Below are 55,690 nucleotides of genomic sequence, written 5' to 3'. Positions count from 1 at the left end.
AAGCCCGCCACCCCGCGCGACTGGCTCCTGGCGGGCGGCGACCCGCGGCGAGTAGCAACCCTGGCCTCCGCGCTCGGCACACCTGCCTGAGCGTTCCCGAACACCCGACAGGACCCGAATGTCACGGCTTCCGCAGCCGCCTGCCCCTGCCGTGCTCCAGGCGCACCTGCGCCGCACCGAAGACGTCGTAGCGGTGCACCGGGCCACCCGCCTGGTCCGCGTCTTCACGGCCAAGGGCTCCCACCCCCAGCGCTGGAACACGTTCCGCTACACGGGCCCGCTCCCCCACGCCCGCTTCGACGCCCAACAACCCGCCTTGGACGGCTCCCCTGTCCAGGACCACGAGAACGGCGTCCTGTACTTCGGCCTCTCGGTCCGCACGTCGATCGCCGAGGTCTTCCAGGCCACGTCGATCGTGGACCGCCGCACCCGCTCGCCGTTCCTCGTCGTGCTGCGACCCCGCCGCACGTTGCGGCTGCTGGACCTGGGCGGGCTGTGGCCGACGCGCGTGGGGGCGTCGCAGGAGATCTCGACCGGGCCGAAGCTGGTGACGCAGGCCTGGTCCCGGGCGATCCGGGCGGCCTATCCGGAGCTGGACGGGCTTTGGTACCGGTCGTCGATGGACTCCGGGGACCCCGCGATCTGTCTGTGGGATCCGCCCGGCGCTTCCGGGCTGCCCGCGGCTCCCGATGTGTTGCTGCCGTTGGACCACCCTGGGCTGGACCTGCCGTTGGCGCGGGTGTGCGAGGAGCTGAACTACACGCTCCTGGGCTGACCCGTTCGTCGGTCAGCCCAGGAGGATCAGCAGGTCAGGCCTTGAGGTGGCGGCCCCACCACTCCAGCACCGCGTCGAAGCGCTGCTTGCGGTGCCGGGGCTGCCCCGAGCGGGTCAGCTCGTGCCCCTCGCCCGGGAAGATCAGCATCTCCGTCTCGACGCCGCGCCGCTTCAGGGCCACGAACATCCGCTGCGCCTGCTCCAGCGGGCAGCGCCAGTCCTGCTCGGAGTGCACGACGGCGAACGGGAGGTTGATCTTCTCGGCGTAGGTGAGGGGCGACATCGCGCGCTGGGCCTCGGGGTCGGGGCCGCAGTAGGCGTCGGCGAAGAAGTAGCCGATGTCGGACGAGCCGCCGAACGAGTCCCAGGCGTTGACGGCGCGTTCGGACCAGGCCGCCTTGAAGCGCTCGCCGTGGTGGGCGGAGAGCCAGGAGGTCATGAAGCCGCCGTAGGAGCCGCCCATGATGCCCACGCGGTCGGCGTCCAGGTCGGGACGGGCCAGCGCGACGTCCAAGAGGGACAGGACGTCGTCCACGTCGACGGTGCCGAACTTGCCGACGACCGCCTGGCCGTGGGCCTGGCCGTAGCTCGCCGAGCCGCGCGGGTTCGGGAGGACGACGGCGTAGCCCGCGGTGGCGTAGACCTGGGCCTCGTCGAAGAAGCCCCAGCTGTGGTACATGAACGGGCCGCCGTGCACGGCCATCACGACCGGGTGCGGGCCCTCGCCCTCGGGCAGGACCAGCCAGCCGTGGACGGGGTAGCCGTCGGAGGCGGAGCCGGTGAGCTCCACGACCTCACGCGCGGCGACGGACGAGAACGCCGTGCGCACACCGGTTCCGACGAACTCGACCTGGCCGACGCTGTCCGGAGTGGACACGACGGCGACCACAGTGGACCCGTCGGTGGCGAACGAGCGGACCACCGCGTTCTCGCCGGCGAGCACCTCGCCGGAACCGCCGGAGAACGGGATCCGGCGCAGTTCGAGGGCGCCGCGGTTGCGCACGACCAGCAGGACGCCCTCGGCGTCGGCCACGGGCGGGCCGGAAAGGCGTTCCACGTCAACGGTTTCGCCGTCGGTCAGCCTTGAAGCACCAGAACCGTCCAGGCCGGACTTCCACAGGCCGAGGTTGCGGGCCACGGCGTCGATGCCGGTGAACTCGGTGCCCAGCCAGAACAACGAGCCGTCCGCGACGAACGGCATCGCGACCTCGCCGGCGCCGCCCACCAGCAGCGACGGCGCGCCGCCGGCAACGGCGACCGAGTACAGGTCGGAGTGCAGCGTCTCCACGACGCCGAGGTCGCGCGGCGCCACGAACACCAGCGTCGACGCGTCGAGCCACGCGGGGTCGCCGACGTCGTGGGTGCCGTCGGTGACGACGGAGACGTCGCCGTCCAGCGAGACCACGTGCAGGCGCGGGCGGCGGTCGCCCAGGAAGCCCACGTCGTCGACGCGGTAGTCGAGGCGCGTGATGCGGCGCGGCGCCTCGGCCTCGGGGCCGTCGTCGGTGGTGCCGTAGCGGCCTTCCTCCGGCACGCGCGCCACGAAGGCGAGGCGCGTCGAGTCCGGCGACCACACCGGGGCGCCGGCGCCGAGCGGCAGGTCGGTCAGCCTGCGCGGTTCGCCGCCGTCCACGGGGACGACGTAGAGCTGCGGCTTCGACTTTCCGCTCACGCGCAAGAACGCGACGAATCGGCCGTCGGGAGAAATGCGCTGTGCGTTGTCACGATCACCGTGCGTCCACGGTGTCGTCTTTCCGTCAGGGAACACCCGGTGCAGACCGCCCCGGTAAGTGTTCTTCTCGAGGTCGGGCGTGGTGATGCTGACCAGCACCAAGTCTCCGGACACGGCGACGGTGCCGGGCGTGGTGAGCAGCTGCAGGTCGTCAGGGCGCACGGCGTGGACGCTAACAGAACTTGTTAGCAAAGCTCAGAGTTGTTTGTTGACCGATCACAAAAATTGACTCGCCGCATAGATTCCCGCGTATGACGCGCATCGTGTTCTCTGGGGGCAGGGTCTTCACCGGCCGGGGGTTCGAGCCCGGCGACGTCGTCGTCGAGGGCGACCGCATCGTCGACGTCGGCGTGGGTCTCGACGGCGACACCAAGGTCGACGCGACCGGCCACTCGATCCTGCCGGGGCTGTTCGACTGCCACGTGCACTTCATGTTCAGCGGCGCCGATCTGGTGCGGTCGCTGAACACGCCGTTCTCGCTGCCGTTCTACGAGGCGATCGGCAACATGAAGGCGACGCTGCAGTGCGGCATCACGACCGTGCGCGACGCGCTCGGCGCCGACCTCGGTGTCGCCGAGGCGGTGCGGCGCGGGCTGATCCAGGGGCCGCGCATGCAGATCGCGGTCAACATGGTGTCGCAGACCGGCGGCCACAACGACGACTGGATGCAGTGCGGCGCCCACATCTCACCGCCGCTGCACCCCGGCCTGCCCAACTCCGTCGCGGACGGCCCGGAGGAGCTGCGCAAGGTCATCCGCACGCTGGTCCGGCACGGCGCGGACATCATCAAGATCGCGTCCAGCGGCGGCGTGATGTCCCCGCGCAGCAACCCGCGGCACGCGCACTTCCGCGACGAGGAGATCGCGATGATCGTGCAGGAGGCCAACGCCGCCGGCATCGCGGTCATGTCGCACGCCATGAGCGGCGACGGCATCCTCACGGCCGTGCGCAACGGCGTGCGGTCCATCGAGCACGGCGTCTTCCTCACCGACGAGGGCGTCGAGGAGATGATCAAGAACGGCACGTGGCTCGTGCCGACGCTGATGGCGCCGCGCATGGTGATCGACCAGGCCAACGCGGGAGTGGCGATCTCCGACGTCATCATGAACAAGGCGAAAGCCGTGGTGGCGCAACACTTCCAGGCGTTCCAGAAGGCGCACCAGGCCGGCGTGAAGATCGCGATGGGCACGGACTCCGGCGTCGGCCCGCACGGCGACAACCTGACCGAGCTCACGCTCATGGTCGAGTACGGCATGACCCCGGCGGAGGCGCTCTACGCGAGCACCCAGTCCGCCGCCGACCTGATGCGCCTCGGAAACGACCTCGGCGAGCTCGCCAGTGGCAAGCTCGCCGATCTCGTGCTCGTGGAGGGCGACGCCGAGCAGCACGTGAAGGCCGGAACGCTCAGGCAGGCCGTCCGCGCCGTCTACCAGAACGGCGTCGCGATCAGTTAGTGGTTGGCGTCCGCCCCGATGTGCTTCGCGGCCTCGGGGTGGCGCTTCACCTTCCACAGGCTGGCGATCGTCGTGATCGCCAGCACGCCGATGATCACCGACAGCGAGACCTCGATGCCGATGGTCGGCACGTGGAAGGGCTCGCCGCCGTTGAGGAACGACAGGCTGTTGGTGTGCAGGGCTTCCAGGATCAGCTTGACGCCGATGAAGCCGAGGATGACCGACAGGCCGATCGACAGGTAGACGAGCTTCGCGAGCAGGCCGCCGAGCAGGAAGTACAGCTGGCGCAGGCCCATCAGCGCGAACGCGTTGGCCGTGAACACCAGGAACGGCTCCTTGGTGAGGCCGAAGATCGCGGGGATCGAGTCGAGCGCGAAGAGCAGGTCGGTGGAGCCGATCGCGACCATCACGATGAACATCGGGGTCACGAAGCGCTTGCCGTCGATCTTGATGAACGACTTGGAGTCGTGGAAGTCGTCGGTCACCGGGAAGACCTTGCGCACCATGCGGAGCATCAGGTTCTCCTTGTACTCCTCTTCCTCGTCGTGGTTCTCCCGCGCCAGCTGCCAGCCGGTGTAGATGAGGAACGCGCCGAAGATGAAGAAGACCCAGCTGAACTGCGCGATGAGCGCCGCGCCGGCCGCGATGAAGATGCCGCGCATGATGAGCGCGAGCACGATGCCGACCAGCAGCACCTTGTGCTGGTGGATCGCGGGCACCTTGAACGTCGTCATGATGATCAAGAAGATGAACAGGTTGTCGACGCTCAGCGAGTACTCGGTGATGTACCCCGCGAAGAACTCCGTCGCGTACTGACCACCGGAGAAGTACCAGATGCCGAGACCGAAGAGGGCGGCCACCGCCACGTAGAAGACCACCCAGCGGGCGGCCTCGCCGATCGTCACCTCATGGGGCTTTCGATCAACGATCACGAGGTCGACAGCGAGAAGGACGAGCAGACCACCGATCGTCGCGAGCCACAACCATGCGGGGACGTTCACAACGCATACCTCCGGGATTCTCAGCGCACGCCAAATTCACCCGGAGGTCTCCTCCGCCGCCGAGATGATCTCTCGAACGACCGACGGCACCGGGACCTCGACGCTGAGATCCGTACTGACGACACCGCCGCTTAGGGAGTACTCCCCTCCATGCTGCGTCAACATGATGCTCCATGAACGGCGCTTAGCGCCACTCAGGGTGAGCAGACCCACGCAACCAGGCGCAACGGGAATAAGGGCTGCGACGTCCGTGCGCGTACCTGAAGCAGTGCTGAAGATCCACTCATCCTGAGAGCAGCACGCGATCCCGACAGGCGGTTCTCAGCAAAACTCGCATATCGTCATCGACGTGTCCCGCCTCTCCCGCCTTCGCGGCAGGTGGACGATCCCCGCATTGATCGTGGTACTCGCCGTCGTCGCAGGCGGCGTGTACTTCACTCGATCCGGAGACGACCCCGTAGCCGTTTCCTTCAAAGAAGCGAACATCGACGCACCTGAGAGCCCTGACAGCGCTCAGACGGTGACGATCGAGACACGCCTCTACCTCCCCCAGCAGACGCCCGCGCCCGCGATCATGCTCGCGCACGGCTTCGGCGGCAGTCTGCGCAGCGTGCACACGCAGGCCGAGGAGTTCGCCCGGCGCGGCTTCGTCGTGCTGACGTGGTCCGCGCGCGGTTTCGGCCGCAGCACGGGCCAGATCGCGCTGAACTCGATCGACCGCGAGGTCCGCGACGCGCAGAAGCTCCTCGACTTCCTCGGCACACGCGACGAGGTGCAGAAGGACAGCGGCGGTGACCCGCGCGTGGGTGTGACAGGCGCGTCGTACGGCGGTGCGTTGTCGCTGCTGCTCGCGGGTGTCGACAAGCGCGTCGACACGCTTGTGCCGGTCATCACCTACAACGACCTCGCGCAGTCGTTGCTGCCCAACTCCGCGCTCGCGACCCCGCGGGCGGACGCGACCCCGTCCGCCACGGCGTTCGGTGAGGACGGCGTCTTCAAGCGGTCGTGGGCGGGCATCTTCTTCTCGGCGGGCATGACGTCGATCGACCTGTCGTCGCCGACCGGTGAAGCGCCCGAGCAGGGCCAGCGGGAGTCGAACAACCAGCAGGCGACCGTCCCGCAGCAGCAGCCCGGTGGCAACTCGGGTGGCCAGGGTCAGCAGCCGCCGACGCCGTCGCTCGGCGCGTGCGGCCGCTTCACCCCCGAGGTGTGCACCGCGTACACCGAGGTCGCCACGACCGGCCGTGCGTCCCAGCAGACGCTCGACCTGCTGCGCAAGTCGTCGCCCGTCGCGGTGACGGACCAGATCAAGCAGCCGACGATGCTGGTGCAGGGCGAGCAGGACACCCTGTTCGGTCTCGACCAGTCCGACGCGACCGCGCGCCAGATCGCCGCGGCCGGCGGCCCGGTGAAGATGGTCTGGTACGCGGGCGGTCACGACGGCGGCAACCCCGGCACCGCGCTGCGCGGCCAGATCGCCGACTGGATGGACTTCCACCTGCGCGGCAAGGGGACCGACCCCGGCACGGGCTTCGAGTACACGGTGCAGGGCGCGTTCCGCTCGTCCGGCCAGCCGTCGCTGCGCACGGTCGTCGCGCCGGCGTACCCCGGTCTCGCCTCCGGTTCGCCGACCGAGCGCAAGACGCTGAAGCTGACCGGCCGCGAGCAGGTCGTGGTGAACCCGGCCGGCGGCAACCCGGCCTCGATCAGCAACCTGCCGGGCCTCGGTTCGGCGCTGTCGCGGTCGTCGGCGATCTCGTCGCGGCTGTCGCTCGACATGCCGGGCCAGGCCGCCGTGTTCAACTCCGAGGAACTGACCTCGCAGGTGCTGCTGACGGGGTCGTCGACGGTGCGGCTGAAGATCGCCCGCGGTGACCAGACCTCCGGCGAGGCGATCCTGTTCGCGAAGCTCTACGACGTCTCCGGGGACGGCACCCGCACGCTGCCGGGTTCGATCGTGGCGCCGTTCCGCGTGGCGCTGCCGCCGGACGGTTCGGCGGCCGAGGTGACCGTGACGCTGCCGGGCGCCGTGCGTCCGGTGGAGGCCGAGCACAAGCTGGCGCTGGTCGTCTCGACGACGGACCAGGCGTTCGCGAACGCCGAGCAGCCCGCCGCGTACCGCATCTCGCTGGCCTCCGACGAGATCTCGGTGCCGGTCGTGCCCGGCCGCAACGTGTCCGAGGGTTTCCCGATGGAAGCCCTGTGGGGCATCGTGGTCGCGCTCCTCGTGCTGATCGGCTCGGGCATCATCGCGATGTTCCGCCGCCGCATGGCGCAGGACTCGGACCCGGACCTCGCGGGCGTGCCGCTGGTCATCTCGAACCTCACGAAGGCCTACCCCGGCGGGGTGAAGGCCGTGACGGACCTGTCGTTCCGCGTCGAGCACGGCATGGTGCTCGGTCTGCTCGGCCCGAACGGCGCCGGCAAGACCACGACGCTGCGCATGGTGATGGGTCTGATCCACCCGTCCGAGGGCAGCATCCGGGTCTTCGGTCACAAGATCACGCCGGGTGCCCCGGTGCTGTCGCGCATCGGGTCGTTCGTCGAGGGTTCGGGCTTCCTGCCGCACCTCTCCGGTGCCGCGAACCTGCGCCTGTACTGGGCGGCGACGGGTCGTCCGGTGGAGGAGGCGCACTTCGACGAGGCGCTGGAGATCGCGGGCCTGGGCAAGGCGGTGCACCGCCGGGTACGCACGTACAGCCAGGGCATGCGGCAGCGGCTCGCGATCGCGCAGGCGATGCTGGGTCTGCCGGACCTGCTGATCCTGGACGAGCCGGCCAACGGTCTCGACCCGCCCCAGATCCACCAGATGCGCGAGGTGCTGCGCCGGTACGCCGCGGCGGGCCGCACGGTCGTCGTGTCGTCGCACCTGCTGGCCGAGGTGGAGCAGACCTGTTCGCACGTGGTCGTGATGCACAAGGGCCAGCTCGTCGCCGCGGGCGAGGTGTCCGACATCGCGGCGGGAGGCGGCGAGGCGACGTTCCGCGTCGACTCCCCTTCGAAGGCGGCCGATGTCCTGCGGGGCCTCGAAGGCGTGCACGACGTGCACGAGGACGAGGGTGCCGTGCACGCGTCGATGAACGGCGTCCCGCGCGCCGCCGCACTCACCGCCCTGGTGGCGGCGGGGATCGCGGTGGACCAGGCGGGCCCGCGACGCAGGCTGGAAGACGCGTTCTTGGAGCTGGTCGGTGAATGACTTCCTGATGGCGGCGGCCTCCGCCACCGCCGAGACCCACGCCGAGGCAGAGGTCCCCTCGTCGAGCGAGCGCACGTTGCTGGCCGGCGAAGGGGGACCCCTTGACTCAATTATCCCAGGCGACACCGACGATTTCGGGCCCGCCGAGGCCGCACCACTGGTGCGAACGGTCCTCACAGCCAACCCGAACCGCACGAAGGCTCCGGCCCAGAAGGAGGTGACGACGTGACCGAGAACGGCGTCCACACCGACCCAGGCGCGCTCACCGACCTCACCGACGCCGCCGCCAAGCAGCACACCGAGGTGGCCCCGGACGGCTCGTCCGCCGGCTACAAGGCGCGCCGCACGCTCCGCATCTACGTGGAGCTGCAACGCCAGATCCGCCGCCGCCGCACCCAGCTCGTGCTGGGCTTCCTGGTGCTGCTGCCGTTCATCCTCGTGGTGAGCTTCGAGATCGGGCAGTCCGACCCGAACCGCCGCTCCGGCGGCTTCGTGGACCTCGCGACCGCCAGCGGCATCAACTTCGTGGTGCTCACGCTGTTCGTGAGCAGCAGCTTCCTGCTGCCGATGATCGTGGCGCTGTTCTTCGGCGACACGATCGCGTCCGAAGCGTCGTGGTCGAGCCTCAAGTACCTGCTCGCCGCTCCGATCCCGAGGCACCGCCTGCTGCGCCAGAAGGCGATCAGCAGCGGCATCCTCAGCGTCTTCGCCCTCGCCCTGCTGCCCGCGGTCGCCCTGGCCGCCGGCGTGGCCTGGTACGGCACGGGCGAGGTGGTGAGCCCCACCGGCGAGGCCGCCCCGTTCGGCGACGGCGTGCTCGCCATGGCGTTCGCGGTCGTCTACATCTCGATCAACCTGTTCTGGGTGGCGGGCCTCGCGATGTTCCTGTCCGTGTCCACCGACGCACCGCTCGGCGCGGTCGGCGGCACGGTGCTCGTCTCGATCGTGTCGCAGATCCTCGACCAGATCGAGCCGCTCGGGGACCTGCGCAACTACCTGCCGACGCACTACGCGATGGCGTGGGCGGACCTGCTCTCGACCGACATCGACTGGTCGCAGATGGCCCGCGGCACGTTCTCCGCCCTCGCCTACGGCGGCATCTTCACGCTGCTCGCGGCACGGGTCTTCAAGACGAAGGACATCACCAGCTAGTCGTCACTGCACGCAGAACTCGTTGCCCTCGGGGTCGAGCATCACCACCCAATGTCCCTTGGCGTCGTTGAACTCCTGGACCTTGGTGGCCCCGAGGCCGACGAGCCGGTCAACCGCCTCCAGCCCGGCGTTCACGTCGAGGTGGAGGCGGTTTTTCGCTGTCTTGCCCTCCGGCACTCGCTGGAAGAAGAACCGCGGCCCGGCCCCCTCGGGATCGATGATCGCCGAGTAGTCGTTGACCGACTCGAACGGGATGTCGTTCTTGACGGCGAAGTCCTCCCACGAGTCGAACCCGGGAGGCGGTGGCTGCACCACGTAGCCGAGCGCCTCCGCCCAGAAAGCAGCGAGCTTCCCGGGGTCCGCCGCGTCCATCGTGACCTGGATTCCGATTGCCATGACAGCACGGTAAGACCGAATGCGGACAACCACTGTCCGGAGTAGCCTGCCGTCTCATGTCACGTCCAGTGCACTTCGAGATCCACGCCGCAGATCCCGAGCGGGCGCGGAACTTCTACACCTCGGTCTTCGGCTGGAAGATCGAACAGTGGGGCGACATCCCCTACTGGACCATCGTCACCGGCGACGAGGAACAGCCGGGCGTCAACGGCGGCCTGCTCCCCCGCCGCGGCCCGGACCCGGCGCCGGACGCACCCGTTCACGGCTACGTCATGACGATCAGCGTGGTCGACATCGACGCCACCATCGCCGCGATCGAGGTCAACGGCGGCACAGTGGCCCTGCCCAAGGACAAGATGCCGGGCGTGGGCGTGCTCGCGTACTACAAGGACACCGAGCAGAACATCTTCGGCATCCTCCAGCCAGAAGACAGCTAGGGCCGTTTGCTCTTGGGCAGCCGCGCGACGACGGCCTCGTAGGAACCGTCCACGAGCTCCAGCAGGTCGTCGTCGGGCACAGCCCCCTTGAGCGCCACGGTGTTCCACCCGTACCGCCCGACGTACCCGCTGATGGTCACGTCCCCGGGAAAGCGCTCGCGCCACACGGCAGCGGCCTCGGCGTCAACGCCGCACTTGAGCCCGACCGTGTGCACGTCGAGCCCGATGAAGGCGAACGCCTTCCCGCCGACCTTGCACACCAACTCGGCCTCACCCCACGGATACGTCTCCTCGGCGCCAGGCTTGGCCGCGCAGTAGACGATCAACTCATCCAGTGTCACAGCAACGATTATCGCCCACCGAACACGGCCACGAAGCGAGTGAACAACCGAGCGAACGCCACCCGCTCCTCCTCACTCCAGTCCGCCATCGCCACCGCACAAGCACTCTGCCGAGCCCGATGCAGCTCAGCGGACGTGGCACGCCCCCGCGCCGTCCGCACGAGCAACACCCGCCGCCCATCGGCCTTGTCCGCCACCCGCGACACCAACCCTGCCTCGACAGCACTGGTGACGAGCTTGCTGGCCCGAGGCTGATCGACGTGCAACGCCAGCGCCACACTGGAAACGGTGGCCTGAGCCCCGGCCCGCTCAGCGGCCTCGACAACATCAAGCACGTCGAACGCCGGAACAGCCAACTCCGCCAAGGCCCGACGAGACTGACTGCGCCGCACGGCGATCAACGCCTGCTCCACCGCAGCGAGGTGGGAATCCACATCCACCCCGAGATCATGGCCGCAATGAGCCCTGACGAAAGCAGTCCGCGCACATCTCACCCCAGAGGGCGATTTACGGCGGCGGCGCAAATCGTTATGAGGCGCCAAGATTACGCACCGCATCCACCGATCTAACCCACCGCACCCGAGCACCGCACCACCCGCTTCCCGGCGCGGGCCGGACGTTTCGAAACACCCGGGCCGGTTTCCTCCACAGTGGACGCACAAGATCACGTGGGGCGACGGCCCGGGCCAAAGCGCAAAGACGGAATCGACCGTGCGGCGATGGCCGAGGAGTGGTGGCCGAACGCGGGCGAGGATGGCGTGAGGGGTGGGGGCGACGGTGACTGGGGCGAGAGGGATGGAGAAGAGCGGTGGGAGGACGAGAGAGAAGGCACGACGGGGCGAGAGCGGGGACGGCGTGAGGGGCGGTGGCGTGACGGCAAAACGGGAGTGGTGCGCGAGCGAAGGCGGGGCGAGGCGTGGCAAAGAGCGGGGCGGGGCCCAGAGAGGGGGTGGTGTGGAGCGGGGGTGGGGCGAGGCGGGGCCGGGGGTGGAGCGGGGCGAGGGTGCGGGTGCGGGTGCGGGTGCGGGTGCGGGTGCGGCGAGGGTACGAGCGAGGGTGAAGCGAAGGCGGGGGCGAGGCGACGTAAGGCGGACTGGGGTTGTGGCCGGGATCGTGCCCAGGCCGCTGTGGGCAGGCAGCGGCCCGCCACAGGCAACACAGCAGAACCGCGAAGCCGAAGGCGAGCCCGAACCTCCCGCGCTCATCACGGCAACCGGTAATGACGTGACGTGCCCACCCAACGTGCCCACGCTGCAAAGAGATTGGGGCTTGACTTTGGGTGCGAGGTGCTAGCTTCGAGAGCTCGGCCGGGCGCTTTTCAGCCCGGCCTTTCCGGCCGACCAGCACCTCGCAAGGGCCCCGAAGTCAAGCCCCAATCTCTATCGTCGCGCAGCGGCGATGACTGGACCACGCTCGTCAAAGTCTTTGCACCCCAACGCAACCGTCACTTGACGCCGGCCGCGTCCATCCCTCGCAACTCCTTCTTCAGATCCTGGATCTCATCCCTCAACCGAGCGGCGAGCTCGAACTGAAGGTCCCGCGCGGCGTTCATCATCTGATCGGTCAACGACTGCACCAGATCAGCCAGCTCCGACCGGGCCATCCCGGCCCGCTCGTGCGAAGCGACAACCCCAGAAGACCGGCCGCCCTCGCCCGTGGCCCGCTTGCCCCGCGACGCGTTGCGGCCGGAGCCGCCGACGGGGACCTCGTCCTCCGCCTCGGAGTAGACGGCCTCGAGGATGTCGGTGATCTTCTTGCGGAGCGGCTGCGGGTCGATGCCGCGCTCGGCGTTGTAGGCCTGTTGCTTGGCGCGGCGGCGGTTGGTCTCTTCGATGGCGTGCCGCATCGAGTCGGTGATCTTGTCGGCGTACATGTGGACTTCGCCGGAGACGTTGCGGGCCGCGCGGCCGATCGTCTGGACCAGGGAGGTGCCGGAGCGGAGGAAGCCTTCCTTGTCCGCGTCGAGGATCGCCACCAGGGAGACCTCCGGGAGGTCGAGGCCCTCGCGGAGAAGGTTGATGCCGATCAGGACGTCGAACTCGCCCAGCCTCAGCTGGCGCAGCAACTCGACCCGGCGGAGCGTGTCGACCTCGGAGTGGAGGTAGCGGACCCGGATGCCCAGTTCGAGCAGGTAGTCGGTGAGGTCCTCGGCCATCTTCTTGGTCAGGGTGGTGACCAGGACTCGTTCGTCGCGCTCGGCGCGCTCGCGGATGGAGTGCACCAGGTCGTCGATCTGGCCCTCGGTCGGCTTCACGACCACCTCGGGGTCGATCAGGCCCGTGGGGCGGATGACCTGCTCCACGAACTCGCCGCCCGCCTGGCCCATCTCGTACGGGCCCGGGGTGGCCGAGAGGTAGACGACCTGGCCGATGCGGTCGGCGAACTCCTCCCACGTCAGCGGGCGGTTGTCGAGCGCGGACGGGAGGCGGAAGCCGTGTTCGACGAGGTTGCGCTTGCGGGAGGCGTCGCCCTCGTACATGCCGCCGATCTGCGGGACGGTCACGTGCGACTCGTCGATGACCATCAGGAAGTCGTCGGGGAAGTAGTCGAGCAGGGTCGCCGGGGCGGTGCCGGCGCCGCGGCCGTCGATGTGGCGCGAGTAGTTCTCGATGCCGTTGCAGAAGCCGACCTGCTTCATCATCTCCAGGTCGTACTGGGTGCGCATGCGCAGGCGCTGCGCCTCCAGGAGCTTGCCCTGGCGTTCCATCTGGGCGAGCGTCGTCTCCAGCTCGGCCTCGATGTCGCGGATCGCGCGCTCCATGCGCTCCGGGCCCGCCACGTAGTGCGTGGCCGGGAAGATGCGCAGGTCCTTGACCTCCTTCACCACGTCACCGGTCAGCGGGTGCAGGTAGTAGAGCTTGTCGATCTCGTCGCCGAAGAACTCGACGCGGACGGCCAGCTCCTCGTACGACGGGATGATCTCCACCGTGTCGCCGCGCACGCGGAACGAGCCGCGGGTGAACGACATGTCGTTGCGGGTGTACTGCACGTCGACCAGCAGGCGCAGGAACGCGTCCCGGTCGACCTCCACGCCCGTCTCCAGCGGGATCGAGCGGTCGAGGTACGACTGGGGCGTGCCGAGGCCGTAGATGCACGAGACCGAGGCGACCACGATGACGTCGCGGCGGGTCAGCAGCGACATCGTGGCGGAGTGGCGCAGCCGCTCGACGTCCTCGTTGATCGAGGAGTCCTTCTCGATGTACGTGTCCGTCTGCGGGATGTACGCCTCGGGCTGGTAGTAGTCGTAGTAGCTGACGAAGTACTCCACCGCGTTCTGCGGGAAGAGCTCCTTCAGCTCGTTCGCCAGCTGCGCCGCCAGCGTCTTGTTCGGCGCCATCACCAGCGTCGGGCGTTGCAGCTTCTCGACCAGCCACGCCGTCGTCGCCGACTTGCCGGTACCGGTGGCGCCGAGCAGCACGACGTCGCGCTCGCCGGAGCGCACCCGTCGTTCGAGGTCGGCGATGGCCGCGGGCTGGTCACCCGCGGGCTGGTACTCGCTGACCACGCGGAACTGCCCGTCGGTGCGGACGATGTCGCCGACGGGACGGTGTTCGGAGTGCGCCTTGACGGTGCTTTCCTCTGGCGGGAGCTCGGTTGCGAAAGCCACGGGAAGCACGTTACGCCGGGGGTCTGACAATTTCCGATTGACGCTGGTCAGAGCCCCCGAAAGCCCCTCAGTCGCAGGGGCAGCAGTTGCAGTCGCAGTCGCAGTTCGGGCCGCAGTCGCCGCCGTCGCACCCGTCCCGCCGCTTGTCGCTCCACGGCCCGGGGAACGGGTCGCGGCAGCAGAACTGACAGGTCCCGCACATGTAGAGGAACGCCCCGCAGCCCTCGAAGCACCCGCGCGGCTGGCGCTGCCGGTTCAGCCTCGGGTAGGCCCACAGGCCGCTGCCGGGATCGGACCACCGGCGCTTGTCCGGCGGGTACTGGTGGCGCGGCCGCTTGCCGAACACGCGCACCACCGACTCCTCCAGCTCGTGCACCAGCAACTTGTGCACGAGCCGCCCGTCGGTGAACTCCACGTCCTTCAACGCCAGCCGGATCCCCGCCACGGCGTCCAGGCACAGCCGGTGCGCCTCCTCGACGGACGTCCCCGTGGCCACCAACGGGTTCCACGCGCCGGAAGCAAGATCCTCTTCCAGGTCCTCCGCGGCGTCGATCAGGTGCGCCACCCGCCCGAACAGCCGTCCGACCTCGCGCAACGGCTCCACGTTGCCCGGCCGGCCGGCGAGGATCGCGGTCTGCCCCACGGCGAACGCGGTCGCGGTCTCCGTCGGTTCGGTGACCACGAGCACCGAGCTGCCGAGCCCCGCCGCGGCCTCCACCTCCGGCTGCCGGCGCACCGCGTCCACCATCACCGACGCGTCGAACCCGAGGTCGGAAGCCGTTCCCAGCCCCTTCGAAGCCCACCGCTGCGCCACCGCGCGCCCGGCCCACCCGAGCCGCCCGGCGAGCCCGTCACCGTCGTCCACGTGGTCCTGGATCTTCAACGACGCCAGCACCAGCGACACCGACGCCGCCAGCCGCGCCCCGTCCCCGATGGCCACGTCCGCGGACTTCATGCCCCGCAACGCACACGGCCCCGCCGTCCGTCGCGACACGACGGACTGCGCCTCCACGGCCGCCGAGATCATCAGCCCGTCGTAGTTCGTGACGAGACGCGAGAGGTGACCGTGCTCGTCGCGCAACGACAGGCACATTCCACAGAGGTGCGACAGCCACGCGGACCGCAGCTCAGCGCCCATTCTGTTGCGACAGGGGCGGATGATCCCGAACATGCGCGGCATCCTAAGTGGCCGCGGGGCTCCGCGATGGCAGTATCGCTGACGTGGCACACATCCATCCGCCGAAGATCGAGTACTTCGACCTGGACGCCAAGAGCAACACCGACCCCAAGGGGCAGCTGAGGAGCGTCGACGAGTTCCGGCTCACGCCGACGGGCCTCTACATGTTCCGGCCCCTCGCGGGCCACCCCAAGATCAGCCACTTCGAGAGCTGGTTCCTGCCCAAGCTGAACCTGCGCGTGACGCGGCAGTCCTGGCACCCCGGGCACCGGCTCGACTTCGACTTCTACGTCGACGTCGTGGAGATCAACGCGATCGGAAGTGTCTGGAAAACAACCGATCTGTACCTCGACCTGATAGTCCGAACGGGCCACAGCGTCACTGTTTTGGACACAGACGAGTTGATCTCCGCAGTTCAGCACAATCTGCTGTCGCCGGAACGCGCGCAATGGGCGTTGGAAACCACCTACTCGGCGGTGTCCGGCATTTCAGCGCACGGTCACGATGTGGTCAGGTGGCTCACCTCTTCGGGTTGTCCTACCGCCTGGCGTTGATACACAGAGTGTGGTCGTCATCTGACCGTGACGTAACGAATCGACCCGGCGTGTAACTGCGAGCACTTATTTGACTACGCTCGGCGGCGTGGGAGCGGTCACTACACCTCAGTTGGTCGATGTCGTCGACACCATTTCGGGCGTGCGCGCGTATTCGTCCGGTGGCTCGCGAACACTCAGTTCGTGCAACGTCGAACGGTGGGGTCTGCGAATCGAGCACCCCACCCCGGAAGACCCTTTCTCGGACTCCGAGGTCACCTGGCTGATGCCCGAACTGGGCCTGCGGCTGACCACTTACCGCCCGCGTTCGCGGCACGCCCGCAGCACCCCGAGCGTGCTCTCCGCGGTGCGCGTCGAACGCGACCACCGCCACTGGCAGACGACGGACCTGCTGCTGGGGCTCGCCGTCCCCGGCCGCACGGTGGCCCGCATCGTGCGCAGCGAGGACTTCGCCGCCGCCGTCGCGGGCCGCGTGCTGCGCCCCGGCGACGCCGACCAGGCCCTGCGCACGGTCCACCGCACCCTCGAAGAGCTGAGCAACGTCAACCACAACCTGACGTCGTGGCTGACGTGGCACGGCATCTACGACTCCTGGCCGCCCCTGTAGGCCAGGACCCTCTTGGCGGCCTGCTCCATCCACGGTTCCTTCGCGTCCCCGTACGCGAACCCGGTGGAGTCGGCCGCAAACCGTTGGGACAGCTCCAACTTGAGCTCGGTGTACTCCGCACGGGCTGCCGCGTCGTGCCGCAGCCAGTCGCGGAAGTCCACGACCCACCGCCAGCCCGCCCCGTCCTGGACGCGCACGTGCAGGTTCGCCCGCCGGCCCGGATCCGCGCTCGCGTGCAGGCGCTTGCTCCAGTCGCCGCCCTCGCCGCGCGGCGCGTCCTCCAGTGACCCGAGGTACGGGAAACCGGCCTGCGCCAACGCTTCCCGAAGCTCGTCCGCGGTCTCCATGTCCTCGACGGCGAGCTGGAAGTCGAGCACGTCCTTGGCCGCGAGCCCCGGCACGGACGTGGACCCGATGTGCTCCACGTGCCGTCCGCCGGCGGCGAGGCTGATCCGGCGGGCGATGCGCCGGGCCTGCGCGGGCCAGCGTTCGTCGTAGGGCACGACGATCGGCGACCCCGACGCGTACGTCCGCGTGCGCACGTTCTTCTCGAAGCCCACCAGGCGGTCCCACAGGTTCGTGACGTCCGGGACCTCGCCGCTGTTGTCCAGCCACACGTCGGCGACGGCCCGGCGCTGCTCGTCGGTGGCCTGCGCGGCGATGCGGTTCTGCGCGTCCTGCCGGTCCATGCCGCGGCTGCCGACGAGCCGTTCCAGCCGGGTCTCCTCGTCCGCGTAGACGACGATGACCAGGTGGTACGCGGCCGCGATGTCGCGTTCCACGAGCAACGGGATGTCGTGCACGACGACGGCGTCCTCGGGCGCCTCCGCCATCCGCTGCCCGGTGAGCGCGCCGATCCGGGGATGCGTGATCCCGTTGAGCGTCTGCCGGGCCTCCTCCGTCGCGAACGCCTTGGCCGCCAGCGCCGCCCGGTCGAGCGTGCCGTCGGCGTTCAGCACGTCCTCGCCGAACGCCTTGACGACCTCCTTGAGGCCCTCACTGCCCGGCTCCAGCACTTCCCGCGCGAGCTTGTCCGCGTCGATGACGACGGCGCCGTTCTCGGCGAGCAGCCGCGCGACCGTCGACTTGCCCGACCCGATTCCCCCGGTCAACCCCACCCTCAGCATGCAGGTCAGGTTAGCCGGGCCACGCCGCCCCGTCCGCTGTGGACACGATCACCACCACTAGACCGGCGGCGTCATCGCCTGCTGGGCCAGCACCGGCAGCACCGCGACGAGCTTCTCCTTGGGGATGAAGTTGTTGCGGTTGCGCACGACGAACGTCGACTTGCCGAGCGACCCGACCAGCAGCTGCTCGTCCTTGTTCTCGATCAACGTCCCCTTCTGCTTGCCGACGTCGACCTCGGTGATCTTCGCGCCCTCGCCCCGCTCGGCCTCGACGCTCTCCGCGACGCGCGTGCGCGCCGTCAGGTCGTCGACATAGGTCGACAAGCCGATGACGATCTTGGCGTCCAGCAGCCCCTTCTTCTCGGGAATGCCGTAGTAGCAGTCGACCTTGCCGGTCTTGCCGATCCCGGGTTCCTTGATGCCGATGATGATCCGCGGCTCGCCTTCCAGCTCCTGCCCCAGCGTCGCGTCCATGACTTCGGCGGGCACGACGAGCTCGCAGTCGTCCGGCAGCGCCCGATCCACCATCAACGGCACCCGTGAGGGCGTGGTGGGAGGCGTGATCTTCGGAATCTGCGGCGGCGGCGCCTGGGTCTGCGGCGCAGCGGTGGAGCAGGCCGCGCTGAAGGTCAGCGCCACCGCGCCCAGTGCCACGAAGAACTTGTTCCCACGCATAGGTTTGTCAACCTACACAACGAGGTTGACGCTCCACCACAGAGTGAACGGGTGGAACTGAGTGCACGGCTGGAGAGCACCCGAAGGCCTGAAACGAAGGCCCGCCAACGCGGTTGCGTACCGAACGCGGAAGGCCCCCGCACCGGAGTGCGGGGGCCTTCGAAAGCGGTCTAGCTAGAGCCGGAGGCTCACATGCCGCCCGACAGCTTCTCGCGGAGCGCCGCGAGCTGCTCGTCGGAAGCCAGCGTGCCACCGGACTGCGCCGGCGCACCCACGGACGTGGACGGGGCGTCGCCACCGGAGGTGTAGTTGCCCGCACCCTCGGCCGAAGCCTCTTCCTCGGCCTCGGCGGCCTTGCGGATCTGCTTCATGTGGGCCTCGTAACGAGTGTGCGCCTCGGCGTACTGGCGCTCCCACTCCTCACGCTGCTTGTCGAAGCCCTCGCCCCACTCCTGCGACTCCGGGTCGAAGCCTTCGGGGTAGATGTAGTTGCCCTGGTCGTCGTACTCGGCGGCCATGCCGTACTGGGTCGGGTCGAACTCGGAGTCGACCGTGAAGCCCTCGTTGGCCTGCTTGAGCGACAGCGAGATCCGGCGACGGTCGAGGTCGATGTCGATGACCTTGACCATGACGTCGTCGCCGACCTGCACGACCTGCTCCGGGATCTCGACGTGGCGCTCGGCCAGCTCGGAGATGTGGACCAGGCCCTCGATGCCCTCGTCCACGCGGACGAACGCACCGAACGGAACCAGCTTGGTGACCTTGCCCGGCACGATCTGGCCGATCGCGTGGGTGCGGGCGAACTGGCGCCACGGGTCTTCCTGCGTGGCCTTCAGCGACAGGGAGACGCGCTCGCGCTCCATGTCGACGTCGAGGACCTCGACGGTGACTTCCTGGCCGACCTCGACAACCTCGGACGGGTGGTCGATGTGCTTCCAGGACAGCTCCGAGACGTGGACGAGACCGTCGACGCCACCCAGGTCCACGAAGGCACCGAAGTTGACGATCGAGGACACGACGCCCTTGCGGACCTGGCCCTTCTGCAGCTGGTTGAGGAACTCGCTGCGGACCTCGGACTGGGTCTGCTCGAGCCACGCGCGGCGGGACAGGACCACGTTGTTGCGGTTCTTGTCCAGCTCGATGATCTTGGCCTCGAGCTCACGGCCGACGTACGGCTGGAGGTCGCGGACGCGACGCATCTCGACGAGGGAGGCGGGGAGGAAGCCGCGGAGACCGATGTCGAGGATGAGACCACCCTTGACGACCTCGATGACCGTGCCCTTGACGGGCTCGTCCTTCTCCTTGAGGGCCTCGATGGTGCCCCACGCGCGCTCGTACTGGGCGCGCTTCTTGGAGAGGATCAGACGGCCTTCCTTGTCCTCCTTCTGGAGAACAAGCGCCTCGACCTCGTCACCGACGGAGACAACCTCGTTGGGGTCGACGTCGTGCTTGATCGACAGTTCGCGCGAGGGGATGACGCCCTCGGTCTTGTAGCCGATGTCGAGCAGGACCTCGTCCCGGTCGACCTTGACGATCGTGCCCTCAACGATGTCGCCATCGTTGAAGTACTTGATCGTCTTGTCGATAGCTGCGAGGAAGTCCTCCTCCGTCCCGATGTCGTTGATCGCGACCTGCTTGGGAGCAGCGGCAACGGGGGCGGTGGTGGTGTCGGTGGACATTAGGTAGGTGGCTCCGGTACGGATTGGCATTGATGGCTTGGTAGTGGTGCGCGCGCAGCGTCGCAGCGACCTGGAATCCGGCGGTCTTGGATCATGGGCAGCACTAACCCACTACGCACGCGATATCGTACGCGGCCGCGAGACGCGCAAGCAAACCAGCCCCCATGTGAAGGAGCAGTGTGTCCAACCAGCACGCGAGCGCGGAGCAAGCGCTCGGCACCGCCGGCATCGTCAAGCGCGGGGCGGACGCCGCGGAGTCGCGCGTGGCGAACCGGATCTGGTGGGACGCGGACGCCGACGACTACCACCGGACGCACGGTGACTTCCTCGGCGCGGCCGACTTCGTGTGGTGCCCGGAGGGCGTACGGGAAGAAGACGTCAGGTTCCTCGGCGAAGTCGCTGGTCAGCGCATCCTCGAGGTGGGCTGCGGCAGCGCCCCGTGCGCGCGGTGGCTCAAGGACAACAAGGCCGACGTCACCGCGTTCGACATCTCCGAGGGCATGCTGCGCCACGCGCGCGTGTACAACGCGGAGACCGGCATCGACGTCCCGCTCGTGCAGGCCAGCGCCGACCAGCTGCCGTTCCAGGACGACTCCTTCGACGCCGCGTGCAGCGCGTTCGGCGCCGTCCCGTTCGTCGCGGACGTTCAGGACGTCTTCAGCGAACTGGCCCGCGTGCTCAGGCCCGGCGCGCCCTGGGTGTTCTCGGTGAACCACCCGATGAGGTGGATCTTCCCGGACGACCCCGGCCCGTTGGGGCTCACGGTCACGCAGTCGTACTTCGACCGCACGCCCTATGTAGAGGTGGACGACGACGGCAAGGCCACCTACGTGGAGCACCACCGCACGCTCGGTGACTACGTCAGGGCCCTCACGAACACCGGGTTCGTCGTCGAGGACCTGGTCGAACCGGAGTGGCCGAAGGGGCACACCCGCAACTGGGGCCAGTGGAGCCCGCTGCGCGGCAGGCTCTTCCCCGGCACCGCGATCTTCCGCACGCGCCTGACGTCGTAATCTCACGTGCCATGACCTCGGCACGCGGACTGGTGGCGGCCCAGTCAGCCCGGTTCGCCGCACTGGACCCGTTGCTGCCGCCCGCCACCGAACCGCCGCCCGACGGCCACGTCATCACGGCGGCGCTGGCGGACGGCACGCGCGTGGCCGGGGTCGTCAGCCACCAGCACTTCGAGCCGCACTCGACCACGCGTCTGTGGTCGGCGGCCGAGGTCTGGGAGATACTGCCGCTGGTCGGCACCGCCCAGGGCGTCGACGCCCTGCTCACGCGCTTTCGCCGGCACCTCGACACGCAGGAGATCGGCGACGACACGGCGTGCGTCGTGCACTGGCCGAGCCGCGACACCCAGGCCGCACGGGCGTTCCTCGACCACGGCCTGGTGCCGCTGTCCGTGCTCGCCGTACGCCTGCGCACGCCCGCACAGCACGTCTCGCGCACGCTCACGATCCGCCGCGCCACCCCACACGACCTCGAAACGGTGCTGGAGCTGTCGCTCGCCGAACTGGAGTACTCCTCCTACGTCGGCTCCACGATCGTGCGTCCCAACGCGGCGATCGTGAAGCGCCGCGCCCTCGTCGAACGCCTGAAGAACGCCAGCCCCATCTGGCTCGCCGAACGCGACGGCATCGCGGTCGCCCTGGCCGAGTGCGCGATCGTCTCCTCCGAACCGGGCACCGCCGCGGCGGCGAGGCTCCCGCGCGGCCGCTGGGGCTATGTGAACTGCGTCTCCGTGCTCCCCGGCGCCCGCGGCACGGGCATCGGCCAGCAGCTCCTCGCCTACGCCCACCAGGAGCTTCACCGCATGGGCGCGGTCGGCACGTACCTCTACTACAACCCGCCGAACCCGCTGAGCAGCGTCTTCTGGCCGCGTCAGGGCTACCGGCCGCTGTGGACCGTCTGGGAAGTACGCCCCGCGTCCGCCCTTAGGTGACCTATGTCCGAGTTGCCAGCGGCAGAGGCCTGCGCGAGAATTTGTACTGACCGGTCAGTTTAAAAGGAAGGTAAAGGCCGTGGAGATCCACGCAAGTCGCGCAGGCGTCAACGGGGGCCATGGTCCCCTGCTCCGGCCGACTTCGCTGACCGTGAAGCCCGGCGAGCTCACGCTGGTCGCGGGCGAACCGGGCGGCGGCCACACGGCACTGGCCCTCCTCCTCTCCGGCCGTATGAAGCCCTCGACGGGTGAGGTGTCACCGGACGCGAAGACGCTGCGCAAGCGCGTCGTCCTGGTCGACGCCCCCGAGGTGAACGAACCGGAGGAGTCGCTGACGCTCGCGGCCGTCGTCGGCGAGGAGCTCGCGATGAACCGCATGCCGTCCGGCAAGAAGGCGGTGCACGACTGGTTGGTCGAGCACGCCGCCGACGAGCACGCGGACAAGCGCTTCGAGCACGTCCCGGCGCAGGCCCGGTGCGCGGTGATGCTCGAACTGGCCGCCTCACGCCCCGGCGTCACGGCGCTGATCCTCGACTGCCCCGACCGCTACCACCCGAACCCGCGCGAGTGGTTCGCACTGGCGAGCGACTACGTGACCCCCGAACGGTCCGTCGTCGTCCTGTGCTCGAACTCCTCCGCCCACATCCTCGACATCACGCACGCGCGCCTTGGTGAGGACAACGACACCAAGATGGAGATCACCGCATGAGCGCCCTTCGCATGGCCTTCAACGAACTGCGCCGGATCACCTCCGGCAAGCTCCCCAAGCTCGCCGTCCTGGCGCTGGCGCTGGTGCCGCTGCTGTACGCGTCGCTCTACCTCTACGCCAACAAGGACCCGTACGCGAACCTCAACAACGTCCCCGCCGCGCTCGTCGTGAAGGACAAGGGCGCCAAGGACCTCAACGCCGGCAAGGACGTCGCCGACGAACTGCTCAACGGCAAGAAGTTCAACTGGAAAGTCGTCGACGACGCCGACGAGGGCGTGCGCAAGGGCGAGTTCATCTTCGCGCTGACGCTGCCGGAGGACTTCTCCGAGGCGCTCACGTCCGCCGAGCAGAACAAGCCGCGCCAGGGCGTGCTGACTCTGACCACCAACGACGCCAACAACTACCTCGGCTCCACGATCGCGAACCAGGTCGTGAACGAGGTCCGCAGGGCCGTCACCGCGAAGATCTCCACCGAGGCCGCCGACAAGCTGCTGCTCGGCTTCTCCACGATCCGCCAGGAGACCACCAAGGCCGCCGACGGCGCCAAGAAGCTCGCGGACGGCAACGCGACGCTGCGCGACAAGATCACCGAGCTCGACACCGGCGCCCAGCAGCTCGCCCCCGGCGCGACCCAGCTGAGCAACGGCCTGCACGACCTGCGCGCGCAGGCCGGGCAGCTGCCCGACGCCACGAAGAAGCTCGCCGACGGCGCGCGCCAGGTCGCGACCGGCAACGAGACCGCCGCCACCGAGGCCGAGACGTACGCGAAGAAGGCCCAGGAGCTCGTCGGCGGGCTCGACCAGTTCAACGGCGACCTCGCCACCCGCCTGCGCACCCTCGGCTTCACCGAGGAGCAGGTGCAGCGCGTGCTGACCACGCTCGGCCAGGTCCGCAAGCCCGTCGACGACGCGAACGCCAAGGTCCAGGGCGCGGCCGGGGACCTGCGCAAGCTCGCGACCGGCGCGGACCAGGTCGCCGACGGCGCCGAGCAGCTCTCGGCGAAGATGCCGCCGCTGGTCGCGGGCGTCGCCAAGCTGGACGACGGCGCCACCGCTCTCAACGGCGGGGTGCAGAAGCTGGCGACCGCGACGCCGCAGCTCAAGGACGGTGCCGCGCAGCTCGCGACCGGCGCGTCGGACCTGAGCACCGGCCTGTCCGGCGGCGTCGACAAGATCCCGAACCAGGACGACCCGACCCGTGCCGCGATCGCCCAGGCCATCGGCGACCCGGTGGCGGTGCGCGGCCTGTCCCAGACGAAGGCGGCCACCTACGGCGCGGGCCTCGCCCCGTTCTTCCTGGGCCTCGCGACGTGGATCGGCGCGTTCGTGCTGTTCCTGCTGCTGCGCCCGCTCTCCCGCCGTGCGCTCGCCGCGGGCCAGTCCGCGCTGAGGGTCGCGTTGGGCGGTTGGTTGCCGGGCGCGCTCCTCGGCATCGTGCAGGTGCTCGTGATGTTCACGGTCGTACGGTTCGTGGTCGACATCGAGCCGTCGAACCCCCTCGGCACGTTCGGGTTCCTCGCACTGATGTCACTCACGTTCGTGGCGATCCTGCACGCGCTGAACGCCGCGTTCGGCGCCGTCGGCAAGTTCCTCGGCCTGATCCTGCTGATCCTGCAGCTGGTCAGCGCGGGTGGCACGTTCCCGTGGCAGACGATCCCGGTGCCGCTGTACCCGCTGCACTACGGCCTGCCGATGGGCTACGCGGTCGACGGTCTGCGCCACCTCATGTACGGCGGTGACCTCGGCAGCGTAGGAAAGGACGCGCTGATCCTTCTCGCCTGGCTGGTCGGAGCCCTAGCCTTGACGTCCGTGGCGGCCTACAAGCAGCGCGTGTGGACAGCGTCCAAGCTGAAGCCGGAGCTCGTGCTGTGAGCGCGCGGACGACGGCGACGAAGCAGAAGCTCTTCGACGCGGCGTTGAAGCTGGTCGGCGAACGGGGCGCGGCCTCGGTGACGGTCGACGAGATCGCCGCGGAGGCGGGCGTCGCCAAGGGCACGATCTACTACAACTTCGCGTCGAAGGACGCCCTGGTCGAAGCGCTGCTGCACCACGGCGTGGAGATCCTCGCGGGCCGGCTGCGGTCCGCGGAGGGGTCCGAGGACTCGCTGGAGGCGCTGGTCGACGAGATGCTCGGCTTCTGGGCCGAGTACCCGGCGTTCGGCCAGCTCCTCGTGTCGGAGCTGTGGCGCACGCCGGGCCAGTGGCACGGCACTCTCTCGTTGCTGCGCGACGACATCGTGTCGATCGTGCGCGGTCAGATGAAGCGCCTGTCCGACGCGGGCCGCCTGCCCGAGGGCGTGGAGGTCGGCACCGCGTCGGCGGCGTTGTTCGGCACGCTGCTCGTGATCGCCCTGGACTGGCAGGTGTTCCAGCCGGAGCGGTCGCGGGCGGAGGTGCGCGAGTCGGTCATGCTGCTGGTGCGGGGGATGCGCTCGGCACGCTGACCTGCATCTCGTTGATCTGGCGGAGCACCCGCGCGGCGAGCACAGCGGCCGCGATGGACAGCAGCGCGGAGATCGTCGAGAGCGTGGCGAGCTCGTACGAGTACTGCTGGGGCAGCGTCAGCGACACGTTGGAGATCACGAAGCAGAGCCACCAGCCGGTGATGAGGCCGCTCTTGGGGCGCTGGTCGAGCGCGATCATGCGGTTCGCCCGGTCCGACCCGCGCCAGATGTCCTGCATCACCATCTGAGGGATGAACAGGTTCGCGATCGGGATGAACCAGCCGAAGATCACCCACGGCCTCGTGAAGCGGTGCTGGTGCTTGGACGTGATCTCGTCGGCGTTCTGCCTCGCGTAGTACATCCACACGATGAACGCGGCCGCCGTGACCACCAACGCCACGAGGTCCGCCCACGAGAGGATGAACGAGGTTGCGGCACCGAGCGGTGTGAGCACATCGGCGTCGACCGTAAGCCACAGGAACACCGACCCGAGCACCGAGATCCCCGCCGAGATTCCCATGAGGACGGTCGCCGCGCGTCCGATCCCGTGCACGGGTCTGAGCACTTCAGCGTTCATTCGAGCTACCCCCAGCAAGCACGCGTCCCCCGACGTCGGCGCGGAGCGTACCTGCTCACCGCCCGATCGAGCGATGCGTTTGACCGAGCGGGCGCAAATGCCCGCAGGTACGAACGAAGACATGCCGAAACTGCTGAGCATCGCCACCGTCCTGCTCGCGACCGCCGCCCTCACGGCCTCCCCCGCGCTGGCCGACCCGGAACCCGCCCCCGCGCCCGCCAAGGCCACGGCCGACTTCCGGGAGGCGGTCTTCACGCCCGTCGACGGAGTGATCGACTTCGAGGAGACGGCCGAGGGCATCAAGGTCGCCGGCACGTTCCAGAAGGGCTTCGCCTCCGAGCTGCCCTCGGACTACCAGCTGGTGGTGCTCGACGGCGCCGAGGTGGTGCTGGACCTCAGCAAGGACTTCCAGAAGGCCGCCGAGATCGAGGCGCCCTCGGTGGCCGAGTTCACGTTCGTCGCGAAGACCAAGCAGAAGATCGCCGACATCCGCAACGAGGACGTGGTCGTGCGTCAGCTCGTGAACGTGGCGGCGGGCATCAAGGTGCAGGCCGAGATCGGCCGCGCGAAGATCGAGAAGGGGTAGCGCCTCAGCGGGCGTCCTCGTGGTGCAGCGAGGGCGCCCGTCCCTCCAGCGCCCGGTCGACGGCCTCCAGCACGGCGCGGTTCGTGCGCTGGGTGGCGTCGTGGGCGAAGTGGGCGAGCAGGACCTGCTGCGTCGGATGCGGCAGCACGGGATCTGGCACCGGTGCGGACGTGTGCACCTCCACCACCGGCGCGCCTTCTGCCAGAAGGTGCCGCACGGCGTTCAAGACACCCACGCGGTAGTTCGAGTGCACCCACGCCACCAGCAGGTTCACCTGGTGCCCTTCGAGCTCGTAGCCGACCTCGGTGGAGAGCTTCGCCGGGTCCGCCCAGTCGGCGCGCACCCAGGTCGGGCGGTGGCCGCGGGTGAGCGACGCCCGCGCGGCACGTCCGGGGCCGTCGTCGGCCATCAGCGGCTGGGTGCGTGACGGCAGCACCACCCGCCACCCGCGTGCCACGAGCTGCGAGGCACATCCGGCCAGCATGCCTGTCCCGCCGAGCACCAGAGCCGTTCTCACCGCGCACGCTCCCGTCCGACCGAGGCGAGCGGCCCCGCGAGCCACCGCTCCACCTGACCCTGCCCGCGCAACCGCACGACCACGACCTCGTCGACCAGGGCCAGCGCCCGAGCCCGGTTGCGCCAGTAGCTCTTCCAGCCCCACCGCAGGATGTGCCCGGAGTCCGTGAACACCGACCGCAGCGGCGATTCCTGGTTACCGTTCCACAACTCCACCCTGCCCGCGCGACGCCTGATCGTGCGAGCCACCAACCGGCCCATCACGACCGGGAAGCGGTGGTCGAGCCACACGACGGTGTCCGCGCGGGCCAGCAGCGAGGGGCGCGCGACCTTGTACTGGTACTCGGTGACCCAGTGATCTTCCTGCGCGAAGGCCAGGACCTCGTCGAGGAACTCCGGCCGGGGCGTCCACCTCGGCCCCCAGTACAGGGAGTCGAGCTCGACGCACCTCAGGTCACGCGCCGAGGCGATGCGTCCGCACATCGTCGACTTGCCGGATCCGGCGTTGCCCGCGACGAGAACGCGCCGGGGCACGTGCGGCAGCGGATCGGCTGGCCCGAGCAACGGCATCGGACCAAGATAGGGGGAAACCCAGTGATCACAACACAAAAACGCGGGGCCCCCAGAGGGAGCCCCGCGTTTTCGAAACCAACGTCAGAGAGCGTTGACGTTCGTCGCCTGCGGGCCCTTCTGGCCCTGCGTGATGTCGAACGTGACGCGCTGGTTCTCCTCGAGGCTGCGGTAGCCGCTGCCGTTGAGAGCCGAGTAGTGGACGAAGACGTCAGCGCCGCCGTCCTCGGGGGCGATGAAGCCGAAGCCCTTTTCGGCGTTGAACCACTTGACGGTGCCGTTAGCCATGTACTGCTTCTCCTTGCGTACTGAAGAACGAGCCGCACTGTGCGGCCGCTCCGTGGTTGGTCATGAGCCTGCCCCAACCGCGAAGGAGGAGAAGCGCTCGCAACTGAAGTTCGGCGAGCGTGGAATACACGAACACAAAACCGCAACCAATACTGAAGTATACCCCAGTTCAGCGGCGCTTGCTCTGGGGTACCGCGAACTTCCGCTGCATGACCGAGATCCGGAAGACGAGGAAGCACGCGAGCCCGGCCGCACCGAGCGCGCACAGGGTCGACAGCGTGGAAAACACCACGTAGGCGGGGGTGTCGAGGAGCAACGACTCCAGCACGTCGCAGACCACCATGGCGAGGAACCCGTACTGCCAGGGCCTGATCAACGGGCTCGCCACCCGCTCGCGGAACGGCACCTCGCGCTGCGCCGGATCGCTCGCCTTCCAGACCTGCGGCACGGTCCGCACGCCGTGCAGCGCGATCGCCTCGGCGTTGTGGGTGACACCGCGGAACCAGATGAAGAAGGCCACCCCCGCGGGGATGACCAGCATGATCGCGAGGAAGCTCCAGGACGAGGAGCCGCCCTGCCAGTCGTTGATCGTGCCCCACACCGACTCGGCGGCGACCAGCGCGATCAGGCCCATGGCGACGTAGCCGGTGACCCGGACGTCCTTCAGGTCGATGTAGGTGTCCAACGCAACTCTCCCCGAACGCGGCGAACTGCGCGGCACCCTACCGTCCGAATCCGCAGCCCAGTTCCTCGAAGGTCGCGAGCTTCTCGGCGGCGCGCACGACCACCTCGTCGATGCCGTCGAGCACCACCCGGTCCCCCACCCGGCGGGCCGGCAGCAGCGGCACGTCGGCCTTCCCGCACTGCTCGGCGACCAGCGTGAACGCCCGTGCGGCGGCCAGCGGCGCGACCAGGGGCTCGCCGCTCTGCCGGTGCCGGATCAGGTTCTCCAGGAGGTCGACGGACGGCGGCGTGGCCATGCGGTGGTCGTTGACCGTCAGCCTGTCGTCGTCGTACCACCACACGGCCTGCCCGAGCGTCCCGTGCACCAGCACGACCGGTGGCAACGATGTCGTGGCGCAGAGCGTGGTGGCGACCACGACCGGGGGCGCGTCATCGGCCGTGATCCGCACACAGGCCGTGTCGTCCGCAGTGATCGTGTCGCGGCATCGGTAGAGCTCCAGCTCGACAGCGATGTCGGCTCGTTCCTCAACATCGGCGAGCAGCAGCGCGTTCTGCAGGGCGTGCGCGAACGGGTTCACGAGCGTGCCGTCGTCGCCTTGCCGTCCGGCCCAGTCCGACCGTTCGTAGTACGAGTCCGTGCGCACCCAACGGCCCGCAGCTCCGATACCGGTGATGTCGCCCAACGAGCCGGAGCCGATCAACGAGCAGAGCCGCCGGTACGAGCCGGTGCCCTGGGTCTGGAACCCGACCTGGCACACGAGGCCGCGGTCGCGCGCGGCCGACGAGATCTCCTCGAAGTCCGGCACCGACAGCACGGCCGGTTTCTCGACCAGCACGTCGCAGCCGAGCTCGAACGCCTCCAGCACGAGGTCGCGGTGCGTCGCGGGCGGCGAGGAGATCACGACGACCTCCGGGTGCAGTTCGCCCGCGAGCGATGTCAGGTCCGGATAGGACGGCACCGGCACGTCCACGTCCGCCACGTCGACCACGCCCACGAACGTCGCCAGCCCGTCGTGCCCGAGCCGGACCAGGTTCTCCACGTGCCTAGCCCCGTGCCCCCGAGCGCCGACCAGCGCAACACGCATCGCTCTCACCCTTCTCGGGCAGGCTCGGCTGCCAGCGCCAGGGGTCCGCCGATCACCAGCGCCAGCGGAGGCAGGGCCCACACCAGCACACCGGCGACCACCAACGCGGCAATCAGCATCAGCCGAGGTGCGTGGAATTTCAATGCGCCGCGCCAACCTAGACACGTTTGCGACAACATCCAGGCCCCGGCCACGGCCGAAGCGATCAACACGGCCACCCGAACGGGCAATGGCGCGGGCAGCACCGTGACCACTAAGAGGACGTCGAGCGCGAGCACCGCCCACCCGAGGCCGAAGATCACCCCCGGCACCCACTGGACGCGCAGCACCGTCCAGAACCGGCCGACGGGGAGGTCACCGCGCACCACCTCGCGGGCCGCCCCGAACGCCGAGAAGGCCGTCACGACCGGCAGCGAGGCGGCGAACACGAACACCCCGAGCAGCAGGACGTCCGCGAACTCCTCCAGCCGTCTCATCCCTTCAGGCCCGTCGTCGCCACGCCCGCGACCAGGAACCGCTGGAACGCCAGGAAGAACAGCCCGATCGGCACCAGCGACAGCACCGACATCGCGAACATGGGCCCGTACGAGGACGACGACGTCTGGTCGATGTAGAGCCTCAGCCCCATCGGGATCGTGTAGTTCTCCGTGGACGACAGGTAGATCAGCTGGGAGAAGAAGTCGTTCCAGGTCCAGATGAACGTGAAGATCGCGGTCGTCACCAGCGCGGGCCTCGACAGCGGCAGGACCACGTGCCGGAAGGTGCGGACCGGGCCGCAGCCGTCGATCTTCGCGGCCTCGTCGAGCTCGCGCGGGATGCCGCGCATGAACTGCACCATCAGGAACACGAAGAACGCGTCGGTCGCGAGCAGCTTGGGCAGGATCAACGGCACGAAGGTGTCGACCATCCCCAGTCGCTGGAACACCACGTACTGCGGGATCAGCGTGACGTGCGCCGGGAGCATGATCGTGACCAGGGCGAACGCGAACAGCGGGCCGGACAGCCGGAACCGCAGCCGGGCGAACGCGTAGGCGGCGAGCGAGCACGACGCGACGGTGCCGGCGACCGCCCCGGACGCGACGACCGTCGAGTTGCCGAGGAACGTCCAGAACGACTCGCCTCCCGCGCCTTCGAATGCGCCCGCGTAGCCGTCGGTGGTGATCCGGCCGGGGAAGAGCGCGCGCAGGTTCGCCACGAGGTCCTCGACGGGCGTCAGGGACGCCGAGACCAGCCACGCGATCGGATACAGCGCCAACGCCAGCGCGGCGAGGCACAGGAGGACGGTCGCGGCCCGCTTCATCGTTCGTCCCCGTAGAACACCCAGTACCGCGAGGTCCGGAACAGCACGGCGGTGATCAGCGCGATCGCGGCCAGCAGCACCCACGCCATCGCCGACGCGTAGCCCATCCGGAACTCCGTGAACCCGCGTTCGTACAGGTAGAGCGTGTAGAACAGGGTCGAGTCGGCCGGTCCCCCGCGCCCGCCGCTCACCACGAACGCCTGCGTGAACGCCTGGAACGCGTGGATCGTCTCCAGGACGAGGTTGAAGAACAGCACCGGCGACAGCATCGGCAGCGTGATCGACGCGAGCCGGCGCCACCACCCGGCGCCGTCGACCGCGGCCGCGTCGACCAGGTCGCGCGGGATCTGCTGCAACCCGGCCAGGAAGATCACCATCGGCGCGCCGAACTGCCACGCCGACAGCAGCACGACGGTGACCAGGGCGGTGTCCGGGGTGTCGACCCAGGTGTCGAAGATCGCCCGCCACGCGAGCGCCAGCCCGACCGACGCGCCCAGCAGCGAGGGCGCGTAGAAGGCCGAGCGGAAGAACGCCTGTCCCTTGCCGCGCAACGAGTTCAGCAGCAACGCGACGGCCAGCGCGATGAGCAGTTTGAGCGGAACCGACCACGTGACGTACCGGAGCGTCACTCCCACGGAGTCGAGGTAGCGCGGGTCGTCGCCGAACAACCTGGCGTAGTTGTCGAGGCCGACCCACCGCGGTTCGTTGAACAGGTCGTAATCGGTGAACGACAGGTACAGCGACACGACCATGGGCGCGACGGTCAGTCCGATGGCGCCGAGCAGCCACGGCGCCAGGAACAGGTACGGCACTACCTCAGTGCCTCTTCCGCGTCGCGCCAGAACTCGTCCAGCGCCTGGTCGATGCTCTTCTTGCCGAACACGACCTCCTCGTGTTTGCGTTGGAGGAGCTTGTAGATCGTGCCGTCGCCCTTGGGCGGGGCGGGTGGCGCGTCGCCGAGCTTCGCGTCGACGGACCTCTGGTACTCGAAGACGACCTTGTTGGCACCGCTGAGGTTCTGCGCGACGGCCTCGCGGATCTTGAGGTTCGCGGGCAGACCGCGGCTGGCGCCGAGGATCCTGCCGGCGTCCGGGTCGTTCAGGAGAAAGTCGATCAGCTTCACGGCCGCGTCCTTGTGCTTGGTGCGGGCGGACGCGCTGATGAGCTGCGACGGTTTGCGGTACGAGCCGAGCGTTTCCTTGCTGTCACTGGGATACGGGCCGAGCTTGAGCTCGTCAGGGCGCACGGTGTTGTAACCGCCGTAGAGGCTGTCGTAGCTGTGCTCGGACGCCGACAGCTTCTTGCCCATCGGGGTCTGCTCGGCGCCGGCGTTCAAAGTGGTCACCAGCTCGGCGGAGGTGGTCGCGTTGCCGTCGCGGAAGTCCTTGGAGAGCTGCCAGAACGCCTTGAGGTCGTCCTTGCCGTAGCCGAGCTTCCCGTTGTCGTACAACGCCTTGCCGCGTTGCCGCAGCCAGGTCTCGAAGACGTCCTCGGTGCCGCCGAAGTCGGTCGACCCGGCGATCCCGGTGCTTGCCTGGATCTTCGCGGCCGTGCCCTTGTAGTCGGCCCAGGTCCAGCCCGCGTGAGGCTCGGGCACGCCGGCCGCCGCGAACAGCTTCGGGTCGTAGACGATCGTGGTGGCGTTCTGCGCCAACGGCAGCGCGACCTGCTTGCCGTTCAGCCTGCCGCTGCCGAGGAAGCCCTGGTTCCAGTCCTGGGTCCGGATGTCCTTGCCCACGAACGGAGTCAGGTCCAACAGGACGTTGCGGCCCGCGTACTCGTTGAGGTAGCGGTAGTCCATCTGGATCACGTCAGGGGCGTTGCCGCCGGCGATCTCGGTGGAGAGCTTCTCGAAGTAGTTCTGGAAGTTCTGGAACGAGGTCGCGACCTTGACGTCCGGGTTGCGGCTCTCGAACAGCCGCACCGCCTCATTCGTGATCTTCGCGCGGTCGTCGTTGCCCCACCAGATGAACCTGATCTCGGCCTGACCGCTCGCCGCACCGCCGCCACACCCGGCCGCCGCGAACGCGCCGCCGAGCACCAAGGCCAGAGCCTTGCGCACGTTGTCTCCTCATCTGAGATCGATCACGTCGACGACGTGGACCGGTTCCCCGGTCTCGAAGCTGCGGTTGGCGGCGAAACCAGTCAGCAGCGAGAGAGTGCCGTCGTAGTGCGTTGCCTTGCGTCCCAACGGGTCGTGCTGGCCCGGCGGGCCGTAGAGCGCGTCGACCATGCGCTGGTCGGCGCCGCCGTGCCCGTCCCGGTCGTAGTCGAGCGGGACGTCCTCGCGTTCCTCGAACAACCGGTGCACCGAGAGCTTCGCCCACCCCTGCTCCGGGTTGGCGTGCTGGCCGTGCACCGACGGGTCCTGGCCGGACACCCAGGAGTTCTCGACGACCTCGAGCTCGAGCCTGCCCCTGCTGCCGTTGACCATCAGCCGGTAGCCCTCCCACGGCGAGTAGGCCGTGAGGTGGTAGGTGAGGTTCGCGCCGCTGGCGTACCGGACGAGCACCGACATGTCGTCCTCAATGGACACACCGGGTTCGAAAGGGTTCTGGTCGCGCCGATAGCCGTCTTCGTGCCGTGCGTCCACGTAGAGCTTCTTGAGCCAGTCGTTCTGCTCCAGCTTGATGTCGAACCGGTCGTCGCCCGCGTATCCGTGGCGTGCACCGTTCTCGTCGCCGTAGAAGAACAACCGGCCGTGCGCGTAAACCGTCTCCGGAACACTGCCGACCCACCAGTTGAGCAGGTCGAAGTGATGGGTCGCCTTGTGCACCATGAGGCCGCCGGAGTTGGCCTTGTCGCGGTGCCAGCGGCGGAAGTAGTCGGCGCCGTGCCGGGTGTCGAGCAACCACTCGAAGTGCACGGACCCGATCTCCCCGACCGCGCCGTCGGCGAGCAGCGCGCGCACCTTTTCGTGGATCGGGTTGTAGCGGTAGTTGAAGGTGACCGTGACGTTGCCATCGTTGCGATGCACGGCATCCAGGATCTTGCGCGCCGACGGGACGTCCGTCGTCATCGGCTTCTCCGTCACGACGTCACAGCCCGCGTCCAACGCCTCGACGATGTACGTGTCGTGGTAACGGTCGACAGTGGTCACGACGACGACGTCGACCCGTTGCTCGTCGAGCATCTTGAGGAAGTCGGCCGCGTCGTAAGTGGGCACCGGCTCGGCGAGCCGCTCGTTGTGGACGTTCATGCGGGTGCGGTTCACATCGGCGAACGCCACGAGCTCGCACGTGTCCGCGTGTTCGACCGCTATGGCGTGGACGTGCCGCTCGGCCCGCGATCCCGTGCCGACCACCGCGTACCGCCTGCGCGCCATCCCCAGCCTCCTCTGCAAACGTTTTCTCCACGCTAGTCGCCCCCGCCCTGACCTCGTCAAGGGTTCGGCGTAAACGTTTTCGGTTGTTTCATGGACGAGGATGGGCGCATGCCGACTCCTGTGGTGCTCGACTGCGACCCCGGCCACGACGACGCGATCGCGATCCTGCTCGCGGCCGGCTCACCCGAGATCGACCTGCGCGCGATCACCACTGTGGCCGCGAACCAGACCCTGGACAAGGTCACCTCGAACGCTCAGCGTCTCTGCACGGCCGCCGGAATTTCGGTGCCGATCGCGCGCGGCAGCGCACAACCGTTGGTACGCCCCCTCTACGTGGCGGAAGACATCCACGGCGAGTCCGGAATGGACGGTCCGGCGTTCGGCGAGGCGACCGTCGGCGTGGTGCCGGAGCACGCGATCGACCTGATGCACGCACACATGCCGGCGACCCTGGTGGCGACCGGGGCGTTGACGAACGTGGCCCTGTATCTCCGGCGCTACGGGCCGTCGGCCGTGCGCGAGATCGTGCTCATGGGCGGCTCGACCGAGCGCGGCAACACCACCCCGTACGCGGAGTTCAACATCTACGTCGACCCGGAGGCGGCCGCGATCGTGTTCGCGAGCGGCGTGCCGATCACGATGATCGGGCTGAACGTGACGCACCAGGCGTTGGTGACGCCCGAAATCGTGGCGCGGTTGAACGCACTAGGCCCGCTCGGCCGGATCTGCGGCGACCTGATGACGTTCTTCGCCGCGACCTACCGCGACGTGTTCGGCTTCGCCGCACCACCGCTGCACGACCCGGTGGCGGTGGCCCGCGTGATCGACCCGTCCCTGGTCACGTGCGTGGAGGCGTTCGTGGGCATCGAGACGACCGGCACGTTCACGCGCGGGGCGACGGTCGTGGACCTGCACGGCCGGCTGGGCCGCGCACCGAACGCCCGCGTGGCCGTCGGCCTGGACGTGGACCGCTTCTTCGACCTCGTGATCGACTCGGTGAGGCGCCTCGCGCGATGAGAAAGGGCCGCGACCCCAGGAGGTCGCGGCCCTTTCCGTTGCGTTCAGGTCAGCTGACGGACTTGTCGCCCAGCACGGCCCACTGGCTCCAGCCGGCCTTCTCCTTGTAGAAGCGGCGGATCAGCTTGCCGTCGTCGGTGCGGGCGAACACCTCGACCGTCTTGGTCTGCGCGTGGTACATCGCCGTCGGCGGCGCGGTGACCTTGGTGGTGCCGAGCTTCGCCCACGGCGTCCAGCCCTTGTCGATGGCCCGCGAGTGCTCGACGTAGCCGCCCTCGCCGAGCTGCACGACGTCGATGGTGCCGGTGGTGGAGTTGTAGACCGCGGCCGGCGCGCCGGTGCCCTTGCCGCCGAGCGTCGTCCAGGTGCCCGCCGAGTACTGCTCGACGCTGCCGGACTCGCTGCGGACGAAGACCTGGTCGATGGCGACGCTCGGGTCGCTCACGATCTTCTTGTCGCCCTGGTCGGCCCACGCGGTGCCGTCCCACTTGACGAGCTTGCCGTCGGCGGAACGGGCGTAGACGTCCTTGTCGGCGACGGCCGGGTTGCCCTCGATCTTGCGGTCGCCGAGCGGCGCCCACTTGTCGGTGAAGCGCAGCAGCAGGCCGTCCTCACCGCGGGCGAGGACCTCGACGGCCTTGGTCTTGTCGTTCCAGCTGACGACCGGCTGGCCCGCGACGGCGGTGTCGCCGAGCGCGACCCACTGGCCGTCGGTGCGGCGGTAGACCTTGCCGTCGGTGCCGCGCGCGAACACCTCGACGATCTTCGTCTCCGGGTTCATCAGCGCGACCGGGTCGCCGGCGAAGACCTCGTGGCCGAGCTGCTGCCAGCCCGCCCAGCGGCTCGTCTTGTGGAAGTTCGTCATGACGCTGCCGTCGGTGCCGCGCGCGAAGATCTCCAGCTGCTGCTGGCCGGTGTTGGAGATCTGCGGGCCCGAGGCGACGACGACCTTGTCCGTCAGCGCGGTCTCGCTGCCGCTGCCGGCGCTGCCCGCTTCGAGGATGCCGTTGTAGCGCAACGGCACGTACATGCGGGCCGTGCTCGCGCTCCACACGCGCTGGACGGTCCTGGCGCCGTTCGGGCCGGCCTGCTCGCGCACGATGGGGCGCGTCTTGGCCGCGTCGGCCCAGCCGATGAACAGCGCAACGTGGTTCTCGCGGTCGTTGAGCGCGTCGCCGGGACGGAGGTCCGCCCAGTCGATGCGGTGCGCGACCTGCTCGAGGATGTGCGTCGTGTAGGAGATGCGCAGGCCCCAGGCCATCGAGACGAAGCCGGAGCAGTCGGTGCGGTAGGCGCCGTACTTGTTGCCGAAGCAGTCGGCCTGGCTGTACGGAACGCGGGCGCTGATCCACGTGCGGGAGCGCGCGAGCACCTCGCTGCGCGTGATCTTGGCGTTCGCCTGGTACGCCCCGCAGACCACGCCACCCTCAGCGGCGACAGCGACGTCCGGCATGGCCAGCGTCGAGCCGAACGTGATGGCCGCCGCGGCTACCGCCAACATCCCCCACCGTTTCATGCCGGTCACGGTAGCAAGACGATGTGAAGTTTTGGTCCGGTCGAACGTCTTGTGTTTAGACCGTTCACCGCGATTCGACGACGATCACGCATGATCGCTCACGCTGAGGTACCGCCGCGATACGTACAGCTCAGGAGCACTGCCGTAGGGATAGCGGATGACGTGGAGGCGCGTGCGGTGACCTCCGGCCTGTTCATAGCACCAGTAGCGTCCCGGTTCTTCCGCCCAGCCCGCGAAGATCACGACGTGCCGGGTCAGGTTGGTGCCGTCGGCGCGGATGACGACGTCGCCCACCGCCAGTTCACCCGCATGGATCAGCGTGCTCACCGCGGTGAGGCCTGGGGTGTCGAGGCCGCCGTGGCGGTGTTCGGGCCTGCCGGGAAGTCCCCACGCCATCGACACGAACCCCGAGCAGTCGGCGCGGTAGACGCCGTGTTCGTTCTCGTGGAAGGACGTCTGGCCGTACGGCACCTCGTCGCGCAGCCACGACGCCGCGCGCTCGACGATCTCAGAGCGGTGGATCAGGCGGCCGGCGGCGCGTGCGGTGGTCACGCCGGCCATGGTCGGACCGGGATCTCTAGATTTCCTGCAGGCTTTCTACAAGATCCGCGTCACTGATCTCGGCGGTCACCCAGGCCAGCGGGTAGCTGAGCTCGATGGTGTCGACCTCCCGCTTGAACCGCACGCCGGGCAGGACCTTGCGGACGAGCGCGAGCATCGCGTGGTTGTCGGGCAGGACGTCGCCGTGCAGTTCGGCGACCCCCATCCTGGCCGCGACGGCGGTGAGCTCCTCCAGCAGCCTGCGGCCCACGCCCCGGCGTTGCCAGAGGTCGATCACGGCGACCGCGATCTCGGCGCCGCACTCACTGGTCCTGATCACCCTGGCGATGCCGACGGGGTCGCCTCCGACCCGTGCGCACACCGCCGCGTGCCGTTCGCCGTCGACGTCCACCAGCACCCGGCGCGCGGACGCCGTCAACCGCGGTGTCGGCGAGTGAAAGCGCAGGTAGCGGCTTCGGGCGGACAGTCCTGCGAACACCGCGTCCACGGCTTCCGGCGCGGTGTCGCGGTCGAGCTCGGTGACGCGCATGAGGATCAGCCCTCCTGGGTTCGGAATCCGAACTGTAGCTGGGTTCGAAAATCGAACGCAAGGGATATCCTGGGTTCATGTCGTACTCGGACTTCTCGACCCTGCCGTGCACGCTGAGCCGCCCCGCGGCGCTGCTGGGCGAGCGCTGGACACTGCTGCTGCTCCGCCAGATCTTCCTGGGGACCCGCCGCTTCGAGGACTTCCAGGCGACGATGGACATCTCGCGCAGCGTCCTGACCGACCGCCTGAACGTGCTGCTGCAGGAGGACGTGCTCAAGCGCGTGCCCTATCACGAGGACGGCCGCACACGGCACGAATACCGCCTCACGGAGAAGGGCCGCGACCTCTACCCCGTGCTGATGGCGTTGCGCACGTGGGGCGCGAAGTGGATGGCGCCCGACGAGGAGGAGTTCTTCCAGCTGCACCACCGCGACTGCGGCGGCGGCGTGCGCGCGAAGGTCGAGTGCACCGAGTGCGCCGCCGAGCTGACCGCGCGCGACGTGCAGGTGACGACCAGGCAGTGAACTTGTACTGACAACCGTCGAAGCCCGGGTGAACTTCGGGCGCTCGTCATTGCTGAAAACGAGTGCAGCCCGCAAGCCTGCCTGTCATGACAAGAGCTGCTCTCGCGTTACTGCTGCCTCTCCTGCTGGTGACCCCGGCTGCTGTCGCGGCACCGGCGAAGACGCCGAAGGTGCTCGTGATCGGGCTCGACGGCGCCCGGTACGACAAGCTCGTCAACGGCGACACCCCGAACGTGCGGGCGCTGCTGAACCGCGGGTACGGCGCCCGCAGCGCGCTGTACGGGTCGGGCATGGCCCAGACGTCCAGCGGCCCCGGCTGGTCGACGATCCTCACGGGTGTGTGGCCGGACAAGCACAAGGTCAAGGACAACTCCTTCTCCGGCAACGCCCTCACGTCGTACCCGAGCTGGCTGGAGCGCGCGAACACGGCGAACCCGGGCCTGTCGACGTACGCGGCGGTCGACTGGAAGCCGATCAGCGACCAGATCCTGCGCACCGGCCAGGACCGCAAGTACGTCCTCGACGGCGATGCGGCCGGGTACACCGGTTCGGACGAGAAGATCACCATCGACGCCGAGCAGCACCTGCGTTCGGACGCGGCCGACGCGTCGTTCGTCTACCTCGGCCAGATCGACATCGCGGGCCACAACTACGGCGCCGACTCCTCGCAGTACGCGGCCGCGATGCGCACCAACGACGCGCAGATCGGCCGTCTCGTCCGCGCGATCGAGTCGCGGTCCACGTACGCGTCCGAGGACTGGCTGATCATGATCACCACCGACCACGGCCACACCGCGTCCGGCGGGCACGGCGGTGACTCGCCCGAGGAGCGCATGACGTTCGTGATCTCGACCGGTGCCGCTCGCCCGGCCGTGGCGCCGAAGCTCGTGGACGTGGCGGCGTCCGCGCTGAAGCACCTGGGCGTCTCCGCCTCGCTGGACGGCTACGCGCTCGGCAGCGCACCCGTCGACCCGTTCGACTCGGTGACGCTGAAGCCGCGTCAGGACGAGACCGGCGTGCCGGCGTCGGTGCTGGGCTGGACGCGGCAGGGCCCGGCCGGGTGGACGGTCACCACGGCGTCGTCGATGCCGCAGGGCGTGGCGGAGTGGCAGGGCTGGTCGTTCATCACCGACGACTTCTGGACCCGCGCCGCGCCGTCGCAGTCGCGTGAGGCCAACGTGCGCTCCCGTGGCGTCTTCGCCGTCGCCGACCCGGACGAGTGGGACGACAAGGGTTCGCCGTCCTCCAGCGGCAGGTTCGACTCGACGCTCACCTCGCCCGCCTACGACGTGACCGGCAGGTCGAGCGTTCGCCTCGACTACTTCTCGCACTACCTGCAGGAGGGCACGCAGCGCGGCACGGTCTCGGTGTCGTTCGACGGCGGTCCCGCGCGGGTCGTCCGCACGCACGACGCGGACGGCATCGCGCAGCAGGTGTCGCTGACCGCGGCCGTGCCCTCCGGTGCGCGCACGGCCCGCGTCTCGTGGCGGCTCTTCGACGCCGGCAACAACTGGTACTGGGCGGTCGACGCCCCGCGCCTGTCCTAGGTCGCCCGCTTCAGGGTGCGCAGCACCGGAGCGGCCTCGAGTTCGCTGACGCCGTCGAGAACTCCGATGCTCTCCGTCTGATAGCGGTAGAGATCGCCGCTGCCACGGCAGGTCACGCTGGCGACGAGGTTCGCCGGGCCTGTCGTGGCCGCTGCGAAGTACACCTCCGGATGAGTGGAGAGCGCCGCTCCAACGGAGGCGAGATGGCGTGGCTGCACGCGCATCCACAGCCGGGCCTGCGTGGCGAACCCGAGCAGCGCGGGGTCGGCGTCGAGCTGCAACTCCAGCACGCCGGTCCGTCTGAGGTGCTCGACCCGGCGGCGGGCGGTCGACTCGGAGGTGCCTGCCTTCGTCGCCAGCTCGCTGAACCCGGCGCGGCCGTCGGCGTGCAGGACCGCGAGGAGCTGTTCGTCGAGCGGTGTGAGTTCGGTCGGCGGGTCGAAGGGGAGTTCCGGGCGGAGAGCCGCCTCTTCTTCTTCGGTGAGGCACGCGATGCCGCGCCACGTTCCCGGTGACGCGAAGCCGCGCAGGATGCTGTGCGCGCTCACGTCCACCAGCCGTCGGGGCAGGCGGTCCAGCAGGAGCTCGTCGGCGGTCTCCACCTGTTGCAGGCAGGAGATCTCGGTGCCGCCGGACATGAGGTGCACCCAGAACGTGTCGGGGCGCCGGGCGAGCGCCTGCGCCAGCACCGGTCCGGCGTCCGGGGTGCAGCGCAGTCGCAACGTCCAGGCGTGGTGGCCGAGCCGGAACCGGTTGAGCGCGCCCCGCACCCGCACGCCGTTCTCCCGGAGCCGCTGGTGGCGGCGGGCCACCGTGTGCTCGGAGACGCCGAGCACTGCGGCGATCTTCGCGAACGGCGCGCGGCCGTCGATCTGCAGCGCGTGGACCAGCTTCCGATCGAGGGATTCCACCGCGATGACGGTAGTTGAAGATGGTTTCCGCCGCCTTGCCGGTCGTGGGCGCCGGATTGACGTTGCCGAACTCCAGGCTGGGCGCATGGTCGATTTCGAGGAGTTCTACCGCGGCGGGCAGCTGGTCGAGGGCGTGCCGAACAACGGCGTGCCGTGGGACATCGGTGCGCCGCAACCGATCGTCGTCGCGTGGGAGGCCGCCGGGCGGTTCCGCGGGCACGTGCTGGACGCCGGGTGCGGCACCGGCGACAACGCGCTCTTCCTCGCCTCGCAGGGACATCAGGTCACCGGCGTCGACATCGCGCCGACCGCCATCGAGATCGCCCGCGGCCGGGGTGACGGTGTCGAGTGGGTCGTCGGGTCGGCGTTCACCGGTCCGTTCGGCACCGTGCTGGCGAGCGCGTTGTTCCACTGCGTGCCGCCGGACGAACGGCCCGGGCTCGCGGTGGCGTTGCGGGAGGCGGCGGCCGCCGGGGCGTTGCTGAACCTGACCTCGCTCGCGGTCGACGGCGGACCGTTCGCCGTGACCGAGGACGAGCTGCGGACCGCACTGACCGGCGCCGGCTGGGAGATCACCCGGTTCGAGCGGGACGAGATCGTGCTGAACGGCGTGGACGGCCTGCCCTCGCTGCCGGTGTGGATCGTGGAAGCTACCGCAGCGAGTCGAGGTGGCCGCGCAGCACCGACACCGTGAGCTCCGGGGTCATCCGGTCCGGGTGCAGCACGCCGTCCACGGTCAGGCCGTTGAGCAGCGACGCGAGCCGTTCGGTCTCCAGCGCGAGGTCGTGCGCGGCCGCGATCGTGCCCGCCTCGGACATCACCTTCAGCGCGCGGGCGCACAACGTCCGCAGGCCGTCGTAGAGCCGTTCCGCGTGCGGCCGCAGCGACGGGCGGGTGCGCGCGGCGGTCGCGAAGGCCAGCCACAGCACGGCCTCGTCGCGCCGCCGGTCGTCGAGCGGGAGCAGTTCGGAGAGCACGCGTTCGCCCGGACGACGGGGATCGTCCTTGTCCCGCAACGACCGCACGTGCGTCATGACGCGTTCGTCGATCGAAGCGATGAGGAACTCGACGGCGAAGATGACCATGGCGTCGTGGCTGTCGAAGTAGTGGCGGATCGACCCGATGGACAGGCCCGCCTCCATCGCGACGTTGCGCAGCGACGCCTGTTCGACGCCGTCGCGCACAACCACGCGGAACACCGCCTCGGCCACGGCTCGGCGACGGGCGACGGGATCGACGACTCTCGGTGACACCTCCTTTTTGTAGCATGACCCTGCTAGTTTAAGTAGCAGGGTCATGCTACTTAGGGGGTCGTCATGACATATCTGCTGATAGCGGCCGGTGTGGTGTACGTGCTGGTGCGCCGGTTCCGGGGGGAACCGCTCAACGCCCGGGACCTGCTGGCGCCGCCCGCGTTCCTGTTGTTCTTCGGCGTCCGCGCGGTCGAGGAGTTCCACCTCCTCTACCTGTTGCCGCTGGTGGCGGGGTTCGCGTTCGGGGCGTTCCGGGGGATGACGATCAGGCTGTTCGAGCGCGACGGGCACCTGTGGCAGCGGTACACGCCGTGGACGGTGGTCGTGTGGGTGACGTCGATCGGGGTGAGCCTCGGGCTGGGGCTGCTGGTCGGCGGGCACGCGCCGACGCAGCTGTCGATCGGCGTGAGCATGCTCGGCGAGCTGTGCGTGGTGGGCGCGAAGGCCTTGAACACGGGCCTGCCGTTCGCGCCGGAACGGGTGTCCAATGGACGCCATGGAGCGTCGTGATTTCCTGGTGGGGGCCGGACTTCTCGCCATCGCGCCGACCGCGTCCGCGGCGGCGCCGGGACTGGACTGGGGCGCCGTCCGCCGTGAGTTCCGGCTCGATCCGGCGCTGACCAACCTGGGGCTGTTCTACCTGGCGTCGAACCCGCGCGAGGTCCGGGACGCGGTGGAGGAGTTCCAGCGCAGGCTCGACGCCAACTCGCACGACCTGATGCCCGAGGAGGCGCAGAAGGTCGCCGAGGCGCTCGGGCAGTACGTCGGGGGCGCGGCGGACGACATCGCGTTCGTGCCGAACACGACCATGGGGCTCTCGATCGTCTACGGCGGCCTGAAACTGCGTCCGGACCAGGAACTGCTGCTCAGCGACCAGGACCACGCGTGGCACCAGCAGGCGGCCCGGCTCGCGGCGGGACGGGTCGGCGCGAAGGTCAGGGTGGGCACGCTCTACGAGAGCTCGGCGAAGGCCACCGAGGACGAGATCGCGACACGGCTGCGGAACTCCATCACGCCGCAGACCCGGGCCGTCGGCATCACGTGGGTGCAGTCGAGCACGGGTCTGCGGATGCCCGTGCGGGCGTGTGCATCCGTTGTGGCGGAGGCGAACCGTGGCCGCAAGTCGGAGGATCGGTGTCTCCTCGTCGTAGACGGCGTGCACGGGCTGGCGGCGGTGGACGACGACGCGGCCCGGCTGGGGGCGGACGTGTTCGTCGCCGGCACGCACAAGTGGCTGTTCGGGCCACGCGGCACCGGCATGGTGTGGGTGAACCCCGAGGTGAACGGCGAGATCGCGCCGATGCTGCCGAGCCTGAGCGACCGCAGCACCACGGCGTTGCTCGGGCCCGGCGGCTTCCACGCGTTCGAGCAGTACTTCGCGGTCGCGGCGGCGGTGCGGTTCCACCAGCGCCTCGGCCGCCCGCAGGTGGCCGCGCGGATCGCCGAGCTGTCCGCGCGGTTCGCCGCCGGGATCGCGGAGATCCCCGGCGCCGTCGTGCACACGCCGACGTCGTTGTCCGCCGGTCTGGTGTGCTTCGACGTGCCGGGGTCGACCGGGCCCGAGCTCGTGCAACGGCTGGCGGACAAGAACATCCAGATCACCACGGCCGCCTACCGGATCCCGTACGCGCGGATCGGCACGTCGATCCTGAACACGCCGGAGGAGATCGACCGGACCGTGCGGGAGATCAGCGCTCTGGCCCGATGAAGCTCGGCAACTCGGCCACGCCCGGTGGTTCGAGCTGCACGCTGGTGTTCTCCATCTTCTTCATCTGCGGCTCGTTCATCGCGTCGTGCGCGAACCATCCTCCTCCGAGGACGAGCACAATCAGTCCGGCCGCGATGAACGCCGTGGTCGGGAGGCGTCGTTGTGGTTCCTCTTCCTTGCGCGGCAGGGGAACCTCGGCGGTGGGCTGCTCGTCGGGTGCGGGTTCCAGCTGCACGGCTTCGAGGTAGGCGCCCGTCGCGGCCGCGCCGTCGGGGGCCCGCAGCACCGGGATGCGCAGCCGTTCCGCGATCTCCCTCGCCACCAGGGGAATCCGGGACGATCCGCCGACGAGCAGCACCACGTCGGGCTTCTCCAGACCCGCGCTCGCGACGACGCGTTCCAGCGCGTCGACCGCGAGCTCGACCGACGGCCGGATGACCGACTCGAACTCCAGGCGGCTCAGCCTGACCTCGCGCATCTCCCCGTTCGTTGCCAGATAAGGGATTCTGACCTCCGGGTAGCTGCCGAGGAGCTCCTTCGCCTCGACGCAGCTGCGCACCAGCTCACGGCTGTGCGTGCCGATCTTCGCGATGACGTGCTCGGTGACGAGACCGTCGAGGGCGAAGCCGCCGATCTCGACGCGTTCGGGCTGACCGGCGAGCAACAGCACGCCCTGCTTGCGCAGCACCGTGATGTCGCAGCCGGTGGCACCGAAGTCGAACACCACCACCGTGCTGTGCTCGGGCATCCGCGCGTCGGCGTCGAACGCGATCGCGGCGGCGTGCGGTGCGGGCACGAACAGCACGTCCGCGCGCCCCGCGTCGATGAGGTCCTGGCGCAGCTGTTCGAGGTGTTCGTGCGGCCAGCACAGCGGATGGGTCATGGCCACCCGGCTCGGCGGCTCCCCGTGCCGGCGCGCTAGGTCGTCGAGGAGGGTCGCGACCTCCCTGGCCGGCGCCTGCTGACGGCGGCCGCTGGTCGTGACGCCACCGCCGGTGGCGACGGTGGCGCCTGCGGATCCGAGATCGAGCCCAACCTGGTACGACATGGTGGTCACCCCTCACTGCGGACACCCACCACACGTACGTCTCACTTGGTCTGGTTCAACTGTTCCGCGAGCTGCTTCGCCTCGTCCGCCGTGAACTTCCCGGAGATCTCCGTCGTGCCACCGGTGATCGGCGACTGGATGGTGGGCGCGCTGAGCACCCGTCCGTTGATCAGGATCGCGACCTGCTTCTGCACGTTGGCCGTCGTGAAGTCGCCCCACGTCCTCGCGCCCTCGGCGTCGAACTCGATCGTGATCACGTGGCCGCCGCCGTTCGGGCTGAACGAGGACGTGGCCTTGGCGATCCGCTCACCGTCGAGGGCGACCGGGCCCAGGTCGTACCGGTACTCACCGGCGTCGCACGTCACCAGCGGCGCGGCGGCGTCGTCGTGGCCGACCAGCGGATCCGGGGCACCGCAGTCGAACGCTTCCAGCGCCGCCTTGCGGACGGTGTCGTCCGTGCTCTGCCGCTTGCTCTTCGCCGCCTGGACCGCCGGGTCGTTCGCCTCGTTCTGCGGCACCGGGTAGCCGGAGGACGGCTTGGACGTCGGCTCCGCGCTCGTCACCACCCGGAAGGTGAGCTTGCCGGTCAGCCAGGCCTGCTTGGTCGGCACACCCTGTTCGGTGGCCGTGCAGGCGCTGACGAAGAGCAGGAGCACCGCGGCGAGGATCCTCATGTCGTTGGCTTACCACGACATCAGGCGCTCCGCCGCGACTTTCGCACCGTCGGTGCGGACCTGTGCGGAGACCTTCCCGGCTTGGCCGGCGAGTTCCAGCACCTCGGCGAGGATCTCCGCGGTGACCGCGGCCGACGCACGGCCGATGTCCAGCCGTTCCACCTGGGCGCCCCAGTAGTACTGGTCGTACATGTGCGGCAGCACGAGCTGCGGCCTGCCCGCCGCCGCGGCCGTCGTAGTGGTGCCCGCGCCGCCGTGGTGCACGATCGCGGCCGTGCGGCGGAACAACGCCTGCTGGTTCACCTCCCCGATCGAGAGGCAGTCGCCGGCGTCGTCGGGGAGTTCCAGGCCCGCCCACCCTCGTTGCAGGACAACGCGTTTGCCGATCTTGCGGGCTGCGTCGACGGCTTCGCGCGCGGTGTCCTGGGCGCCGCGCATGCTGCCCAGGCCGAAGTAGATCGGTGGTTCTCCGGCGTTCAGGAACGCTTCGAGGTCAGCGCTCAACGGGCGCCGGTCGTCGGTCAGCCAGGCGCCGGTCTGGATCAGCTCGCCCGGTCCCGGCCACGGGCCGAGCACCGGGTCCGCGGCGAGCCACGGGTCGTCGCCGAAGATGTGGTCGCGGACGTCGTCGATCGGGGCGAGGCCGAGCTTCGCGCGTTCGGCGTTGAGGGTGTCGCGGGAGCTCACGAAGTACTGGCGGTGCCGCTCCCACTGCGCGAGGTTCTCGTCCGGGGTGCCGTTCGCCGGGACGCGGCCCAGCATCGCGGGTGGCGCGTGGTGCGGTGAGGGCAGCGTGTTCGCGCAGAAGCTCGCGTACACGTACCGCGCCCCGATGCTCTCCGCGACGGACCTGGTCGCGTGCTGCAACGCGCCGCCCGCGACCAGCACGTCGGCGTCGCCTGCCGTCTTCGTCATGACCCGGAACTGCTCCCGGACGGACTCCTCGGCGAGCCTGCGCAGCTCGTCGGGCGTGGTCTTGACGATCTTCGTGTCGCGGAGGACCGGGCCCACCGGCGTGAACTTCAGGCCGTTGCCGGTGACCAGCTGCTCGAAGTCGGGCGGGGCGACGACGTGGACGTCGTTGCCGAGCGCCTGGAGCTGCACGGCGAGTGCCGTGACCGGCTGCGCCTCGCCGCGCGACCCGATCGTGGACAGCAGAAACCGCATGGTGAAAACCCCTCAATCCCTGGTCAGGGCACGAATTGTGGGGCCGGCACCTGGTCTTGCGGCAAGTCCCCCCACCGGCTATAAGTTGGGGTGGGGAGAGAAACGACAGCCCGCCCGAGCACCTGGCTCAGGCGGGCTGACTCGCGTTTCGAGGCCCTTAGTGGGCCGCGTCGTCCCAGGAGCGGCCGACGCCGACCGAGACCTCCAGCGGCACCAGCAACTGGTAGGCGTTGCCCATCTGGTCGCGCACGAGGGCCTCCACGGCCTCGCGCTCGCCCTCGGCGACCTCCAGCACCAGTTCGTCGTGGACCTGCAGGAGCATCCGCGACCGCAGGCCCGACTCCTCCAGCGCCTTGTACACGCCGAGCATGGCCACCTTGATGATGTCGGCGGCGCTGCCCTGGATCGGCGCGTTGAGGGCCATCCGCTCGGCCATCTCGCGGCGCTGGCGGTTGTCCGACGTCAGGTCGGGTAGGTAGCGGCGGCGGCCGAGAACGGTCTCGGTGTAGCCGTCCTTGCCGGCCTTCTTCACGATCTCGTTGAGGTAGTCGCGCACGCCGCCGAAGCGGTTGAAGTACGCCTCCATCTGCTCGCGGGCCTCCTCCGTCGGGATGCGGAGCTGCTGCGACAGCCCGAACACCGACAGGCCGTACGCGAGGCCGTACGACATCGCCTTGATGCGGCGGCGCATCTCGCCCGTCACCTCGGAGGTGGGGATCGAGAACGCCTGCGACGCCACGTAGGTGTGCAGGTCCTCGCCCGAGTTGAAGGCCGCGATCAGGCCCTCGTCGCCGGACAGCGTCGCCATGATCCGCATCTCGATCTGGCTGTAGTCCGCGGTCATCAGCTCCGCGTAGCCGTCGCCGACGACGAACGCCTGGCGGATGCGGCGGCCCTCGTCCGTGCGGATCGGGATGTTCTGCAGGTTCGGGTCCGTCGAGGACAGCCGGCCCGTCGCGGCGATCGTCTGGTGGAACGTCGTGTGGATGCGGCCGTCGTCGGCCACCGACTTCAGCAGGCCGTCCACAGTGGACTTCAGCCGGGTGACGTCCCGGTGCGACAGAAGGTGCTGCAGGAACGGGTGCTCGGTCTGCTCGAACAGGTTCTGCAGCGCGTCCGCGTCCGTGGTGTAGCCGGTCTTGGTCTTCTTCGTCTTCGGCATGTTCAGCTCGTCGAAGAGGACCGCCTGCAGCTGCTTCGGGCTGCCGAGGTTGATCTCCTTGCCGATCACCGAGTACGCGTCCTGCGCCGCCTGCTTCACGCCGGCCGCGAAGTGCGCCTCCAGCTCGGAGAGGTGGTCGACGTCGATCGCGATGCCGACGGCCTCGACCTCGTCGAGCACGTTCATCAGCGGCAGCTCGATCTTCGCGAGCAGGTCGGTGCCGCCGATGGTGACGAGCTCCTCGTCCAGGCGGTCCGCGAGCTCGGCGACGGCCCGCGCGCGCAGGATCGTGCTGGTGGCGACCTTCTGCGCCTCCTCGGACTCGTCGGCGAGCAGCGACAGCTGGCCGTCACCGGACTCCTCGGCCCGCAGCTCGCGCTTGAGGTAGCGCAGCGCCAGGTCGTCCAGCGCGAACGACCGCTGGCCGGGCCGCACCAGGTAGGCGGCCAGCGCCGTGTCGGAGGAGAGGCCGCGCAGCTTCCAGCCGCGGGCGCGCACGCGGCGCAGCGGCAGCTTCAGGTCGTGCCCCGCCTTGGCGATCTTCTCGTCGGCGAGCCACTTCGCGAGCGCCTGCTCGTCCGCCTCGTTCAGCTGCGTGACGTCGACGTAGCCGCCCTCGCCGTCGGCCGTGCAGAGCGCGACGCCCTCCAGGTCCGTGGTGATGCGCAGCGCGACGCCGACGCGGGTCTTGCTCGCGTGCTCGGCCAGCCACTTCTTCAGCGTGCCCGCCGGAACCGCGCCGCCGGAGACCTCGAAGCCCTCCTCGGCCTCGGGTTCCGCGGTCGTCAGCGTCTGGAAGAGACGGTCGCGCAGGACGCGGAACTCCAGCTCGTCGAACAGGCGGTGCACCGCGTCGCGGTCCCACTGCTGCACCTCGAGGCCGTCGATGGTGTACGGCAGCTCGACGTCCTTGATCAGCTCGGTGAGCTGGCGGTTCATGATGATGTTCGCCAGGTTGCCGCGCAGGGCCTCGCCGACCTTGCCGGGCACCTCGTCGACGCGGTCGACCAGCTCGTTGAGCCCGCCGAACTGGTTGAGCAGCTTGATGATCGTCTTCGGCCCGACGCCGGGGGTGTTCGGCAGGTTGTCCGAGCTGTCGCCGCGCACCGCCGCGTAGTCCGCGTACTGGTCGGGCCGCACGCCGTGCTTCTCCTCGACGTAGGCCGGCGTGAACCGGCCCATCTCGGACACGCCCTTGACCGGGTAGAGCACCGTCACCTTGTCGTTGACCAGCTGGAACGCGTCCCGGTCGCCGGTGACGATCTCGACCTCGATCCCCTGCTCCACGGCCTGCGTGGTGAGGGTCGCGATGATGTCGTCCGCCTCGTAGTTCTCCTTCTCCATGGTCGGGATGGCCAGCGTGGCCAGCACGTCCTTGATCAGGGAGACCTGGCTGCGGAACTCGTCCGGCGTCTTGGTGCGCCCGGCCTTGTACTCGGGGTACTGCTCGGACCGGAAGGTCTTGCGCGACACGTCGAACGCCACCGCGACGTGCGTGGGCTGCTCGTCCCGCAGGATGTTGATCAACATGGACGTGAACCCGTACACGGCGTTCGTGACCTGGCCCGTCTTCGTCACGAAGTTCTCGGCGGGCAGGGCGTAGAACGCTCGGTAGGCCATCGAGTGACCGTCGATGAGCAGGAGCCGCTTCACGTCTGAGTGAGTCACGAGCCCGAGTCTAGGGTGGGGGTCTGACAGTTTCGCTTGAGCCCTTGGAGCGCGCGTGACCCCGGACCTGCCAATCGAGTTCGCCGACGAGCAGTTGCACGTCCGCATGGGCATCGAAATCACCCGATGGGATGTCCAGGAGATGGTCGGCACGATGCCGGTCAAGGGCAACCGCCAGCCGTTCGGTCTCCTCCACGGCGGCGCCAACGCCGTCCTCGCGGAACAGCTGGGCTCCATCGCCTCGGCGATGCACGCCTCCCAGCACGACCTCATCGCCGTGGGCCTCGAACTCTCCTGCACCCACCACCGGGCCGCGCGCGAAGGCACCGTCACGGGTGTGGCCCGCCCGATCCACCTGGGCCGCAGCACCACCACCTACGAGATCGTGATCACCGACGAGGACGGCAAGCGCACCTGCACGGCCCGCCTCACCTGCCTCCTGCGCCCCAAGCCACCGGGCGCCTGACCGCCGCCCAGGCCGGTCATCTGCGGTACCGCCCTGCGGTAAACCCCACCTCGGTTGTGCGGTTCACCCCAGTGCGCACCCAAGATCATCCCGAGATCGTGGGTCCATGACCTTCACGACTCGACTGACAGCAGCAGTCCTGTGCGGTGCGGTGGTCGCGGCCCCGGTCCCGGCCACCGCGTCCGCCCACCCGGCTCGCGGCAGCCTCCTCGACGTCGTCCCGGTGTCCACGCTGGACACCACCCAGTTGGTCAAGTACCTGGGGGACCACGCCTTGGACGCTTCGCGCGTCCGCTTCGCCGTCGACGCGAAGCGCATCACCTACCGCACCATCGACGCGTTCGGCGATCCCACGACCGCGAGCGCACTGATCGCCCTGCCGCGCAACGGCGACCGCACACCCCGCCAGGCCACGTGGCTGCACGGCACCACCGGCTACCGGGGTTCCGTCGCGTCCGTCGCCGACGGCAACGACAGGGCCGCCACCTACCTGTTCGCCTCGGCGGGCTACCTGACGACGGCCCCTGACTATCTCGGCCTGGGCACCGGCCCCGGCTTCCACCCGTACGTGGACGCGAAGTCCACCGTCACGGCCTCCGTGGACGCCCTCAGAGCGGCCCGCGAGTACGCCGCCTCCCAGGGCCTGCGTCCCGACCGGCGCGTCATGATCACCGGTCACTCCCAGGGCGGGCACGCGGCCATGGCGCTGGGCGAGGCGGTGCAGAACGGCGCCGACAGGCACCTGGAGGTAGGCGCCCTGGCCCCGATCGGCGGCCCGTTCAAGCCCAGCCTGCTGGTCGGCAGGGCGCTGAACGGCGAGATCTCCAACGGCGTCGCGTACATGGCGTACTGGACCGTCGCCTGGAACCGCCTCTTCCACCTCTACGACGACGCGGCCGAGGTCTTCCGCGACCCGTCGATCGAGAAGCTCTTCGACGGCGAGCACCGCAACGAGGACATCTTCCCGCGCCTCCCGGCAACGATGCCGGAACTCCTGACAGACACCTACGCCGCCCGCCTGCGCCACCCGACCGGCGTCCTGAGAACAAAACTCCGCGAAGCCGACAGCACCTGCGACTGGCGCCCGCGCGTCCCCGTCACGATCTACTCCTCGTCAGGCGACCGCGACACGCTCCTGGAAACCTCCGCCTACTGCGACCAGCGCCTCAAACAACGCCACGCCCGCAGCACGCTCGTAGACCTGGGCGCCACCGTCAACCACGGCCAAGCGGCCAAGCTGGCCCTGCCCCGCATCCTGGCCGACTTCGACCGAACCTGATCCCAGCAGCCACCCGAAGCCGGGGCGGAGAACCCCTCCGCCCCACCGCCTCAACGCAGACGGCTTCCGGAATCCACCACCTGACCGCCCAACCTCAAGCCCAGCAGCAAAGCGCCGAACCGCCCCGCCAGCGCCAACCACCCCGGTTCCCCAGCACGCCAACCATTGCGGCACCCCGCCGCGCAAAGCCAAGCCACAGCGAACAACCCGCCCGCCCGAGCGGCGTGAGCGGCAGCCCCCAGGCCGGCCAACCCAAAGCAGACATCGGTAAGGGCGTCCTGACGATTCCGGCGCCGCTTGACCCCTGAGGGCGCGGTGCTGATCACCGGTGGCACGGATGGTCTGGGCTCCGGGCTGGCCCGTCATCTGGTGACCGTGCGCGGAGTCCGGCAACCCACCCATTCCAGCCCCACCACCGCAGGCAGTCCCAACGCCCCAGACAAACCAAAGCGGCACCCCACCTGCCCAAGCCACGTGAGCGGCAACTCACCCCCGCCCGCCAACCCCAAAGCAGGCAACCCACCCAACCGCACCACGTGCACACCGCAACCCGCCCACACCATCGCAGGCAGTCCCACAGCAGGCAGCCCCACCCGCACCAACCAACCCCGCAGGCGACCCCACCCCACTCCGGGCAAACGAAAGCGGGGCGGAGGAAATCCCCCACCCCGCCCCGCACAGCACGAACCCTCAGTGAGCCTCACCCAGGTACGCGTCGCGCACCCGCTGGTCGGCCAGGAGCGAGTGCCCCGGACCGTCCAAAGTGGTCTTACCGAGGTCGATCACGTAGCCGTGGTCCGACAACGCCAGGGCCGCCAGCGCGTTCTGCTCCACCAGGAGGATGGTGGTGCCGAGCGACTGGAGCTCCTTGATGGTGTCGAAGATCCGCTGCGTCATGATCGGCGAGAGACCCATCGAGGGCTCGTCGAGCATCAGCAGGCGGGGCTTCGACATCATCGCGCGGCCGATGGCGAGCATCTGCTGCTCACCACCGGAGAACAGACCGGCCTTGTTGTGCTTGCGCTCCCCCAGGACGGGGAACAGCTCGTACACGCGGTCCATGTCGGCCTGCACGCCGTCGTCCTTGCGGACGTAGGCGCCGAGCTGCAGGTTCTCCTCCACGGTCATCCGCGGGAAGAGCCGGCGGCCCTCGGGGCAGTGCGCGATGCCCTCACCGAGGATCGCGTGCGCCGGGTCGTTGTGGATCGGCTTGCCCTGGAACAGGATCTCGCCGGACGCCGGCCGCAGCAGACCCGAGATGGTGCGCAGGGTCGTGGTCTTGCCCGCACCGTTCGAGCCGATCAGCGACACGATCTGGCCGGCCTCGACCGTGAACGAGATGTCGCGGACGGCCTCGATCGCGCCGTAGGCGACCGAGAGGTTGCGGACTTCGAGCAGCGCGGTCATGCCTGCTCCTCCTCAGCAGCTGCGGCGGCCTCGACGTCGTGCTGGACTTCCTCCGGCGGCTTGCCGAGGTAGGCCTCGACCACCCGCGGGTCCGCCCGCACGACCTCGGGGCTGCCCTCGACGAGCAGTTCGCCCTGCACGAGCACGGAGACCGAGTCGCACAGCCCGAAGATGAACTTGATGTCGTGCTCGATGACGACGACGGAGACACCCGTCTCGCGGATGCGGAAGATCAGCTGCTGCGTCGCTTCCGTCTCCTGCGGGTTCATGCCCGCGGTGGGCTCGTCCAGCAGCAGCACCGCCGGGTCCGTCGCCAACGCGCGCGCGATCTCCAGACGGCGCTGGTCGCCGTACGGGAGGTTGCGCGACAGCTCGTCGTCCAGGTTGTTCAAGCCGACGAACGAGAGCAGCTCCCGCGAACGCTCTCGTGCCGCCCGCTCGCCCTTCTGGTACGCCGGGCCGTGGAACAGCGAGGCCAGCGGGCCCTGCTTCATCCGCACGTGCCGGCCGACCATGACGTTCTCCAGCACGGTCATGCTGGGGAACAGGCGGATGTTCTGGAACGTGCGGGCCACGCCCGCGTCCGTCACCTTCGCCGGGTCGCCGGGCAGGACGTTGCCCTTGAGCAGCACCTGACCGGTGGTCGGCGTGTACAGACCCGTGAGGCAGTTGAAGAACGTCGTCTTCCCCGCGCCGTTCGGGCCGATCAGGCCGACGATCTTGCCTTCGTCGAGCGTCAGGGTGACGCCCTTCAACGCCTTGAGGCCACCGAAGACCATCGAGACGTCGCGCGCCTCCAGAACTGGCGTGCTCACGCCTTCGCCTCCTTCGGCCCGACGTGCGCCTCGTCGATCGGCGCACCGTCAACATCCTCGCCCGCGAGCTCGGCCCGGCGATGCCGGTCCGGAATGAGGCCCTGCGGACGGAACCGCATGATCAGGATCAGCGCGAGGCCGAAGATCATGAGGCGGTACTCCTCGAAGTCGCGCAGCTTCTCGGGCAGCACGAACAGCAGCGCCGCACCGAGCACGGCGCCCGGGATGGAGCCCATGCCGCCGAGGATGACCGCGGCGAGGAGCGTGACCGACTCGAGGAACTTGAACGACTCGTACGAGACGGTGCCGTTCTTGTGCGCGAACACCGCGCCCGCGAGACCCGCGAGCATGGCACCGATGAGGAACGCGAGGATCTTCATCTTGCCGGTGCGGATGCCCATCGCGCGGGCGGCGTCCTCGTCCTCGCGGATCGCGATCCAGGCACGGCCGATGCGGCTGAACTTGAGGTTCGCGAACACCGCCATCGTCGCCGCGACGAGCAGCACGATGAGGATGTAGTAGAGGACACCGGCGGGGAGCTTCACGGCGCCGATCGAGATCGACCTGTTGAACTCCGCGCCGAACAGCGACAGCGCCGGGATGCCCGGGATGGCGTTGGAGCCGTTGGTGATGCCGGCGATGTTGTTCTGCGCGGAACGGGTGAAGATCTCACCGAACGCGAGCGTCACGATCGCGAGGTAGTCACCGCGGACCCGCAGCGTCGGCGAACCGACGACCGCGCCGAAGATGCCGGCCACGATCGCGGCGATCACCGCGGCGACCGGGAACGGCAGCGTGATGCCGAAGTGCGCCGTCGCGGCACCGGAGAAGTTCGCCGCCACGAGGGCGCCGATGCCCATGAACGCCACGTACCCGAGGTCGAGCAGACCCGCGAGACCGACGACGATGTTCAGGCCGATCGCGGTGGCGGCGTAGATGCCGATGTTCGCCGCGACCGTCATCCAGTACTCGTTGCCCGCCTCGGTGAACGGCAGCAGCAGCGCGCACGCCGCCAGCACGATCACGCTGAACACGCGGTGCTGCTCGGACAGTGCCGAGAGCCAGCGGACGAACCCGACGCCGCTCAGTGCCGCGAGCAGACCCGCGGCGAACCCGAGGAACGACAGGAAGATCGCGCCCGCGTACGGGTTCGCGGTACCGACGCCACCGGTGGTCAGCATCGCGGCCACGGCGTAGAGCACCGCGGCGAACGACACCAGCAGCGCCAGGTAGGCGACCGGGGTGGAGACCTTGAAGTTCCAGTCCTGCACCGGCTCGATGCCGATGCCGTACCCGGCGAGGATCACCAGGACACCGGCGACGATGCCGACGACACCACCGAACGCGGTGGCACCGTCGAGGGCCGTGATGGCACCGAGGCCACCGCCCTTGACCGTGATGTACGCGGCGTTGACGAACGACACCAGCGCGACGCCCCAGCCGAGCGCCCGGACGACCCGGCCGCGCGAGGGGATCGGCGCGAAGGTCGCGATGAGCACGAGCACGCCGAGCACCAGCAGGTGCCAGCGGAACCCGGTGACCAGGAACGGCGCGTCGAAGAACTGGAGCGTTGACTTGTCGGGCCAGTTGCCGTCGTTGAGGCTGAACGTGACCCAGGGCAGCAGTGCCGCGACGATGGCGAGGACGCCACCGACGATCGCGAACGGCTTGCCGAGCGGTGCGAGGGCGGAGCGCTTCGCAGAACTGTCAACCGTGCTCATGCGCGCACCCTTTCCGGCTCGCCGAACAGACCCTGCGGGCGGAAGACGAGCACGAGGATCAGCACGACGAAGATCCACACGTAGTCGTACTGGGTGCCACCCGGCATGTACTGGCCGGACAGGGTCTTGATCAGACCGATGATGAAGGCACCGATGACCGCGCCGCGGATGCTGCCGACGCCACCCAGGACGGCCGCCGTGAAGGCGAAGATGCCGTTCTGGAAGCCCATGTCGATGTTGATGTTGTTCAGGTAGCCGCCGAACATGACGCCCGCGACGCCCGCGAGCACGGCGCCGATCACGAAGGTCAGCACGATGACGCGGTCGGGGTTGACGCCCATCAGCTTCGCGGTGTCGGGGTCCTGCGCGGTGGCGCGCATCGCCCGGCCCATCCGCGACCTGTTGATGTAGGTCTGAAGGATGATCGACAGACCGACCGACAGCACGACGAGCAGCACGCCCGTCCACGCGATGTTGATCGAACCGAGGGTCAGGTTCCCTTCCGGGAACACCTTCGGGTAGGGCAGGTTGGACGTGGCGTTGGGGTACCAGACGCGCACGGCTTCCTGCAGGAACACGGACACGCCGAGCGCGGTGATGAGGGGCGCCAGGCGAGGCGCGCCACGCAGCGGGCGGTACGCGAACCGTTCCATGATCAGGGCGACGACGACCGCCACCACGATGCCGCCGACGAACATGAGCGGCAGAGCCACGGCAGGCGACTTCTTGAGATCGTCAGGAAGAAGCGTGAACGTGGCGAGGCCTCCGTACGAGGCCAC

General features: G+C 69.1%; 57 protein-coding genes (2 of these 57 only partly in view). 23 read left to right on the top strand and 34 right to left on the bottom strand.

The annotated features are described in order from the left end of the window. On the top strand, positions 1-90 hold the end of the coding sequence (locus tag ACFWNN_RS12925) for a DNA-binding protein (protein ID WP_382440070.1). 495 nt of this gene lie to the left of the window's left edge; the window shows 90 of its 585 coding nt (coding positions 496-585); its start codon lies off the left edge, out of view; it ends in the stop codon at positions 88-90. Positions 91-118: 28 nt separating this feature from the next. After that, positions 119-775, top strand: a complete 657-nt coding sequence (locus ACFWNN_RS12920) for an RES family NAD+ phosphorylase (protein WP_382440069.1) — start codon at positions 119-121, stop codon at positions 773-775. 34 nt (positions 776-809) lie between these two features. Here the strand turns inward: ACFWNN_RS12920 and ACFWNN_RS12915 are convergent, their stop codons facing one another. Further along, positions 810-2,669, bottom strand: a complete 1,860-nt coding sequence (locus tag ACFWNN_RS12915) for a S9 family peptidase (RefSeq protein ID WP_382440068.1) — start codon at positions 2,667-2,669, stop codon at positions 810-812. An 89-nt stretch (positions 2,670-2,758) separates the two neighbouring features. Between ACFWNN_RS12915 and ACFWNN_RS12910 the strand changes: the two genes are divergently transcribed. Then, entirely contained in the window at positions 2,759-3,961 is a 1,203-nt protein-coding gene (locus tag ACFWNN_RS12910; protein ID WP_382440067.1) for an amidohydrolase family protein, read from the top strand. Here the strand turns inward: ACFWNN_RS12910 and ACFWNN_RS12905 are convergent. Further along, a complete protein-coding gene (locus ACFWNN_RS12905; RefSeq protein ID WP_382440066.1) occupies positions 3,958-4,962 on the bottom strand; it encodes a TerC family protein in 1,005 nt (334 codons plus the stop codon). The two genes, ACFWNN_RS12910 and ACFWNN_RS12905, sit on opposite strands and share 4 nt — an antisense overlap. Positions 4,963-5,311: 349 nt before the next feature. Between ACFWNN_RS12905 and ACFWNN_RS12900 the strand changes: the two genes are divergently transcribed. From ACFWNN_RS12900 to ACFWNN_RS12890, 3 genes are read left to right on the top strand one after another with little or no spacing between them, the layout of a single operon-like run. Beyond that, entirely contained in the window at positions 5,312-8,158 is a 2,847-nt protein-coding gene (locus ACFWNN_RS12900; protein ID WP_382440065.1) for an alpha/beta fold hydrolase, read from the top strand. Next, entirely contained in the window at positions 8,151-8,387 is a 237-nt protein-coding gene (locus tag ACFWNN_RS12895) for a hypothetical protein (protein ID WP_382440064.1), read from the top strand. Before ACFWNN_RS12900 ends, ACFWNN_RS12895 begins: the two co-directional genes overlap by 8 nt. Further along, positions 8,384-9,310 carry an ABC transporter permease gene (locus ACFWNN_RS12890; protein WP_382440063.1) on the top strand — a complete coding sequence of 309 codons (927 nt, stop codon included), beginning with the start codon at positions 8,384-8,386 and terminating at the stop codon, positions 9,308-9,310. Before ACFWNN_RS12895 ends, ACFWNN_RS12890 begins: the two co-directional genes overlap by 4 nt. A 3-nt stretch (positions 9,311-9,313) precedes the next feature. On the opposite strand, the gene ACFWNN_RS12885 is transcribed toward ACFWNN_RS12890, so the two are convergent. Next, complete coding sequence (locus ACFWNN_RS12885) at positions 9,314-9,706, bottom strand: VOC family protein (RefSeq protein WP_382440062.1); 393 nt, start codon at positions 9,704-9,706, stop codon at positions 9,314-9,316. 56 nt (positions 9,707-9,762) lie between these two features. On the opposite strand from ACFWNN_RS12885, the gene ACFWNN_RS12880 reads away from it, so the two are divergent. Further along, the gene (locus tag ACFWNN_RS12880) at positions 9,763-10,143 is read left to right on the top strand and encodes a VOC family protein (RefSeq protein ID WP_382440061.1); all 381 of its coding nucleotides are present in this window, start codon (positions 9,763-9,765) and stop codon (positions 10,141-10,143) included. Here the strand turns inward: ACFWNN_RS12880 and ACFWNN_RS12875 are convergent. The 4 genes from ACFWNN_RS12875 to ACFWNN_RS12860 all read right to left on the bottom strand — a co-directional run bounded on the left by ACFWNN_RS12875 (position 10,140) and on the right by ACFWNN_RS12860 (position 15,262). Beyond that, entirely contained in the window at positions 10,140-10,484 is a 345-nt protein-coding gene (locus ACFWNN_RS12875) for an MmcQ/YjbR family DNA-binding protein (RefSeq protein ID WP_382440060.1), read from the bottom strand. The genes ACFWNN_RS12880 and ACFWNN_RS12875 overlap by 4 nt on opposite strands. An 8-nt stretch (positions 10,485-10,492) precedes the next feature. After that, complete coding sequence (locus tag ACFWNN_RS12870) at positions 10,493-10,897, bottom strand: MarR family winged helix-turn-helix transcriptional regulator (RefSeq protein ID WP_382440059.1); 405 nt, start codon at positions 10,895-10,897, stop codon at positions 10,493-10,495. Between the two features lie 1,031 nt (positions 10,898-11,928). After that, positions 11,929-14,091 (bottom strand): excinuclease ABC subunit UvrB, encoded by a 2,163-nt coding sequence (uvrB, locus tag ACFWNN_RS12865; RefSeq protein ID WP_382440058.1) that lies wholly within the window; start codon positions 14,089-14,091, stop codon positions 11,929-11,931. 67 nt (positions 14,092-14,158) lie between these two features. Then, positions 14,159-15,262, bottom strand: coding sequence for a DUF5685 family protein (locus ACFWNN_RS12860; RefSeq protein WP_382440057.1), 1,104 nt, complete (start codon positions 15,260-15,262; stop codon positions 14,159-14,161). Between the two features lie 50 nt (positions 15,263-15,312). Between ACFWNN_RS12860 and ACFWNN_RS12855 the strand changes: the two genes are divergently transcribed. Further along, positions 15,313-15,822, top strand: a complete 510-nt coding sequence (locus ACFWNN_RS12855) for a DUF402 domain-containing protein (protein ID WP_382440056.1) — start codon at positions 15,313-15,315, stop codon at positions 15,820-15,822. 88 nt (positions 15,823-15,910) lie between these two features. Next, positions 15,911-16,429 carry a DUF402 domain-containing protein gene (locus ACFWNN_RS12850; protein ID WP_382440055.1) on the top strand — a complete coding sequence of 173 codons (519 nt, stop codon included), beginning with the start codon at positions 15,911-15,913 and terminating at the stop codon, positions 16,427-16,429. Here ACFWNN_RS12850 and coaE read toward each other — a convergent pair. The 3 genes from coaE to rpsA form a co-directional block, all read right to left on the bottom strand. Continuing rightward, positions 16,405-17,556: a dephospho-CoA kinase gene (gene coaE / locus ACFWNN_RS12845; RefSeq protein WP_382440054.1), complete on the bottom strand. Its 1,152-nt coding sequence runs from the start codon at positions 17,554-17,556 to the stop codon at positions 16,405-16,407. The two genes, ACFWNN_RS12850 and coaE, sit on opposite strands and share 25 nt — an antisense overlap. A gap of 57 nt (positions 17,557-17,613) precedes the next feature. After that, complete coding sequence (locus tag ACFWNN_RS12840) at positions 17,614-18,231, bottom strand: hypothetical protein (RefSeq protein ID WP_382440053.1); 618 nt, start codon at positions 18,229-18,231, stop codon at positions 17,614-17,616. A gap of 188 nt (positions 18,232-18,419) precedes the next feature. Continuing rightward, entirely contained in the window at positions 18,420-19,910 is a 1,491-nt protein-coding gene (gene rpsA / locus ACFWNN_RS12835; protein ID WP_382440052.1) for a 30S ribosomal protein S1, read from the bottom strand. A 179-nt stretch (positions 19,911-20,089) separates the two neighbouring features. On the opposite strand from rpsA, the gene ACFWNN_RS12830 reads away from it, so the two are divergent. From ACFWNN_RS12830 to ACFWNN_RS12810, 5 genes are all read left to right on the top strand, one after another. Further along, positions 20,090-20,923, top strand: coding sequence for a class I SAM-dependent methyltransferase (locus ACFWNN_RS12830; protein ID WP_382440051.1), 834 nt, complete (start codon positions 20,090-20,092; stop codon positions 20,921-20,923). 11 nt (positions 20,924-20,934) lie between these two features. Next, the gene (locus ACFWNN_RS12825) at positions 20,935-21,855 is read left to right on the top strand and encodes a GNAT family N-acetyltransferase (RefSeq protein ID WP_382440050.1); all 921 of its coding nucleotides are present in this window, start codon (positions 20,935-20,937) and stop codon (positions 21,853-21,855) included. 79 nt (positions 21,856-21,934) lie between these two features. Further along, entirely contained in the window at positions 21,935-22,564 is a 630-nt protein-coding gene (locus ACFWNN_RS12820; protein WP_382440049.1) for an ATP-binding cassette domain-containing protein, read from the top strand. Then, a complete protein-coding gene (locus ACFWNN_RS12815; RefSeq protein ID WP_382440048.1) occupies positions 22,561-24,435 on the top strand; it encodes a YhgE/Pip family protein in 1,875 nt (624 codons plus the stop codon). The genes ACFWNN_RS12820 and ACFWNN_RS12815 overlap by 4 nt, the downstream gene beginning before the upstream one ends. Further along, complete coding sequence (locus ACFWNN_RS12810; protein ID WP_191302665.1) at positions 24,432-25,007, top strand: TetR/AcrR family transcriptional regulator; 576 nt, start codon at positions 24,432-24,434, stop codon at positions 25,005-25,007. Before ACFWNN_RS12815 ends, ACFWNN_RS12810 begins: the two co-directional genes overlap by 4 nt. Here ACFWNN_RS12810 and ACFWNN_RS12805 read toward each other — a convergent pair. Next, positions 24,970-25,584, bottom strand: coding sequence for a DUF4328 domain-containing protein (locus ACFWNN_RS12805; protein WP_382440047.1), 615 nt, complete (start codon positions 25,582-25,584; stop codon positions 24,970-24,972). The genes ACFWNN_RS12810 and ACFWNN_RS12805 overlap by 38 nt on opposite strands. 121 nt (positions 25,585-25,705) lie before the next feature. On the opposite strand from ACFWNN_RS12805, the gene ACFWNN_RS12800 reads away from it, so the two are divergent. Next, positions 25,706-26,170 (top strand): hypothetical protein, encoded by a 465-nt coding sequence (locus ACFWNN_RS12800; protein ID WP_382440046.1) that lies wholly within the window; start codon positions 25,706-25,708, stop codon positions 26,168-26,170. 4 nt (positions 26,171-26,174) lie between these two features. Here ACFWNN_RS12800 and ACFWNN_RS12795 read toward each other — a convergent pair whose 3' ends face one another. From ACFWNN_RS12795 to ACFWNN_RS12750, 10 genes are all read right to left on the bottom strand, one after another. Next, positions 26,175-26,687: a hypothetical protein gene (locus tag ACFWNN_RS12795; RefSeq protein ID WP_382440045.1), complete on the bottom strand. Its 513-nt coding sequence runs from the start codon at positions 26,685-26,687 to the stop codon at positions 26,175-26,177. Beyond that, a complete protein-coding gene (locus ACFWNN_RS12790; RefSeq protein ID WP_382440044.1) occupies positions 26,684-27,256 on the bottom strand; it encodes an AAA family ATPase in 573 nt (190 codons plus the stop codon). Before ACFWNN_RS12790 ends, ACFWNN_RS12795 begins: the two co-directional genes overlap by 4 nt. Before the next feature lie 84 nt (positions 27,257-27,340). Continuing rightward, positions 27,341-27,544 carry a cold-shock protein gene (locus ACFWNN_RS12785; protein WP_285639201.1) on the bottom strand — a complete coding sequence of 68 codons (204 nt, stop codon included), beginning with the start codon at positions 27,542-27,544 and terminating at the stop codon, positions 27,341-27,343. A gap of 169 nt (positions 27,545-27,713) precedes the next feature. Beyond that, complete coding sequence (locus tag ACFWNN_RS12780) at positions 27,714-28,229, bottom strand: hypothetical protein (RefSeq protein WP_382440043.1); 516 nt, start codon at positions 28,227-28,229, stop codon at positions 27,714-27,716. Between the two features lie 37 nt (positions 28,230-28,266). Then, entirely contained in the window at positions 28,267-29,313 is a 1,047-nt protein-coding gene (locus tag ACFWNN_RS12775; protein WP_382440042.1) for a Gfo/Idh/MocA family protein, read from the bottom strand. A gap of 5 nt (positions 29,314-29,318) precedes the next feature. Then, entirely contained in the window at positions 29,319-29,789 is a 471-nt protein-coding gene (locus ACFWNN_RS12770) for a hypothetical protein (protein ID WP_382440041.1), read from the bottom strand. Beyond that, complete coding sequence (locus ACFWNN_RS12765) at positions 29,786-30,613, bottom strand: carbohydrate ABC transporter permease (RefSeq protein WP_382440040.1); 828 nt, start codon at positions 30,611-30,613, stop codon at positions 29,786-29,788. The genes ACFWNN_RS12770 and ACFWNN_RS12765 overlap by 4 nt, the downstream gene beginning before the upstream one ends. Next, positions 30,610-31,425 carry a carbohydrate ABC transporter permease gene (locus tag ACFWNN_RS12760; RefSeq protein WP_382440039.1) on the bottom strand — a complete coding sequence of 272 codons (816 nt, stop codon included), beginning with the start codon at positions 31,423-31,425 and terminating at the stop codon, positions 30,610-30,612. Before ACFWNN_RS12760 ends, ACFWNN_RS12765 begins: the two co-directional genes overlap by 4 nt. Further along, positions 31,425-32,675: an ABC transporter substrate-binding protein gene (locus ACFWNN_RS12755; protein ID WP_382440038.1), complete on the bottom strand. Its 1,251-nt coding sequence runs from the start codon at positions 32,673-32,675 to the stop codon at positions 31,425-31,427. The genes ACFWNN_RS12760 and ACFWNN_RS12755 overlap by 1 nt, the downstream gene beginning before the upstream one ends. A gap of 9 nt (positions 32,676-32,684) precedes the next feature. Further along, positions 32,685-33,938, bottom strand: coding sequence for a Gfo/Idh/MocA family protein (locus tag ACFWNN_RS12750; protein ID WP_382440037.1), 1,254 nt, complete (start codon positions 33,936-33,938; stop codon positions 32,685-32,687). 108 nt (positions 33,939-34,046) lie between these two features. Here ACFWNN_RS12750 and ACFWNN_RS12745 point away from each other — a divergent pair, with 108 nt between their 5' ends. After that, positions 34,047-34,955: a nucleoside hydrolase gene (locus ACFWNN_RS12745; protein WP_382440036.1), complete on the top strand. Its 909-nt coding sequence runs from the start codon at positions 34,047-34,049 to the stop codon at positions 34,953-34,955. 49 nt (positions 34,956-35,004) lie between these two features. On the opposite strand, the gene ACFWNN_RS12740 is transcribed toward ACFWNN_RS12745, so the two are convergent. The 3 genes from ACFWNN_RS12740 to ACFWNN_RS12730 form a co-directional block, all read right to left on the bottom strand. Next, complete coding sequence (locus tag ACFWNN_RS12740) at positions 35,005-36,471, bottom strand: hypothetical protein (RefSeq protein WP_382440035.1); 1,467 nt, start codon at positions 36,469-36,471, stop codon at positions 35,005-35,007. 84 nt (positions 36,472-36,555) lie between these two features. Next, positions 36,556-37,023, bottom strand: coding sequence for a hypothetical protein (locus ACFWNN_RS12735; protein ID WP_382440034.1), 468 nt, complete (start codon positions 37,021-37,023; stop codon positions 36,556-36,558). A 25-nt stretch (positions 37,024-37,048) separates the two neighbouring features. Next, positions 37,049-37,561, bottom strand: coding sequence for a GNAT family N-acetyltransferase (locus ACFWNN_RS12730; protein WP_382440033.1), 513 nt, complete (start codon positions 37,559-37,561; stop codon positions 37,049-37,051). Between the two features lie 77 nt (positions 37,562-37,638). Here ACFWNN_RS12730 and ACFWNN_RS12725 point away from each other — a divergent pair, with 77 nt between their 5' ends. Both ACFWNN_RS12725 and ACFWNN_RS12720 read left to right on the top strand, forming a co-directional pair. Next, positions 37,639-38,085 carry a winged helix-turn-helix transcriptional regulator gene (locus tag ACFWNN_RS12725; RefSeq protein WP_382440032.1) on the top strand — a complete coding sequence of 149 codons (447 nt, stop codon included), beginning with the start codon at positions 37,639-37,641 and terminating at the stop codon, positions 38,083-38,085. Between the two features lie 86 nt (positions 38,086-38,171). Beyond that, positions 38,172-39,632: an alkaline phosphatase family protein gene (locus ACFWNN_RS12720; protein ID WP_382440031.1), complete on the top strand. Its 1,461-nt coding sequence runs from the start codon at positions 38,172-38,174 to the stop codon at positions 39,630-39,632. Here ACFWNN_RS12720 and ACFWNN_RS12715 read toward each other — a convergent pair. Beyond that, the gene (locus ACFWNN_RS12715; protein ID WP_382440030.1) at positions 39,629-40,543 is read right to left on the bottom strand and encodes an Lrp/AsnC family transcriptional regulator; all 915 of its coding nucleotides are present in this window, start codon (positions 40,541-40,543) and stop codon (positions 39,629-39,631) included. The two genes, ACFWNN_RS12720 and ACFWNN_RS12715, sit on opposite strands and share 4 nt — an antisense overlap. Before the next feature lie 85 nt (positions 40,544-40,628). Between ACFWNN_RS12715 and ACFWNN_RS12710 the strand changes: the two genes are divergently transcribed. Beyond that, positions 40,629-41,237, top strand: coding sequence for a class I SAM-dependent methyltransferase (locus tag ACFWNN_RS12710; RefSeq protein ID WP_382440029.1), 609 nt, complete (start codon positions 40,629-40,631; stop codon positions 41,235-41,237). On the opposite strand, the gene ACFWNN_RS12705 is transcribed toward ACFWNN_RS12710, so the two are convergent. Next, positions 41,194-41,796 (bottom strand): TetR/AcrR family transcriptional regulator, encoded by a 603-nt coding sequence (locus ACFWNN_RS12705; protein ID WP_382440028.1) that lies wholly within the window; start codon positions 41,794-41,796, stop codon positions 41,194-41,196. The genes ACFWNN_RS12710 and ACFWNN_RS12705 overlap by 44 nt on opposite strands. A gap of 63 nt (positions 41,797-41,859) precedes the next feature. On the opposite strand from ACFWNN_RS12705, the gene ACFWNN_RS12700 reads away from it, so the two are divergent. Beyond that, positions 41,860-42,306: a DUF1453 domain-containing protein gene (locus tag ACFWNN_RS12700; protein ID WP_382440027.1), complete on the top strand. Its 447-nt coding sequence runs from the start codon at positions 41,860-41,862 to the stop codon at positions 42,304-42,306. Beyond that, positions 42,293-43,504, top strand: coding sequence for an aminotransferase class V-fold PLP-dependent enzyme (locus ACFWNN_RS12695; protein ID WP_382440026.1), 1,212 nt, complete (start codon positions 42,293-42,295; stop codon positions 43,502-43,504). The genes ACFWNN_RS12700 and ACFWNN_RS12695 overlap by 14 nt, the downstream gene beginning before the upstream one ends. Here the strand turns inward: ACFWNN_RS12695 and ACFWNN_RS12690 are convergent. The 4 genes from ACFWNN_RS12690 to polA form a co-directional block, all read right to left on the bottom strand. Then, positions 43,485-44,552 (bottom strand): Hsp70 family protein, encoded by a 1,068-nt coding sequence (locus tag ACFWNN_RS12690; protein WP_382440025.1) that lies wholly within the window; start codon positions 44,550-44,552, stop codon positions 43,485-43,487. The two genes, ACFWNN_RS12695 and ACFWNN_RS12690, sit on opposite strands and share 20 nt — an antisense overlap. A gap of 41 nt (positions 44,553-44,593) precedes the next feature. Further along, positions 44,594-45,226 (bottom strand): precorrin-3B C(17)-methyltransferase, encoded by a 633-nt coding sequence (locus ACFWNN_RS12685; RefSeq protein WP_382440024.1) that lies wholly within the window; start codon positions 45,224-45,226, stop codon positions 44,594-44,596. A 9-nt stretch (positions 45,227-45,235) separates the two neighbouring features. Further along, a complete protein-coding gene (locus ACFWNN_RS12680; protein ID WP_382440023.1) occupies positions 45,236-46,393 on the bottom strand; it encodes a glycosyltransferase in 1,158 nt (385 codons plus the stop codon). Positions 46,394-46,550: 157 nt separating this feature from the next. Next, a complete protein-coding gene (gene polA, locus ACFWNN_RS12675; protein ID WP_382440132.1) occupies positions 46,551-49,331 on the bottom strand; it encodes a DNA polymerase I in 2,781 nt (926 codons plus the stop codon). Here polA and ACFWNN_RS12670 point away from each other — a divergent pair. After that, positions 49,330-49,689, top strand: a complete 360-nt coding sequence (locus tag ACFWNN_RS12670; protein ID WP_382440022.1) for a PaaI family thioesterase — start codon at positions 49,330-49,332, stop codon at positions 49,687-49,689. The genes polA and ACFWNN_RS12670 overlap by 2 nt on opposite strands. A 106-nt stretch (positions 49,690-49,795) precedes the next feature. Then, the gene (locus ACFWNN_RS12665; RefSeq protein ID WP_382440021.1) at positions 49,796-50,968 is read left to right on the top strand and encodes an alpha/beta hydrolase family protein; all 1,173 of its coding nucleotides are present in this window, start codon (positions 49,796-49,798) and stop codon (positions 50,966-50,968) included. A gap of 690 nt (positions 50,969-51,658) precedes the next feature. Here ACFWNN_RS12665 and ACFWNN_RS12660 read toward each other — a convergent pair. The 4 genes in view from ACFWNN_RS12660 to ACFWNN_RS12645 are tightly spaced (each overlapping or abutting the next) and all read right to left on the bottom strand, a layout consistent with a single transcriptional unit that may run on beyond the window. Then, entirely contained in the window at positions 51,659-52,375 is a 717-nt protein-coding gene (locus ACFWNN_RS12660; protein ID WP_285639176.1) for an ABC transporter ATP-binding protein, read from the bottom strand. Then, positions 52,372-53,190 carry an ABC transporter ATP-binding protein gene (locus ACFWNN_RS12655; protein ID WP_382440020.1) on the bottom strand — a complete coding sequence of 273 codons (819 nt, stop codon included), beginning with the start codon at positions 53,188-53,190 and terminating at the stop codon, positions 52,372-52,374. The genes ACFWNN_RS12660 and ACFWNN_RS12655 overlap by 4 nt, the downstream gene beginning before the upstream one ends. Further along, positions 53,187-54,911 (bottom strand): branched-chain amino acid ABC transporter permease, encoded by a 1,725-nt coding sequence (locus ACFWNN_RS12650; protein ID WP_382440019.1) that lies wholly within the window; start codon positions 54,909-54,911, stop codon positions 53,187-53,189. The genes ACFWNN_RS12655 and ACFWNN_RS12650 overlap by 4 nt, the downstream gene beginning before the upstream one ends. Then, on the bottom strand, positions 54,908-55,690 hold the 3' portion of the coding sequence (locus ACFWNN_RS12645; protein ID WP_382440018.1) for a branched-chain amino acid ABC transporter permease. 132 nt of this gene lie beyond the right edge of the window; 783 of the gene's 915 nt are visible here — the last part of the coding sequence; its start codon lies off the right edge, out of view; it ends in the stop codon at positions 54,908-54,910. The genes ACFWNN_RS12650 and ACFWNN_RS12645 overlap by 4 nt, the downstream gene beginning before the upstream one ends.

This window comes from Lentzea sp. NPDC058450 (assembly GCF_042721395.1).
GTDB lineage: Bacteria > Actinomycetota > Actinomycetes > Mycobacteriales > Pseudonocardiaceae > Lentzea.
Note: the sequence above shows the minus strand (reverse complement) of the source record. Positions and strands in the feature narration are given on the sequence as shown.

Bases quoted from the DNA above. Each gene is read 5' to 3' on its own strand.
- ACFWNN_RS12920 (WP_382440069.1), top strand. From the start codon at position 119: ATGTCACGGCTTCCGCAGCCGCCTGCCCCTGCCGTGCTCCAGGCGCAC.
- ACFWNN_RS12910 (WP_382440067.1), top strand. From the start codon at position 2,759: ATGACGCGCATCGTGTTCTCTGGGGGCAGGGTCTTCACCGGCCGGGGG.
- ACFWNN_RS12885 (WP_382440062.1), bottom strand. From the start codon at position 9,706: ATGGCAATCGGAATCCAGGTCACGATGGACGCGGCGGACCCCGGGAAG.
- ACFWNN_RS12880 (WP_382440061.1), top strand. From the start codon at position 9,763: ATGTCACGTCCAGTGCACTTCGAGATCCACGCCGCAGATCCCGAGCGG.
- ACFWNN_RS12860 (WP_382440057.1), bottom strand. From the start codon at position 15,262: ATGTTCGGGATCATCCGCCCCTGTCGCAACAGAATGGGCGCTGAGCTG.
- coaE (WP_382440054.1), bottom strand. From the start codon at position 17,556: ATGCTGAGGGTGGGGTTGACCGGGGGAATCGGGTCGGGCAAGTCGACG.
- ACFWNN_RS12840 (WP_382440053.1), bottom strand. From the start codon at position 18,231: ATGCGTGGGAACAAGTTCTTCGTGGCACTGGGCGCGGTGGCGCTGACC.
- rpsA (WP_382440052.1), bottom strand. From the start codon at position 19,910: ATGTCCACCGACACCACCACCGCCCCCGTTGCCGCTGCTCCCAAGCAG.
- ACFWNN_RS12825 (WP_382440050.1), top strand. From the start codon at position 20,935: ATGACCTCGGCACGCGGACTGGTGGCGGCCCAGTCAGCCCGGTTCGCC.
- ACFWNN_RS12815 (WP_382440048.1), top strand. From the start codon at position 22,561: ATGAGCGCCCTTCGCATGGCCTTCAACGAACTGCGCCGGATCACCTCC.
- ACFWNN_RS12805 (WP_382440047.1), bottom strand. From the start codon at position 25,584: ATGAACGCTGAAGTGCTCAGACCCGTGCACGGGATCGGACGCGCGGCG.
- ACFWNN_RS12800 (WP_382440046.1), top strand. From the start codon at position 25,706: ATGCCGAAACTGCTGAGCATCGCCACCGTCCTGCTCGCGACCGCCGCC.
- ACFWNN_RS12790 (WP_382440044.1), bottom strand. From the start codon at position 27,256: ATGCCGTTGCTCGGGCCAGCCGATCCGCTGCCGCACGTGCCCCGGCGC.
- ACFWNN_RS12785 (WP_285639201.1), bottom strand. From the start codon at position 27,544: ATGGCTAACGGCACCGTCAAGTGGTTCAACGCCGAAAAGGGCTTCGGC.
- ACFWNN_RS12775 (WP_382440042.1), bottom strand. From the start codon at position 29,313: ATGCGTGTTGCGCTGGTCGGCGCTCGGGGGCACGGGGCTAGGCACGTG.
- ACFWNN_RS12770 (WP_382440041.1), bottom strand. From the start codon at position 29,789: ATGAGACGGCTGGAGGAGTTCGCGGACGTCCTGCTGCTCGGGGTGTTC.
- ACFWNN_RS12765 (WP_382440040.1), bottom strand. From the start codon at position 30,613: ATGAAGCGGGCCGCGACCGTCCTCCTGTGCCTCGCCGCGCTGGCGTTG.
- ACFWNN_RS12750 (WP_382440037.1), bottom strand. From the start codon at position 33,938: ATGGCGCGCAGGCGGTACGCGGTGGTCGGCACGGGATCGCGGGCCGAG.
- ACFWNN_RS12745 (WP_382440036.1), top strand. From the start codon at position 34,047: ATGCCGACTCCTGTGGTGCTCGACTGCGACCCCGGCCACGACGACGCG.
- ACFWNN_RS12740 (WP_382440035.1), bottom strand. From the start codon at position 36,471: ATGAAACGGTGGGGGATGTTGGCGGTAGCCGCGGCGGCCATCACGTTC.
- ACFWNN_RS12730 (WP_382440033.1), bottom strand. From the start codon at position 37,561: ATGCGCGTCACCGAGCTCGACCGCGACACCGCGCCGGAAGCCGTGGAC.
- ACFWNN_RS12725 (WP_382440032.1), top strand. From the start codon at position 37,639: ATGTCGTACTCGGACTTCTCGACCCTGCCGTGCACGCTGAGCCGCCCC.
- ACFWNN_RS12720 (WP_382440031.1), top strand. From the start codon at position 38,172: ATGACAAGAGCTGCTCTCGCGTTACTGCTGCCTCTCCTGCTGGTGACC.
- ACFWNN_RS12710 (WP_382440029.1), top strand. From the start codon at position 40,629: ATGGTCGATTTCGAGGAGTTCTACCGCGGCGGGCAGCTGGTCGAGGGC.
- ACFWNN_RS12700 (WP_382440027.1), top strand. From the start codon at position 41,860: ATGACATATCTGCTGATAGCGGCCGGTGTGGTGTACGTGCTGGTGCGC.
- ACFWNN_RS12695 (WP_382440026.1), top strand. From the start codon at position 42,293: ATGGAGCGTCGTGATTTCCTGGTGGGGGCCGGACTTCTCGCCATCGCG.
- ACFWNN_RS12690 (WP_382440025.1), bottom strand. From the start codon at position 44,552: ATGTCGTACCAGGTTGGGCTCGATCTCGGATCCGCAGGCGCCACCGTC.
- ACFWNN_RS12685 (WP_382440024.1), bottom strand. From the start codon at position 45,226: ATGAGGATCCTCGCCGCGGTGCTCCTGCTCTTCGTCAGCGCCTGCACG.
- ACFWNN_RS12680 (WP_382440023.1), bottom strand. From the start codon at position 46,393: ATGCGGTTTCTGCTGTCCACGATCGGGTCGCGCGGCGAGGCGCAGCCG.
- ACFWNN_RS12670 (WP_382440022.1), top strand. From the start codon at position 49,330: ATGGGCATCGAAATCACCCGATGGGATGTCCAGGAGATGGTCGGCACG.
- polA (WP_382440132.1), bottom strand. From the start codon at position 49,331: ATGCGGACGTGCAACTGCTCGTCGGCGAACTCGATTGGCAGGTCCGGG.
- ACFWNN_RS12665 (WP_382440021.1), top strand. From the start codon at position 49,796: ATGACCTTCACGACTCGACTGACAGCAGCAGTCCTGTGCGGTGCGGTG.
- ACFWNN_RS12660 (WP_285639176.1), bottom strand. From the start codon at position 52,375: ATGACCGCGCTGCTCGAAGTCCGCAACCTCTCGGTCGCCTACGGCGCG.
- ACFWNN_RS12650 (WP_382440019.1), bottom strand. From the start codon at position 54,911: ATGAGCACGGTTGACAGTTCTGCGAAGCGCTCCGCCCTCGCACCGCTC.